General features: G+C 42.0%; 54 protein-coding genes and 1 tRNA gene (2 of these 55 cut by a window edge). 18 read left to right on the top strand and 37 right to left on the bottom strand.

Going from position 1 to position 57671, the window contains the following annotated elements; translation table 11 throughout:
* From Q7U10_09240 to Q7U10_09230, 3 genes are all read right to left on the bottom strand, one after another.
* A protein-coding gene (locus tag Q7U10_09240; protein MDO8282784.1) for an aspartate carbamoyltransferase catalytic subunit crosses the window boundary here: on the bottom strand, nucleotides 1-325 show its beginning. Its footprint begins 596 nt before the window's first position; only the first 325 of its 921 coding nucleotides appear in the window; its start codon is at nucleotides 323-325; the stop codon falls past the left edge of the window.
* A 6-nt stretch (nucleotides 326-331) separates the two neighbouring features.
* Entirely contained in the window at nucleotides 332-898 is a 567-nt protein-coding gene (gene pyrR / locus Q7U10_09235) for a bifunctional pyr operon transcriptional regulator/uracil phosphoribosyltransferase PyrR (GenBank protein ID MDO8282783.1), read from the bottom strand.
* Nucleotides 899-1006: 108 nt separating this feature from the next.
* Nucleotides 1007-1585 carry a thermonuclease family protein gene (locus Q7U10_09230; protein ID MDO8282782.1) on the bottom strand — a complete coding sequence of 193 codons (579 nt, stop codon included), beginning with the start codon at nucleotides 1583-1585 and terminating at the stop codon, nucleotides 1007-1009.
* Nucleotides 1586-1724: 139 nt separating this feature from the next.
* Between Q7U10_09230 and Q7U10_09225 the strand changes: the two genes are divergently transcribed.
* The 6 genes from Q7U10_09225 (at nucleotide 1725) to hisF (ending at nucleotide 7840) form a co-directional block, all read left to right on the top strand.
* Nucleotides 1725-3191: a sigma 54-interacting transcriptional regulator gene (locus Q7U10_09225; protein ID MDO8282781.1), complete on the top strand. Its 1467-nt coding sequence runs from the start codon at nucleotides 1725-1727 to the stop codon at nucleotides 3189-3191.
* Nucleotides 3192-3484: 293 nt separating this feature from the next.
* Nucleotides 3485-4027 (top strand): macro domain-containing protein, encoded by a 543-nt coding sequence (locus Q7U10_09220; GenBank protein MDO8282780.1) that lies wholly within the window; start codon nucleotides 3485-3487, stop codon nucleotides 4025-4027.
* A 24-nt stretch (nucleotides 4028-4051) separates the two neighbouring features.
* Nucleotides 4052-4738: a hypothetical protein gene (locus tag Q7U10_09215; protein ID MDO8282779.1), complete on the top strand. Its 687-nt coding sequence runs from the start codon at nucleotides 4052-4054 to the stop codon at nucleotides 4736-4738.
* A 56-nt stretch (nucleotides 4739-4794) separates the two neighbouring features.
* The gene (locus tag Q7U10_09210; protein ID MDO8282778.1) at nucleotides 4795-6159 is read left to right on the top strand and encodes a (Fe-S)-binding protein; all 1365 of its coding nucleotides are present in this window, start codon (nucleotides 4795-4797) and stop codon (nucleotides 6157-6159) included.
* Between the two features lie 88 nt (nucleotides 6160-6247).
* On the top strand, nucleotides 6248-6970 hold the full coding sequence (gene hisA / locus Q7U10_09205) for a 1-(5-phosphoribosyl)-5-[(5-phosphoribosylamino)methylideneamino]imidazole-4-carboxamide isomerase (protein ID MDO8282777.1): 723 nt from the start codon (nucleotides 6248-6250) through the stop codon (nucleotides 6968-6970).
* Nucleotides 6971-7840: an imidazole glycerol phosphate synthase subunit HisF gene (hisF, locus tag Q7U10_09200; protein ID MDO8282776.1), complete on the top strand. Its 870-nt coding sequence runs from the start codon at nucleotides 6971-6973 to the stop codon at nucleotides 7838-7840.
* On the opposite strand, the gene Q7U10_09195 is transcribed toward hisF, so the two are convergent.
* From Q7U10_09195 to Q7U10_09165, 7 genes are all read right to left on the bottom strand, one after another.
* Nucleotides 7837-8844, bottom strand: coding sequence for a hypothetical protein (locus tag Q7U10_09195; GenBank protein ID MDO8282775.1), 1008 nt, complete (start codon nucleotides 8842-8844; stop codon nucleotides 7837-7839). The two genes, hisF and Q7U10_09195, sit on opposite strands and share 4 nt — an antisense overlap.
* 462 nt (nucleotides 8845-9306) lie before the next feature.
* Nucleotides 9307-9495: a hypothetical protein gene (locus Q7U10_09190; GenBank protein ID MDO8282774.1), complete on the bottom strand. Its 189-nt coding sequence runs from the start codon at nucleotides 9493-9495 to the stop codon at nucleotides 9307-9309.
* 86 nt (nucleotides 9496-9581) lie between these two features.
* A complete protein-coding gene (locus Q7U10_09185) occupies nucleotides 9582-9962 on the bottom strand; it encodes a hypothetical protein (GenBank protein MDO8282773.1) in 381 nt (126 codons plus the stop codon).
* A gap of 77 nt (nucleotides 9963-10039) precedes the next feature.
* On the bottom strand, nucleotides 10040-10981 hold the full coding sequence (locus Q7U10_09180) for an HNH endonuclease (GenBank protein ID MDO8282772.1): 942 nt from the start codon (nucleotides 10979-10981) through the stop codon (nucleotides 10040-10042).
* Nucleotides 10956-11111, bottom strand: coding sequence for a hypothetical protein (locus Q7U10_09175; protein MDO8282771.1), 156 nt, complete (start codon nucleotides 11109-11111; stop codon nucleotides 10956-10958). Before Q7U10_09175 ends, Q7U10_09180 begins: the two co-directional genes overlap by 26 nt.
* A gap of 63 nt (nucleotides 11112-11174) precedes the next feature.
* Nucleotides 11175-11576, bottom strand: coding sequence for a PIN domain-containing protein (locus Q7U10_09170; GenBank protein ID MDO8282770.1), 402 nt, complete (start codon nucleotides 11574-11576; stop codon nucleotides 11175-11177).
* Complete coding sequence (locus Q7U10_09165; GenBank protein ID MDO8282769.1) at nucleotides 11542-11802, bottom strand: AbrB/MazE/SpoVT family DNA-binding domain-containing protein; 261 nt, start codon at nucleotides 11800-11802, stop codon at nucleotides 11542-11544. The genes Q7U10_09170 and Q7U10_09165 overlap by 35 nt, the downstream gene beginning before the upstream one ends.
* Before the next feature lie 133 nt (nucleotides 11803-11935).
* On the opposite strand from Q7U10_09165, the gene Q7U10_09160 reads away from it, so the two are divergent.
* The 4 genes from Q7U10_09160 to nifU are packed head-to-tail and all read left to right on the top strand — an operon-like array spanning nucleotide 11936 to nucleotide 14185.
* Nucleotides 11936-12364 (top strand): Rrf2 family transcriptional regulator, encoded by a 429-nt coding sequence (locus Q7U10_09160; protein MDO8282768.1) that lies wholly within the window; start codon nucleotides 11936-11938, stop codon nucleotides 12362-12364.
* Between the two features lie 4 nt (nucleotides 12365-12368).
* A complete protein-coding gene (locus tag Q7U10_09155) occupies nucleotides 12369-12647 on the top strand; it encodes a sulfurtransferase TusA family protein (GenBank protein ID MDO8282767.1) in 279 nt (92 codons plus the stop codon).
* Nucleotides 12644-13798, top strand: coding sequence for a cysteine desulfurase family protein (locus Q7U10_09150; protein ID MDO8282766.1), 1155 nt, complete (start codon nucleotides 12644-12646; stop codon nucleotides 13796-13798). Before Q7U10_09155 ends, Q7U10_09150 begins: the two co-directional genes overlap by 4 nt.
* 21 nt (nucleotides 13799-13819) lie before the next feature.
* On the top strand, nucleotides 13820-14185 hold the full coding sequence (gene nifU / locus Q7U10_09145; protein ID MDO8282765.1) for a Fe-S cluster assembly scaffold protein NifU: 366 nt from the start codon (nucleotides 13820-13822) through the stop codon (nucleotides 14183-14185).
* Nucleotides 14186-14187: 2 nt separating this feature from the next.
* Here the strand turns inward: nifU and Q7U10_09140 are convergent, their stop codons facing one another.
* The 3 genes from Q7U10_09140 to Q7U10_09130 all read right to left on the bottom strand — a co-directional run bounded on the left by Q7U10_09140 (nucleotide 14188) and on the right by Q7U10_09130 (nucleotide 17919).
* Nucleotides 14188-16119 carry a DUF3488 and transglutaminase-like domain-containing protein gene (locus Q7U10_09140; GenBank protein ID MDO8282764.1) on the bottom strand — a complete coding sequence of 644 codons (1932 nt, stop codon included), beginning with the start codon at nucleotides 16117-16119 and terminating at the stop codon, nucleotides 14188-14190.
* Nucleotides 16109-16870 (bottom strand): DUF58 domain-containing protein, encoded by a 762-nt coding sequence (locus tag Q7U10_09135; protein MDO8282763.1) that lies wholly within the window; start codon nucleotides 16868-16870, stop codon nucleotides 16109-16111. Before Q7U10_09135 ends, Q7U10_09140 begins: the two co-directional genes overlap by 11 nt.
* A 116-nt stretch (nucleotides 16871-16986) precedes the next feature.
* Nucleotides 16987-17919, bottom strand: coding sequence for a MoxR family ATPase (locus Q7U10_09130; protein MDO8282762.1), 933 nt, complete (start codon nucleotides 17917-17919; stop codon nucleotides 16987-16989).
* Nucleotides 17920-17986: 67 nt separating this feature from the next.
* Here Q7U10_09130 and Q7U10_09125 point away from each other — a divergent pair, with 67 nt between their 5' ends.
* From Q7U10_09125 to Q7U10_09115, 3 genes are read left to right on the top strand one after another with little or no spacing between them, the layout of a single operon-like run.
* A complete protein-coding gene (locus Q7U10_09125) occupies nucleotides 17987-18829 on the top strand; it encodes a 1,4-dihydroxy-6-naphthoate synthase (protein ID MDO8282761.1) in 843 nt (280 codons plus the stop codon).
* Nucleotides 18826-19767: a Ppx/GppA phosphatase family protein gene (locus Q7U10_09120; protein MDO8282760.1), complete on the top strand. Its 942-nt coding sequence runs from the start codon at nucleotides 18826-18828 to the stop codon at nucleotides 19765-19767. The genes Q7U10_09125 and Q7U10_09120 overlap by 4 nt, the downstream gene beginning before the upstream one ends.
* A gap of 26 nt (nucleotides 19768-19793) precedes the next feature.
* Nucleotides 19794-20249 carry an N-acetyltransferase gene (locus tag Q7U10_09115; protein ID MDO8282759.1) on the top strand — a complete coding sequence of 152 codons (456 nt, stop codon included), beginning with the start codon at nucleotides 19794-19796 and terminating at the stop codon, nucleotides 20247-20249.
* Between the two features lie 49 nt (nucleotides 20250-20298).
* Here the strand turns inward: Q7U10_09115 and Q7U10_09110 are convergent, their stop codons facing one another.
* The 3 genes from Q7U10_09110 to Q7U10_09100 are packed head-to-tail and all read right to left on the bottom strand — an operon-like array spanning nucleotide 20299 to nucleotide 27573.
* On the bottom strand, nucleotides 20299-20820 hold the full coding sequence (locus Q7U10_09110) for a hypothetical protein (protein ID MDO8282758.1): 522 nt from the start codon (nucleotides 20818-20820) through the stop codon (nucleotides 20299-20301).
* A 30-nt stretch (nucleotides 20821-20850) separates the two neighbouring features.
* Complete coding sequence (gene bamA / locus Q7U10_09105) at nucleotides 20851-23568, bottom strand: outer membrane protein assembly factor BamA (GenBank protein MDO8282757.1); 2718 nt, start codon at nucleotides 23566-23568, stop codon at nucleotides 20851-20853.
* A 24-nt stretch (nucleotides 23569-23592) separates the two neighbouring features.
* Entirely contained in the window at nucleotides 23593-27573 is a 3981-nt protein-coding gene (locus tag Q7U10_09100; protein MDO8282756.1) for a translocation/assembly module TamB domain-containing protein, read from the bottom strand.
* Nucleotides 27574-27843: 270 nt separating this feature from the next.
* On the opposite strand from Q7U10_09100, the gene Q7U10_09095 reads away from it, so the two are divergent.
* From Q7U10_09095 to Q7U10_09080, 4 genes are all read left to right on the top strand, one after another.
* A tRNA-Ala gene (locus Q7U10_09095) sits at nucleotides 27844-27919 on the top strand.
* A 118-nt stretch (nucleotides 27920-28037) separates the two neighbouring features.
* Nucleotides 28038-29378 carry a cytochrome c3 family protein gene (locus Q7U10_09090; protein ID MDO8282755.1) on the top strand — a complete coding sequence of 447 codons (1341 nt, stop codon included), beginning with the start codon at nucleotides 28038-28040 and terminating at the stop codon, nucleotides 29376-29378.
* The gene (locus Q7U10_09085; protein ID MDO8282754.1) at nucleotides 29375-30379 is read left to right on the top strand and encodes a redoxin domain-containing protein; all 1005 of its coding nucleotides are present in this window, start codon (nucleotides 29375-29377) and stop codon (nucleotides 30377-30379) included. Before Q7U10_09090 ends, Q7U10_09085 begins: the two co-directional genes overlap by 4 nt.
* 23 nt (nucleotides 30380-30402) lie before the next feature.
* Nucleotides 30403-31407, top strand: a complete 1005-nt coding sequence (locus Q7U10_09080) for a cytochrome c3 family protein (GenBank protein ID MDO8282753.1) — start codon at nucleotides 30403-30405, stop codon at nucleotides 31405-31407.
* 43 nt (nucleotides 31408-31450) lie between these two features.
* Here the strand turns inward: Q7U10_09080 and Q7U10_09075 are convergent, their stop codons facing one another.
* The 21 genes from Q7U10_09075 to Q7U10_08975 all read right to left on the bottom strand — a co-directional run bounded on the left by Q7U10_09075 (nucleotide 31451) and on the right by Q7U10_08975 (nucleotide 56784).
* On the bottom strand, nucleotides 31451-33667 hold the full coding sequence (locus Q7U10_09075; protein ID MDO8282752.1) for a cytochrome c3 family protein: 2217 nt from the start codon (nucleotides 33665-33667) through the stop codon (nucleotides 31451-31453).
* 53 nt (nucleotides 33668-33720) lie between these two features.
* Nucleotides 33721-34647: an NHL repeat-containing protein gene (locus Q7U10_09070; protein MDO8282751.1), complete on the bottom strand. Its 927-nt coding sequence runs from the start codon at nucleotides 34645-34647 to the stop codon at nucleotides 33721-33723.
* Nucleotides 34648-34834: 187 nt separating this feature from the next.
* Nucleotides 34835-35605 (bottom strand): hypothetical protein, encoded by a 771-nt coding sequence (locus Q7U10_09065; GenBank protein MDO8282750.1) that lies wholly within the window; start codon nucleotides 35603-35605, stop codon nucleotides 34835-34837.
* A gap of 63 nt (nucleotides 35606-35668) precedes the next feature.
* Nucleotides 35669-36559: a hypothetical protein gene (locus Q7U10_09060; GenBank protein MDO8282749.1), complete on the bottom strand. Its 891-nt coding sequence runs from the start codon at nucleotides 36557-36559 to the stop codon at nucleotides 35669-35671.
* Between the two features lie 27 nt (nucleotides 36560-36586).
* The gene (locus Q7U10_09055) at nucleotides 36587-37672 is read right to left on the bottom strand and encodes a hypothetical protein (GenBank protein MDO8282748.1); all 1086 of its coding nucleotides are present in this window, start codon (nucleotides 37670-37672) and stop codon (nucleotides 36587-36589) included.
* Nucleotides 37673-37691: 19 nt separating this feature from the next.
* Nucleotides 37692-38534 carry a hypothetical protein gene (locus tag Q7U10_09050; GenBank protein ID MDO8282747.1) on the bottom strand — a complete coding sequence of 281 codons (843 nt, stop codon included), beginning with the start codon at nucleotides 38532-38534 and terminating at the stop codon, nucleotides 37692-37694.
* A 183-nt stretch (nucleotides 38535-38717) separates the two neighbouring features.
* The gene (locus Q7U10_09045; protein MDO8282746.1) at nucleotides 38718-39107 is read right to left on the bottom strand and encodes a response regulator; all 390 of its coding nucleotides are present in this window, start codon (nucleotides 39105-39107) and stop codon (nucleotides 38718-38720) included.
* 228 nt (nucleotides 39108-39335) lie between these two features.
* Complete coding sequence (locus Q7U10_09040; protein MDO8282745.1) at nucleotides 39336-39611, bottom strand: hypothetical protein; 276 nt, start codon at nucleotides 39609-39611, stop codon at nucleotides 39336-39338.
* Between the two features lie 19 nt (nucleotides 39612-39630).
* A complete protein-coding gene (locus Q7U10_09035) occupies nucleotides 39631-40524 on the bottom strand; it encodes a cytochrome c3 family protein (GenBank protein MDO8282744.1) in 894 nt (297 codons plus the stop codon).
* Nucleotides 40525-40945: 421 nt separating this feature from the next.
* The gene (locus Q7U10_09030; GenBank protein MDO8282743.1) at nucleotides 40946-41896 is read right to left on the bottom strand and encodes a cytochrome c3 family protein; all 951 of its coding nucleotides are present in this window, start codon (nucleotides 41894-41896) and stop codon (nucleotides 40946-40948) included.
* 142 nt (nucleotides 41897-42038) lie between these two features.
* Entirely contained in the window at nucleotides 42039-43340 is a 1302-nt protein-coding gene (locus Q7U10_09025) for a cytochrome c3 family protein (protein ID MDO8282742.1), read from the bottom strand.
* Complete coding sequence (locus tag Q7U10_09020; GenBank protein ID MDO8282741.1) at nucleotides 43333-45288, bottom strand: cytochrome c3 family protein; 1956 nt, start codon at nucleotides 45286-45288, stop codon at nucleotides 43333-43335. Before Q7U10_09020 ends, Q7U10_09025 begins: the two co-directional genes overlap by 8 nt.
* 45 nt (nucleotides 45289-45333) lie before the next feature.
* Nucleotides 45334-46878, bottom strand: coding sequence for a peptidyl-prolyl cis-trans isomerase (locus Q7U10_09015; GenBank protein ID MDO8282740.1), 1545 nt, complete (start codon nucleotides 46876-46878; stop codon nucleotides 45334-45336).
* Between the two features lie 95 nt (nucleotides 46879-46973).
* Nucleotides 46974-48044 carry a hypothetical protein gene (locus Q7U10_09010; protein ID MDO8282739.1) on the bottom strand — a complete coding sequence of 357 codons (1071 nt, stop codon included), beginning with the start codon at nucleotides 48042-48044 and terminating at the stop codon, nucleotides 46974-46976.
* Between the two features lie 52 nt (nucleotides 48045-48096).
* Entirely contained in the window at nucleotides 48097-48603 is a 507-nt protein-coding gene (locus tag Q7U10_09005; GenBank protein ID MDO8282738.1) for a hypothetical protein, read from the bottom strand.
* Between the two features lie 122 nt (nucleotides 48604-48725).
* Nucleotides 48726-49316: a hypothetical protein gene (locus tag Q7U10_09000; GenBank protein MDO8282737.1), complete on the bottom strand. Its 591-nt coding sequence runs from the start codon at nucleotides 49314-49316 to the stop codon at nucleotides 48726-48728.
* A gap of 76 nt (nucleotides 49317-49392) precedes the next feature.
* Nucleotides 49393-51645 (bottom strand): hypothetical protein, encoded by a 2253-nt coding sequence (locus tag Q7U10_08995; GenBank protein MDO8282736.1) that lies wholly within the window; start codon nucleotides 51643-51645, stop codon nucleotides 49393-49395.
* Nucleotides 51646-51699: 54 nt separating this feature from the next.
* The gene (locus Q7U10_08990; GenBank protein MDO8282735.1) at nucleotides 51700-53358 is read right to left on the bottom strand and encodes a hypothetical protein; all 1659 of its coding nucleotides are present in this window, start codon (nucleotides 53356-53358) and stop codon (nucleotides 51700-51702) included.
* A 1-nt stretch (nucleotide 53359) separates the two neighbouring features.
* Nucleotides 53360-54331, bottom strand: a complete 972-nt coding sequence (locus tag Q7U10_08985; protein MDO8282734.1) for an NHL repeat-containing protein — start codon at nucleotides 54329-54331, stop codon at nucleotides 53360-53362.
* Between the two features lie 216 nt (nucleotides 54332-54547).
* Entirely contained in the window at nucleotides 54548-55687 is a 1140-nt protein-coding gene (locus Q7U10_08980; GenBank protein ID MDO8282733.1) for a cytochrome c3 family protein, read from the bottom strand.
* A gap of 92 nt (nucleotides 55688-55779) precedes the next feature.
* Nucleotides 55780-56784 (bottom strand): cytochrome c3 family protein, encoded by a 1005-nt coding sequence (locus Q7U10_08975; GenBank protein ID MDO8282732.1) that lies wholly within the window; start codon nucleotides 56782-56784, stop codon nucleotides 55780-55782.
* 515 nt (nucleotides 56785-57299) lie between these two features.
* Between Q7U10_08975 and Q7U10_08970 the strand changes: the two genes are divergently transcribed.
* Nucleotides 57300-57671: the start of a Wzy polymerase domain-containing protein gene (locus Q7U10_08970; GenBank protein ID MDO8282731.1), read on the top strand. Its footprint extends 1377 nt past the window's final position; 372 of the gene's 1749 nt are visible here — the first part of the coding sequence; it begins with the start codon at nucleotides 57300-57302; its stop codon lies off the right edge, out of view.

Here is a 57671-nt window from a genome sequence, read left to right as displayed (position 1 = left end):
CATGTCTGATGATCACAAGGTCTGCACCAAGCGCCTGGATCGTCAATGCGGTATCAAGTATCGTTTCACCTTTTACTACACTGCTGTTTGAGACAGAGAAGTTCACGACATCCGCGCTCAGCCTTTTTCCTGCAAGCGCGAATGATGTCCTTGTGCGTGTCGAAGGTTCAAAGAAGAGGCTGACAACCGTTTTACCTCTAAGCGGCGGGACCTTCTTTATATCTCTCATCAAAACATCCTTAAAACCTGAAGCGGTATCAAGCACATGATAAATATCCTCAGATGTTAATTCCTTGATCCCAAGAAGATGTTTTGATTTCAGCATATCTTTTTAATCAGACCAGTTGATCAGCATAACAGAGTCATCCTTTGAATTATCCTCATGAAGGTTTACCTCAACATTGTCGTTAAAAGAAGTCGGGATATTCTTTCCGACATAATCAGCCCTGATTGGAAGTTCCCTGTGGCCCCTGTCGATAAGGACTGCAAGCTGTATCCTGGCAGGACGCCCGAAATCTATAAGAGCATCCATGGCAGCCCTTATGCTTCTGCCTGTAAACAGAACGTCATCAACAAGCACAACCGTCTTTTCATTTAATGAGAAAGGAATATCTGTAGACCTGACTACCGGCTGTTCGAGCTTTGTATTGATATCATCTCTGTATAGAGCGATATCAAGTGAGCCGATCTCTTCTATGGATTTGATCTGAGCGGCAAGCCGGTTAGCAAAGACCACCCCGCCTCTCTGTATGCCGATAAGGCAGAGTTTGTCAGTGCCGCCGTTCTTTTCAATTATCTCGTGGGCGATCCTTGTGACCGCTTTCTCTATCTCTGTGCTGTTGAGTATCTCTTTGGACATTAAAAAAGCCTCCTGTCCTTTGAGAGGAAGAAGGCTCATAGAAATCCGGCTTAGGAGTTGTCTGAGTTAACCTTCCTGGCCTCTCAGGACCAGATTAAAGGTGTTGGCATTATCTTAAAGCAAAGCCAGATCAGATGTCAAACATTACTACTTTGTATGTCTAAATTCCCAAGGCGGCGTTGGATTTGCCTGCTGCCATAATCCTGATCTTCTGCTCCTTGCCGCCTCTTCCGCATTGATATAGTCACTTGAGTGCGGCCTGTCCAGATATTGCCGGTAAGCCCACGCATACCCACGCCTCACCATCTCGAGATTAATATCCACGCCGTTCTTTTCAATAAAACAGACTTCCCGTTTATATGTTTTATCTCCAGTCAAGGTGACTTTTACATCTTGTCCCAGAATGAGACTTTCAAGTTCTTTGTCAGCTTCTTCGCTATACGGCTGCCCGGCCTTGCCTTTCTTTGAAACTTCAGGAGTATCTATTCCATACAACCTGCATGTAAATGACTTCCCTCCGCCTTCAGGCAATATCACAACCGTATCACCGTCTGTAACTTTTGTAACCTTGCCTGTGATACCGCTACCGGTATTCACAGTCTTTACGTTGTTAACGGTATGTTTGGCAGGTTTGGTATTTAATGGTTTGTCAGGGGTATTTTTGAAATAGGCAAAAAGAATAGATATTATGGCGAGTATAATATAAAGCCAGCTCTTCTTGAACATTCTCGGATTCATATGGTTAATATATTACCTAAAACAAGAAATAATCAAAACCCTTATCTAACTTTTGACTTTGTTATCTGCTATATTAGATTCATAGATACGGAACATATTGACATCCTAAAATAACCAGGGATTTAAAATGGAAAACAAGGCTGAAAAAGCAACATTACCTTCTGAGTTATCTTCACAGGCTGACAACCCTGCGATGCCGGGTAATCAGAACTGTCACGACTGGGAAAACATTCTCGACAACATTACTGACATGATCACCATCCATGATATGAACTACAATATCATTCATGCCAATAAAGCTGCTGAGAAACTTTTGAAGTTACCAGCATTAAATAATTCTGCGGCGAAATGTTTTATGCACTACCATGGTGAAGGCGCCCCTCCTGAAGGATGTCCAAGCTGCGCCTGTATCAATACAAAAGAACCTGTAACCTTTGAAAGGTTCGAACCCCACCTGAACAGATTCCTTGAGATAAGGGCCATGCCGCAATTTGATAAGAAGAATCAGCTTATCGGGGTGATCCATATCGCCAGAGACATTACAGAATGCAAACAGATGGCAGATGAGATAACATCTCTTAAAAAACATCTTCTCACAGGACAGCTTGAGAATGAAGCGGCATTTTCATCGGTTGTTACAAGAAGCAAAAAGATGATGGCCATATTTCAATACATCGAGTCAGTGGCCAAGTCGGAGAAGCCGATCTTTATAACCGGTGAAACAGGAGTTGGCAAGGAACTGATCGCAAAGGCCGCCCATAGCGCAAGCGGGCTGAAAGGCAGCTTTATAGCTGTAAATGTTGCCGGGCTGGATGACACCATGTTTTCCGATACTTTGTTCGGACACAAAAGAGGGGCATTTACCGGAGCTGACAAGGAAAGAAAAGGATTGGTCGTACAGGCTTCAGGCGGAACTCTTCTTCTGGATGAGATAGGTGACCTGCATATTTCATCTCAGGTAAAACTCCTCCGCCTTCTTGAAGAGCAGACTTACTATCCCCTCGGCTCTGATATTCCTGAGAAGAATAAAGCTCGTATCGTTGCATGCTCCAATCAGGACATCGAGAAGCAGTTAGATGATGGGCATTTTCGACGGGATCTCTATTACCGCCTATGTACACACCATGTTCATATTCCGCCCCTGTGCGAGCGCCTGCAGGACATCCCTTTGCTGCTTGAACATTTTCTGAAAGAGATATCATTCTGCATGAGAAAAACGAAGCCCGATGTTTCTCCTGAACTTTTAACCCTGCTCTCAAACTATCACTTCCCCGGCAATGTCCGTGAGCTGCAGGCGATGGTGCATGATGCGGTCGCACTGCATAAATCCGGAAACCTCAATCTTGAAAGTTTTAATGTTTACATTAAACAGCACCGCCCTATGCATAAATCAACAGTTGTGACGACTGATGACAACTCACTTCCCATTCGTGATATGTTCGGACACTTTCCCACATTAAAAGAGATTGAAAATCATCTCGTATCAGAGGCGATGAAATTCTCAAATGACAACCAGGGCAATGCTGCGTCACTTCTGGGTATTACTCGTCAGGCGCTCAATCAGCGGCTTAAGAAAACAAATCAGAACTCCTGAGCAATCTGCATCTTCATTTTGTTTTTCTTCATTAACATCTATCTTCCTGCAATTTTTCTTGCATGAGCAATAATTATTGCTTTTAAAGAAACATTTATTTACAGGCAGTTAAGCAATCTATCCTGTTTTTTCATAAAGATTTATTTCCGCTTATACTGTGAAAGCTGATAATAGCAATTTAACCCTAACTCTTTGATTTCATAAAGTAATTAAATTCTATTTAGTGATTGGCATGTCCTTTGCAATTACCAAATAGATTTCAAGAAGCAAAATTCGATTTAAAGGAGAAACGAATGTCAGTACAAAAGCAGATCAAAAACAGTACGCTTCGCATGGAGAAAGCTGATGTCACTGCAACAGAGGTTGATGCTGTCGTCTTCTATGCGCGCAGCGACCTGAAGCTCGGTTCCGGATTTGGAAACGCCATTGCTCTCAGAGGCGGGCCGACAGTCAGAAAAGAGCTTGAAAACCTCGGGCCGTTGAATGTTACTGAGGCTGTATTTACCACTGCAGGAACGATGAAGGCAAAGCACATAATCCATGCGTGCGGGCCTAAGTTTCAGGAGATCAATACTGATCAAAAGCTGAAGGCTACTATTATCAATACCCTTAAGGTCGCGGAATCTATCGGCACGGAAAGCATCGCATTCCCGCCAATGGGAGCCGGATTTTACGGTGTGCCCATTGATACAAGCGCCAAGATCACCATTGATACGATCAAGGATTATCTGAACAACGGATCAGAGATAAAAGATGTTCTCATCTGCGCAAATGACAGCAGGGAGTATAAAGCTCTTTTGGCACAAATGAATGTTCAGCAACCAAAAGCAGTTTAAAACAAAAATAATAAAGGAGAAGCTATGAGTAATCTATTACATTTTTCCGAACATACACTGCAGGAGATCGCCCTTGTCTTTATGGCAACCGTATATTTCCTCAGGATCAAATGGTTCCTCAAATGGACATTGGCAAAGGAACGCCAGCCCGCAACCGGCATGGGAGATACCAATCCTAAAAAAGGCGCCCGGTATTCATTAGTCATGATCATGAAGCCCTGGACAATGGAAAGCACACGCTCAAAGCCGTTCATGTACGCTCAGTTCGTTCTCTTCCACCTGGGTGTTGTGGCTGCTATCGCGCTGTCATTCATTATCCCTTACGGCCCCGGCCTGCTGAAGTCTGCGGCGCTGGTTTCAGCTATTCAGTTCATGACAGGTGCGGCGCTCCTCGTTGGAATTATGAGAATTATCAGGAGAGTTACAAACCCGTATATGCGCGCCATCAGTTCTCCGGATGACCATTTTTCACTCATACTTCTGACCTCATGGTTTGCCTTTGCATTAATGGCAGCATCAAATGATATCTCCGGCGGTGAAGGCATTATTCAGACGTTCTTCCTTCTGACCGCTTTCTTCCTTATGTACGTTCCATTCAGCAAGATCTCACACTATCTCTATTATCCTTTTACACGCACGTACATGGGAAGAAGTTTTGGCCGCAGAGGTGTATTCCCCCTCAGGAAAAAACCGGCGTATGAAACGGTTTAACAGTCTTAAAATAATGACCATTAATTTTTAACAATAATTACTATCTGGAGGTTTATATGAATAACGGAAAGGATGCAAGATCTTATAAAGCGCAAAAAGTTATAGACCGCATGGGGCAGAAACTGTCACGTCAGATCGTCGGCTCTCTGACAGCTTGTGTGCATTGCGGAATGTGTACGGATTCCTGCCACTATGTGCTTGCGAATCCGGGAGACCCGACTTATGCGCCCGCATACAAGGCTGACATGATAAGGAAGCTCTTCAAGCACCACTATGACTGGACTGGAAAATATTTTCCAAACTGGGTAAAAGCAGGAAGCGTCTACACCGACCAGGAACTGGAAGAACTGAAAGACACGGTCTTCGGCAAATGCACGAACTGCAGAAGATGCACGATCAACTGCCCCATGGGTGTTGACCTTGCAACCTTTAACAGGATGGCACGCGGGCTTCTCTGCCACGTTGGCATCATGCCCGAGGGTGTGGAGTATGTGGCAAAGGAACAGTGGGAGATCGGAAACCAGATGGGCGTTTTGAAAGAAGATTTTATCGGGACCATTGAGTGGCAGGAGGAAGAACTGCAGGAAGAGATGCAGGACCCCACCGCCAAAATACCGATCGACAAGATGAACGCCGACATAGTCTATACCGTTAACCCTCGTGAAGTTAAACATGACCCGAGGTCGATCCTTGATGCTGCGAAGATCTTTTACATGGCAGGAGAAAACTATACCATGCCGAGTGAAGGATGGGATATGACAAACTTCGGCCTCTTCAACGGGGATGATGACCTGGGGGGCGCTGTCGCAGGCAGGGTATATGACAATGTGAGAGAACTGAAGGGCAAGAAACTGGTTATGTCAGAGTGCGGCCACGGTTACCGTTCTACAAGGTGCGAGGGGCCTAACTGGGCAAAACAGGACATTGAATTTGAAGCTGAAAGTTCAGTCATTACTATGCTGAGATACATTAAGGAAGGAAAGATAAAGGTGGACAAAACAAAAAATCCCGGCAGCTTTACCTTTCACGATTCCTGCAACAATGCAAGGAGCTGCGGACTGACCGAAGAGCCGCGTGAACTGCTCAGCCTTGTGGTCGAAGATTTCAGGGAGATGTATCCGAACCGCGCTGAGAATTATTGCTGTACCGGCGGCGGCGGCGCCATGTCAATGTCTGAATACAAGGCAAGAAGGCTGAAGTCAGGAAAGGTAAAGGCAGAACAGCTCACTGCAACAGGGGCAGAGACTGTAGTCACATCGTGCCATAACTGTGTTGACGGATTAACAGATATCATCGGGCATTATAATGTGGGGATGAATGTTACTCAGCTTGTGAACCTTGTGGCAAATGCGCTTGTCGTAGATGACAGGATAAATGAGAACACGACGAAGTATGCAGCAGAACTGGCAACATTAGGCTAAGAGTTAAGTTTAAATGTCAATGTATCCGGCATTAATCTTGGTGCCGGATACATTGATTTAGCAGAAAATGCTCTGATATACTCTTCACATGATTATTATCCCGGCAATAGACCTCAAAGACGGCAAATGCGTCCGTCTCCTCCAAGGCAAAAAAGAAGAAGTCACAGTCTACTCTGATGACCCTGCATCTATGGCAAAGCACTGGGCAGACCAGGGCGCTGAGCTGCTTCATGTAGTTGACCTTGACGGAGCATTCACAGGAGTTCAGAAGAACCTTGATAAGATAGTTGCGATAAGGAAAGCGATCAATATTCCCATTGAGGTCGGCGGAGGAATAAGGGATATTGAAACGATAACGAAGCTCATCGACATGGGGATCGACAGGACTATCATAGGCACTTCAGCCATTGATCCGAAGTTTATAATAGACGCATGCAAAAAATTCCCTGATAAAGTAATTGCCGGAATCGATGCAAAGGACGGCAAGGTCGCTCTCAAAGGCTGGGTCGAGGTCACAAGCCTAGATGCACTCGCCTTTGCAAAGCAGATGGAATCCAACGGTGTTGCAGGGATCATTTATACTGACATCTCAAGAGACGGCATGTTGACCGGGCCTAATATTGCAGCTATGGCTAAAATGGCAGAAACCGTTCATGTCCCTGTTATTGCGTCAGGCGGGGTATCAAAGCTGGACGATATAGGAAGCCTCGCAAAGATAAAGAACCTTTGGGGTGTGATAACAGGCAAGGCGCTGTATGAAGGCACTATGAAATTAGATGAAGCGATCGCATTGGCAAAGGCAAATAATTAAATGCTGGCGAAGAGAATTATTCCATGTCTTGATGTCAAAGACGGCAGAGTGGTCAAGGGAGTTAACTTCCAAAACCTCGTTGATGCCGGTGACCCTGTAGAGAACGCGAAGTTCTATGATGAGCAGGGAGCTGATGAGCTTGTATTCCTCGACATAACCGCATCTCATGAAAAACGCAAAACAATACTTGATGTAGTTGCCAGAACAGCCAATGACGTCTTTATGCCTTTGACTGTCGGAGGCGGAATTAAAACTATAGAAGATATCAGAGACCTTCTTAACGCGGGCTGCGATAAGGTGTCGATAAATACAACAGCGGTTCGCGATCCGTATTTCATCAAAAAAGCTTCAGAGAGGTTCGGCAGCCAGTGCATTGTTGTGGCGGTCGATTCTAAAAGGGTAATCCCGAATATGGAGTTTGAACCTGATGAACCCTGGCTTAACTGGTTGAACGATCCATTCTTGAGTGAGGTAAGACTTACCCCCCCTTCGCCCCCCCTTACCAAGGGGGGGATGGGGGGGGTCTGGGCTCTGTCAACTCACGGCGGCAGAAAGATGCGCCGGCTTGACGCTATCAAGTTTGCAAAGAAGATGGAGCAGCTCGGAGCAGGCGAGATACTGCTTACAAGCATGGACAGAGACGGCACAAAAATCGGCTTTGATATAGAACTTACAAGAAAGATTGCTGAAGCAGTTTCAATCCCTGTTGTCGCATCCGGTGGTGTCGGTACTCTTGAGCACATGCGCGAAGGCCTTGTTGAAGGCAAAGCAGACGCAGCGCTTGCAGCATCCATTTTTCACTATAGGGAATTTTCAATAAAAGAGACTAAGGAATACCTCAGATCAAAAGGCGTGCCTGTCAGGCTTTAATTCATTACGATTGCGTACTGTTTTAATATCTCATCTGTTGCAGGCTTTACCTTCACAGGATAAATTTCATCTCCCCTCTTTACCAATACATCAACTTCATCAAGGTTCTTCGCATCTGAATATCTTGCGCACAATGAAGCTGCGATATCCAGAATTCCATCATTAGGTTTCCCTAATATCAATGTAACAGGGCTCCCGTAGCCCGGGACATGCATAGTGTAATCAGAATTTTCGACAAGCGATAAGATCGCGTCATTCTCCTCCTTCTTCCTTCCGACAATGACCTTGCAGTCATGAGAAAGCCTGAAGTGCCTGCCGAGCCTGAGGAGGTTGATATCCTTGTAAGATGGATCACTGATATGAGAAAAAAGTTCCTTTAACCTGAAAGAATAATTCGGTTCAGTGAGAAGACACCCGCCCGCTGGAGCAGGATATTCGGTCAGGCCGAACTCAGCAGCAAGAGCCATCTGAGGTTTTCTTGACCTGCCGAAAAAATCATACAGCAGATCACGGTTGACCATCCCCTTCTCTTCCGGAATTGTTATCTTTAAATGTTTGGCAGTAAGCGGCCTGAGCACAAGCCCTTTAACATTTGCCTCTCTGTCAATCACAGGAAATGTGTCCCTCCTCTGGCTCATCGGCCTCTGCCCTATGACCTCGCCCGTCACAAGGAAATCGGCGCCTGACATCTCCATCATCGCCTTTGCCTCTTTGAGCATCAGTATCCTGCAGTCAAGGCAAGGGTTCATGTTCCTGCCGTGACCGAATTTTGGATTTTTCACTATTTCCAGGAACTTATCAGACAGATGTGAAAGTTTTACGTCAAAACCAAATTTCAGAGAAGCTGAGAACGGATCCTTGGAACAGGAAGATTTATCACCGATACTGCAGCCGAAATGGTTCATGAAAGTAATAGCGGTAACCTCAACGCCCTGCTTCATAACAGCGAGTATTGCAAGTGTGCTATCGAGTCCGCCTGAATATAATGCTATCGCTTTTGCCATGTATGAATAGTCTATCATAAACAGATTGTGCGATGACTGAAATCCTTGGGGGGGGTCTAATCAAATTTCAAATATTCTTTCGGAGTAACTATTTGCAAGGTGAATGGCAGATCTGTTATTTCAAGAAGGTCTTTATCGCCAGTTATCAGAATTCCGGCTTTGGCTTCAAGGCAGCACTCAAGCACCATGTTATCTTTAATATCCCGACAGAGAGTTAACCGTTTGAGAGGGAATACAACCTTTGACTTAGATACAAAAGCGGCAATACCTGAAATCAATGCCTCTAATTGAAGATGGGTGATCTTCCCTTCCGCCTCAAGCGCTAATGGAACATCACGATATTCATGCAGAAGAGTTGGAGATACATAGATATCAGCATCAGTAAACGCTTTTATTACTGCCCGCTCAGGAACACCGTCAAAGGCAAAAGCAGATACAAGTATGCCGGTATCAATAACTATTTTATTTCTTTTTCGCGTAAGCCTTCCTCCGAACTATTTTAACTGCGTTATCAATATCCTTCATCGTCAATTTGGTTTTCTTAAAAGCTTCTCCTGCAACTTTAAACGCTGCATCAAGCCTGTCCTGCGGAGAGAGAGCGGAAAGAATAAAATCATCAGGATTAATTTTCTTGGCTGTAGCCGTACTCATTTTAGCACCTCCTTTTGGTTATTCTATCATAAACGGGTTTTGCGATTACTGCAAGATAATGACGGCAGTTTATTATTTGCTTCCTCTTAATAGAACAATTTCTGCTGGTCGTCTTTTTGCAGCCGCCATTTGTCATGTCCAACATGCTCACCGATGTCTTCAAGCACATTAAGTATCGTTTGATTTTCAGGTGTCGTGCCGTTTTTGAGCAATGGCAGGATGTACAGAACTATTTCATCAAATGTAGGATTATAGTTTTTCATGGCCATTCTGCGAAGATAGCTGAAGAGATAGTAACGGACGCGAAGCCTTATATCAACATGAGTTTTGAACTTGCCGTTATTGCTTAATGTGAACTGTTCTGTTTCCTGATTAAAGTCAAAGTTCTCAAGCAGTAACGGCGTGAGGTCTGTATATTCTTTTTTCAGCAAATCAAGAAAGCCAAGCTCCAATCCTTTGATGATCAACTCATCATTTATTTGTTACCAATCTTGCCTTATACTGAAATATGAAATCTTTTCCTTTAATTCATCAGTAACCATGTTCAGGGTACATAAATTTCTTTATTATGCCATTCAATATACTGACGCGAAGGCAAGTCTAACGGATTTGAAGGTATATTTATCAGTTTTTTGCCATGAAATGCATAATACTCTCGACCGTTTTCATATTCTTTCTTAATTCTCTTGCTAACCTCAACATTATAGTCTTCTGTAACAGTCAAGTAACCTAAATCAAACAGCTTATGTAAGTCTGAGCGCAACAAAATACCATTCATAGTGCTATGAGGTCCAGATCTTGAGTATGGTTTTATATGAGCTGACTCCAAAACTGGTAAAGTGCGTTCTCCTGTAATAGCACACTTTCTACCGTAAGCCTCTGTTACCAATATGCGGAAGGCTCCTTGGCCTAAACGTGCGCGCGTCAGATATTCAGCACCATAACTTACCTGATCCTCGGCAACTATATTGACCTCTTTATTAATTATTACTTCCTTATTTCTACTTTTTAGATAGTCTTGGATGTGTTGCCATAATTGTTGACCGTATGGATCTTTTGCGTTATATGTTTTTCCCTGAACAATATTAGAACTCCAATTAGAAGGCACAGGTAACCATTCTTCTTTTCTAAGAAAGAACGGTGTTGCTAATATAATACATCCAATTGAAGGGTCTGGTTCGACACCGCCATGTTGTCTGCGAAAATGCATAATCTTTTGTCTGAACTCATCGAAACTACCAGCGCCATTTTTTTGTTCAAATGCTTCCCATGCAATAGACAAAGGAAGTATCGAATGACGCACAAAAAAACCGCCACCCACTATATAATTCAATGGATAATGTAACTTAAATAAAAACAACTCACCAGGATTAAGTGCTCTAAAAGCTGACCTTCCACTAGGCTGCCAAAAGTTTACTTCATCCGGAAGTTTCTCCGATAGAAAGTTAAACCAATTGTTATCAGTTACCCCTATCCAATATTTCAACATAGTACCTCACAGTAAGAATCGGAAGAACAATAACTTCCCGGACGCTGTCTTCTTTAAAGTCAGGGTCTTTATCAAGTCTCCTGAAGTCAAATTGTCCGAACAGTTGTTTTTTAGATATTGTCTTCATTGTGCATCGTCGTTATATAAGAATGCTTGATTATACATTACAGAAAAAAGATTTGTGAGGTATTCAAGCGCGTCTTGCGATCTTGTTTAATTTTTCATCGAATGAAAAGAGATGCCCTCCGCTGCCCGATGCCTTGACGCATAAGATACAATCAACGATGTCGAGATTTTGCTCTGAATAAAGGGTCAACGCGTGAATAAGCTCTTTTTGGTCGCTGTTTGCTATCCCTTTATAGCGCAGAATATCAATCAGCCTGCCTGCCGCCATCTCTTTCGGCACTTTATATATCTTTGTCAGGACATAAATACACTCGGCAACAATGCTTTCAAGGATAACAGCTTTTTCACTGCCGTTCTTGACCTTGTCAAAAAAGTCTTTTGCCTTTGCATATAAAGCAGCATCGTCCTTGATAAGATAACGGACTATTGTGTTAGTGTCTGGAAGACTTCTTGCCGGCCTTTTCACGCACCGCCACCTCCCACGCTCTGTCTTTCATCTCTTTCACCGATATGCCCGTCTTTACGTTCTTTGCGTATTCGCTTAACGACCCGCCTGCGTCTTTCACAGCCTTTACAACAACTGTGTCATCTACTATCTCAAAATAGACAGATGTTGCCTTGAGTTTATCCCGTATCTTCTTTGGAATGGTAACCTGCCCTTTGCTCGTGATCTTGACTGCCGTAGTTGTCATCTCTATTCACCTTACCTTTCTGTTAAGTATTACTTTTATTAAGAGTAATATGTTTCAAGTTTTCTTGTCAAGCAATGCTTTTTGAACAGGCGCCAATACTTGACAATATTGGTAAAGTATTATAATTTAAATCATGTTAAGGCTTTCTACAAAAGTTCAATACGGCGTAAGGGCGATGTTTGAGATCGCAAGGGATTATAAGACCGGCCCTATCACTATCAAGGAGATCTCAAAAAGGCAGGACGTATCAATATCGTACTTGGAACAGCTTTTAAATCAGCTCCGTAAAGGCGGTTTGATCACAAGCCAGAAAGGCCCGGGCGGTGGATATACGCTTTCCAGAAAACCTGAGGAGATCAATATAGGCGAGATATTGAACATACTTGAGGGGCCGATAGCCATCACTCAGTGCCTTGATACGACAGATACATCAGACTGCGGCCGTGTGGACGGCTGTGTTGCAAGACTGCTATGGAAGTCTTTAGGAGAGAAGATATCAGGATTTCTCACAACGATCACTCTGAAAGACCTCTTAAAAGAAGAAGCAAAGCTTGAAGGATAATTTAATGGACACATCAGATAATTTAAAATTTCTTACTAAACCGTTGCACGCTGATGCAACCACTGACATAATATATATGATGTGCCCTATTCACCTTCTTACGATAGCGCAGAAGATAAAGGAGATAAAGGTCGGACAGACGCTTGCGGTGCTGACTGACTATGAAGGCGCGCTTGAGGATATCCCGGCATGGTGCGGCACGACAGGCAATGATTTTTTAGGGGTGATGGAAGAACCTGACCATTTTAAATTCTTTATCAAAAAGCTTAAGGAGTCATCATGAAAAATATCTACATGGATTACGCTGCAACAAACCCTCTTCATCCTGAGGTACTGGATGCGATGATGCCGTACTTTAAAGAGGATTTCGCAAATCCGTTAAGTGTATATGAGCCGGCTGTAAAGGCAAAAGAGGCGATTGAGAATGCGAGACAGCAGGTTGCTTCGCTCATTAACGCAAAACCGAATGAGATAATCTTTACGTCAAGCGGCGCTGAGTCCAACAACTTCGCAATCAAAGGCGCTGCCCTTGCAAACCAGAAGAAGGGCAAGCACATTATCACAACAAAGATCGAGCATCACTCCATTACAAATTCTGCGCGCTTCATGGAGAGGTCAGATTTTACCGTGACCTATCTTCCTGTAGACAAATACGGGATCGTTTCGCCTGAATCTGTTAAAAAAGCGATAATGGATGAAACTATCCTGATATCCATAAATCATGCCAACTCTGAAATAGGAACCATTGAGCCGATAGCAGAAATCGCAAAGATAGCAAAGAGCAAAAATATAATTTTTCACACAGACGCGGTTGCATCAACGGGTAACATTCCGGTAGATGTCAGGGAGTTGAATGTTGACCTTTTATCACTCTCAGCGCATCAGTTCTACGGCCCTAAGGGCGCTTCAGCACTTTATCTGAAAGAAGGCACAAGGATAATGCCGCTCATCTACGGCGGGATACAGGAAGGCGGAAGGCGCGCAGGCACTGAGAATGTCCCAGCGATAGTCGGCATGGGCAAGGCAGCCGAGATGGCAAGGGAGAACCTCACTGCCCGAATTGCACATAACATTAAATTAAGAGACAAAATAATAAGAGATGTTTCATCAATAGAGAAGGTTCACCTTACAGGCCCTATTGAAAATAGGCTTCCCGGACACGCAAGCTTTGTTGTCGAGTACATCGAGGGCGAGGCGATGCTTCTGCTTCTTGCGGCAAACGGTATTTATGCAGCAAGCGGATCAGCCTGCACTTCAAAGGCGTTAAAGGCATCTCCTGTACTGACATCCATCGGCATACCTTCACACATGGCGCACGGCTCTGTAGTATTCACAATAGGCCAGGAGATCACTGAAGATGATATTGACTACTTTACTGATAAATTTAAAACTATCATAAAGAGATTAAGAGAGATGTCTCCTATCGCACAATGACAGGAGAGAACGGAGGATAACATGTACAGCAAAGAGGTAATGGACCATTTCACAAACCCGAGGAACGTAGGCGAGATTCCTGACGCGGACGGTGTCGGCGAAGAGGGAAATCCTACATGCGGCGACATGATGAAGATCTTTATAAAGGTCGAAGACGATAAGATCGTAGACGCAAAATTCAAGACCTTTGGATGCGGCGCAGCCATTGCAGTATCAAGTATGATCACAGAGATGGTCAAGGGTAAGACGCTTGATGAGGCATTGGAGATATCAAAAGAAAAGGTGGCTGAAGAACTTGGCGGACTGCCGGCGCAGAAGATGCATTGCTCTAACTTGGGTTCTGACGCGCTGAGAAAAGCGATTGAAGATTACAGAAGCAGGAAATAAGGCTAATCCGGATTTATAGCCTTTATCTTCTCGCGCAGCCGTTTTATATCGGCTCTTGTGAAGCCCTGATCTTTATAATATATTTCGTCAAAGTCAGTGACAAATGCCGCTGCCTTGCGCCTTATCTGCTCATCATCGATACGCAATAGAAACTCATCCAGCCCCTCGCTCCTGTTGCGTTCATACCCGTACTTACGCATCCTTTTTTGGAATTTACGTATGATCTTTATTTCAGCCGGGGTCCTTTTAGTAAAGAGCCGATAGCTTATTATTACAAACAGAATTACCGGAATAAAAATAATAATATATCCGCCGGCGCTCTTTTTACCGACAGACAGGTCTATATCGAGTCCTGGGTTTTTTATGCCCTGACCTAATCTCATAAAAAGTGTAAATTGTTTTCTAAGGTCATAGTCAATAACAAAGCCGTTCCAGAAATAGTTGACAACATCAAGTGCCATCCCCAGTTTAAAGAACAGGCCGCTCTGGTAACTCCTTATAAGCACTTCACGGGATGCCGGTGTCGGGTCAACCCTGACCCAGCCCTTGCCTTTTATATACGCCTCAACCCAGACATGCGCGTTTCTCTGCTGAACTACATAATATCCGCCCACCGCGTTATAATCAGCGCCTTTGTAGCCGCCCACAACCCTTGCGGGAACACCTGATAACCTGAGCAGCACAGCCATTGAAGAAGCGTAATATTCACAATTGCCGTACTTGAGATCGAATAAAAAATCTTCCAAAGGCGTTGATGATACCGGCAGTCCCGCCATTGAGTATGTGAATTTTTCATCTGAGAAAAAGCCCAGTATTGAGTTTAATTTCTCCTGTGCATCTTTACCTGAAGAAAGCCTTTCAGCCAGGCCGGTGATCTTCTTGGAGATATTATCAGGAAGCTGCAGATAGAGCTCCTCATTGATCTCATCTTCATAAATGGTCTCATCTAAAACAGAGACAACGTCATATTTAATCCTTTTATCCGGGCTCCTCGGCAGAGTATAAGTGAAGACCTTGCTTGTTCTGGACCTGTTAATTGATACAGGCCTGTCAAGGGCAAAAAGATACTTATAATTATACGGCTCCAGAAAGACCGTCTGCTCTACCCTTTCACCCTTTAACAGCTGCTTTCCTAACTTTACCATCTCTCTCTTATCTGACATCTTCCAGCTTTTGCCGTCAAAATGGTCAAATACAATACCTCTCCAATAAAGCTGTGCAGGAGATATCTCTTTCATCTCTACTCTGAATATCGTGCCGCTATCCTCCTGTATCTCAGATACCATGCCGAGATTAATGTCTTCTGAAAAACCTGTCATTGCCTTTTGTCCCGGTGTCGATACCTTCAAAAGCGGTGAGAACGGCCTAGGCAGAATTATAAATAATATCACTGTCAAGGGAATCGCTGCAGCAGGAATGAGTAATGCCTTTGAAACGATCTTAAAGAGAACATTTTTCCTCAGGCGCAGATCCGGTTCCTCTGACAGATATGCCAAAAGTACTATTGCGACTGTGAACAAAAATACAAGGCTTAAAAAGTATATTAAGAACAAAAGATCCGTAGAGAGCAAAGCAGAGCCAAGCAGGAGAAAGACCGAGATTGTATATATCTGCAGGTGGTCCCTTGTTTTCTTGTCTTCAAGGAATTTAACTGCAAGAAGGAAGATGAACATCTCAATCATCTTTTCGATCAGGTTTTCATAATTCATGTTCATGACCGTAAAAATTATGAACATTACTGCTATGGAATTTAAGGCCCATCGAGGAAAGATGAATCTGTTTGTCTTCTCAAATACGGCGGATGTTATTAAAAGCGAAACAAAGAGCAGGGAATATAAATAACTGACATGCTGTACAACAGAGAGAAAACCTATGACCCCTATCAGAAAGGTTATAAGCTTGACCGCAAACTCTATGCTGATATCAGCTTTCATCTGCGGCACCATATAAAGCCAGCTCATTCAAGACCGTGTATTTATGGTAATTGGTAGTTTCCGGCAGATAGATTTTATCTCTTATCTTGAAACCAAAAGGCACACCTTTATTATGGAGCTGCAAGACTGCGTATGTAATGCAGGAGATCTTCTCTTCAAGTATCTTCATCTCAATAGCGTCAAAATCTATCACTACCGGATTGAAAGAGGCTGAAGACAATTCCTTTGTCTGGAGCTTATCTGTCTTTGCTGTGGCCTTCCAGTTTATATATCTCAGAGGGTCGCCGCTTATATAATCACGTATGGAGATCATCTCAGGATAGAACCCGGCCTTATTGACCGGCAGTTCACCCGACCTTCTTACTTTCTCTTCAACATGGCTCAAAAGCTCACATCTCTTTGGTTCAGGAAATACTATGAAGTCAAAGCTCTTTTTGATCTTCCTGCACCTTACAAAGAAATTAAAAGGGAAAGCGGAACACAGATACAGATCGTCTATGACCTGCCTGCCCCGGGCCTCAAAGGTGAAATTAACATATGCGGACGATTCGGACTTTACGCTTATAAACGGCAGGAAGACGCTTTCTCCGGCGACATGTACCCTGAACATAAAGCCCGGAAGATATCTTCGTTTATTGATGTTTCTTATCTTTAACGGAAAGGGCCTGTTAGCATATACCTCAAGCGAAGGCTCAAGCTCAATATCAATTCCTGTTATATTGGCTTTGCCGAGAAGGCCGGAGATCACCATGAAGCTTAAGAGTGCGGAAACGATAAGGTAAACAAGATTAAGGCCGCTGTTTGCTGCGACTAAGGCAAGAAAGATAGTTATGACAATATACAGCTTGCCGGCTTTTGTAATTCTGATTAAACGGGAACTGGAACCTCTTTTACTATCGATCTTATGATCTCCTTTTTATCATAGCTTTCATACTCATCCTTGAAAATAACTCTGTGAGGTATTGTAAACTCAGCCATCTCCTTGACATCTTCAGGGATCAAAAAATCTCTGCCGCTGAAAAAAGCGTTCGTTCTTGCTGTCTCGGTTATGGCAAGGGCACCTCTCGTTGACAGCCCTGTTAAAAAATACTTGCTGTTCCTTGTAGCCTTTACGACATCCAAAATATAAGCCAGGACATTATCAGATATATAAACACTATCCCTGATGCTCTTCTGAATACTGATAACCTCATCCTTGTCTATCAGGCGCTCAGTCAAAGCCGCTGCCTCGCTGCTCATGACCTCTTTGATTATCCTTTTTTCAGAATCCTTGTCAGGATAGCCGATATTGATCTGCATCATAAACCTGTCGAGTTGAGATTTGGGAAGCGGGAATGTTCCGTGATGCTCTACAGGATTCTGCGTAGCTATAACAAAAAAAGGTTGTTCAAGCTTATAGGTCACCCCCTCCACCGTTATCTGCCTCTCCTGCATCGCCTCAAGCAGCGCACTCTGTGTCTTTGAGGTGGCCCGGTTTATCTCATCTACCAGCACAATATTGTTGAATATAGGGCCGGGGTGAAACTCAAATGAATCCGTATTTTTGTTGTATATTGATACTCCTGTAATATCAGAAGGCAAAAGGTCATTTGTACACTGGATCCTCCCGAACTTCAGCCCGAAGGCATTGGCAATGCTGACGGCAAGTGTTGTCTTGCCCAGTCCCGGCAGATCCTCTATCAAGAGATGCCCCTGGGAAAAGAAGGTGATAAGCGACAGGCGAAGCGCCTTCTCCTTGCCGTGAAGGTGCAGCAAGAGCGATTGGAGTATCTCATTGAATTTCTGTATCTTTGTATCCATAATTGCCTTCATCCGGCCCTTTTCTTATATGATATAATACAAGCGGTATAATTGTAAGGATCGCTATATGAAAAATCTATCTCTCGGCTACTCGCCCTGCCCTAATGACACATTTATCTTCTATGCTATGGTTCACGGCATCATCAATACACCCGGATTTCATATTAATGAGGTTCTGCTCGATGTTGAGACGCTTAACCAAAAAGCATTAAGGTCTGAGCTTGATCTTTCAAAGATATCTTATCACGCATTTGGAAATTTAAGAAATGAATACTGCATGCTTCGTTCCGGAGGCGCGCTCGGCAAAGGATGCGGCCCTCTTCTGATCGGAGCAGAAGAATATTCCATCAGCGAAATAAAGAATAAAAGGATCGCAATCCCCGGAAGGCTTACAACCGCATACCTCCTGCTTCAGATGTTTGACCCGGACTTTAAGATCGGAAAAGCAGATATTTCAGTGATGCCTTTTAATGAGATCATACCTGCCATTAAAAAAGGAGATGTCGATGCAGGCCTGATAATCCATGAAAGCAGATTTACCTATTCCTCATATGGATTAAAAGAGATAATAGACCTTGGTAAGTGGTGGGAAGAAGAGACCGGGCTCCTTCTGCCGCTTGGAGGAATAATCGCCAAGAGAGAACTTGGCGCTGAGACTATAAATGCGATTGATAAAATAATCTATCTCAGTATTGAGTTTGCTTTTAAAAACAGGAATATTGTGATGCGGTATATCAAAGAACATGCTCAGGAACTTTCTGAAGATGTAATTAACAGGCACATTGATCTTTATGTCAACAAACATTCATTAGATATCGGCGCTGACGGTGAAAAAGCTGTTAAAGAACTGCTGCTGCGGGCTGAGAACGCCGGTATCATTCCGAGGTCTGACGTGCCGTTATTCATATGAAACCCAGAGTCCTTGCAGGCATTGACATAGGAACAAACACCTTCAGGCTTCTGATTGGAGAGGTCAGTAATAACAGCATAAAATCTATCTATTCAAAGCGTATAATTACAAGACTGGGCGAAGGCGTATCCATCAATAATATACTTAGACCTGAAGCTATCAAAAGAAGCATTGACGCGCTTAAAGAGTTCCGCGAGATCATAGACGCTCACAATACAGAAGCAACATCGGCCATTGGCACAAGCGTTCTCAGGGAAGCAAACAACAGGGATTACTTTTTAACAGAAGCGATGCAAGAGACTGGAATTGAGATAAAGATAGCGTCAAAAAGTGAAGAAGCAGCCTTCTCATCTTCAGGCATGATGATAGATTTAGAAGTTCCAGGGTCAGCCCTTCTAATTGACATAGGTGGCGGAAGTACGGAGTTTATAATGACATCTGATGGGAAACAGGTATTTTTTGAAAGCCTCAATCTTGGAGCAGTTTATTTACACGACATGTATATTAAGAGCGACCCGCCTGCTGCTGAAGAAATATTTATGATGGAAAAAGAGATTTCCAGACATCTTGATGCAATAGCAGTATCTATTAATAAACATATATCCGTAGAAACATCCCTTATCGGCACAGCCGGCACAATAACCGCTCTCTCTGCAACGGCTCAGAACCTCTGCGAGTTTCAGCATGAGAGAATACATAATTCAAATATATCGATTCAGGATGTAATATATATGTATTCAAAAATGTCTAAAGCAACAATAAGAGAGAGGCTTGGTCTCTACCCGGTGCTTGAGCCTTCAAGGGCAGACATTATACTGCCCGGGACTGCCATTCTTTTAAAGATCATGATGGCATTGGGTTTTGACCGGATCACCGTCTCGAATTACGGGCTTAGAGAAGGGATCATTCTGAATCTGTATAATAGAATATCTGCTTAGAACTGATAATGAAAAAAGGATATGTAATGATGAATATTAATAAAGCAACAATTAAAGATGTCAGAGGCATGCAGTCGCTTATAAATAATTTCGCAAAAAAAGACCTCATGCTTCCGAGATCGCTTAATGAGATATACGAAAATATTCGGGACTTTTATGTCTGCGTTGAAGATGACAGGGTCATTGCAGTATCGGCTCTGCACGTATTGTGGGAAGATATCGCGGAAATAAAGTCTCTCGTAGTCGCAAACGAATACCAGGGGCAAGGGATCGGTAAAAAACTGATTAAGAAGTGTTTAAAAGAAGCAACAGCGCTCGGGCTGAAGAAAGTCTTTGCCCTCACTTATAAACCGGAGTTTTTTATCAATCAGGGTTTTAAGGAGATAGATAAAAATTCTCTCCCCCAAAAGATATGGGGGGAATGCATGAAGTGCCACAAATTCCCTGAATGCGATGAATCATCTGTTCTTATCGAGCTTTGAGTCTATTGTTTCAGTACAACAAGTGCATTTGTTGCTCAGCAGGCTTATCTTAATTATTAAGCTGCACTCTTATGTAAGCATTATCTCTCAATTCCTTTATATGCTCAGAAGTTTTAATCCTTAACTTTTCATCGACAAGAAAAGAGTCAATCTCATCCTGAACATCGTAAAAGCTTTTCCCTTTATATAGTGCAGGGTTCTCAAGATAGTAGTTTTCAACCTCTGCAAATGGGATATGAATGAAGGCTTTTATCCTTCTTTCAAGATATCTTTGAACTAGTAAGTTGTCAGAAACCTTAGTATCAGGGGAACCTTCAAAATTAAATTTTCTTGCCTGTTCCAGGATCAGCTCCCTGTTGATCATCTCATCAAGAAATCCTTCTTTGGACATTCCTTTTTCCGAGGCCACCGCGTTTTCATAGGCGTCATTGAATTCACTCAGCAGTATCACCTCATCATTGACAATAGCAACTACCCTTTCAATGGTCGCAGGGTCTGCAAAGGCGGATGGGAGCTGAAATGAAATAATGAATATTACTATCATTGAAACTACATAAAACTGATTTTTCATAGTAAGCATCATTAAATTACCTTTCCTGTTTTAAAATGCATGGCCAAAACTGAAATGTAACTCGCCGGGACTTTCACCGGCATCTCTGTCAAGTTTATGACCATAATCAATCCTTACCGGGCCGACCGGCGTGATATACCTCAAACCAACGCCTGCCGTGAACTTTAGTTTGCTATCAACATCACCTGCGGTCTGCCATACATTCCCTCCATCAAGAAAAACAACAAACCCGAAACCCTTTCCTACAGCTATTCTTAATTCCTCATTAATAAGCGCATAGATATTACCGCCGGTCGGGACATCCTCGATCCCTTTTGGACCGAGTGTATCATGGCTATATCCTCTTACAGTAGTCCTGCCGCCAAGAAAAAACCTCTCAACCAGAGGCAGCTCATCATCTTTATCGTAACTATAAGATGCACCTCCTTTTACAGATGTCGCAAAAACCAGCCCCTTTCTTAGCTCAAAATACCATGAGCTCTGAAATGTCCCTTTAATAAACTCAACCTCAGACAGAAAAGCCTTTGAAGCAAATTTAATTACAACACCATTGATAGAACCGCTCGAAGGATCAAAGGGATTATTACGAGTATCATAAAAAACAGAGGCTAAAATACTCCCGATGGCAAGTGTGCCGGCATCTTCCCTGTTTAATATCACACCTGGTTCAAGATTTGATGTTTCATTTAAGGAATACTCATAACTCAGGTTGGCTTTAATACCATCAGCAAACTCTTTATTAATACCCGCAACAATCGAGAGCTTGTCAATCTCAAATAAGATGTCTCTTGTATCAAGGTTTACATTTTTCCTGCCCTCTTTGCTCAGAGATGCCCTAAAATTAAGATCTCGTTTATTAAAGAGCCACGGTTCAATATATTCGATTCCATACTTTTGCTCAACCGAACTGGCCTCCCCCCGAAACCCTATCTGCCTATTATAGCCGCCGAGGTTTATGTAGCTGACATCTAATGAACCCCTGAACTGTTCATAATCACCGTATCCAAGCGCTACCTCAACAGAACCTGCCTGATCCTCTTTTAATGATACCAGTACGTCTTTAACAGTCTTGTATGAAAGCTTCTCTGAAGTGAGCTCGTCTATTGAAACCTCATTAAAAAGGCCCATTTTGTATATGCTCTGTTTTATCTTCAAAATTTCATCATAATTGTAAGGACCACCTTCAGCAAGGGTAAACTCACGCCTTATAATCTTCTCCCTTGTCTTACGATTGCCGCGAATTATAACCTTGCCAAGGACAGAAGGCCTGTTCTCAGTTATAGAAAAGTGAATGTCAGCCTCACCTTCGTTTATATCAGTGGCGATATCAACAGAAGCATCAACATAACCAAGCCGTTTATATAACGAAAGAATACTGTATCTTGCATCACGAATATCTACAAGGTTTAATGGGGTATTTTTTCGAAGGTTAATTACATTCCTTATATCAGATACTGGGATATCAATGTTGCCATTGATATCCAGTCCGTTAATCATGACCTGAATGCCCTCATCAATTTCAAAAGTAAGGTTAATAACACCTCCATCATTTTCAAAGTCCTTCCTTACATTGACAATTTTCATGTTTATATAACCTAACGCATTATAAAAACCTTCAATGGAATCACTGCTGTTGGCCAGGAGGTCTTCATTGTACAGGTCATTTTCTTTAAGAGGGATCATCTTTTTGACAACTTTTCGATCAATGCTCATTCCTTCAAAATCAACCCTTCCTATGGTAACCTTCTTACCCTCAAATACGATAAATGTTATTTTTGTCAGTTCTTTAAAATTCTCAACGCCTGCGGCAACCTGAACATAACAGTAACCGCTTTGAAGATAAAGATCCCTGATCCTGTTTGATGCTTCTTCGATCAGCTCATCCGAAACCATTTCACTCTCAATGAACGGCATCTCTTTCAGGAGCTTTTTGTTGCTGAATACCGTATTCTCCTTGAATTCTATCTCAAATTTGACACCGGGGTTAACCGGAAGATAAAGCTCTCCATCCCTTAATTCGTATGGGCCGACCTCAGGCCTGATATAACCTTGCTTTATGTAATAGCCCTTTAATTTGGTAATTTCTTTATCAAGTATATCGCTGTCATATATATCATTTACAGATATGCCGGTGCGCCTCAAAGCTTCATCAGGCATATTTATGCTTTTAATTCTGAGCGGTATCCCTTCATCAATCTTCACATCAATATTGACCTTGGAAATGTTTTTCGGGTTATTAAAGCTTATTTTTACGGCCGTATCATAAAAACCCTTTCTCTTATATAGACTGATAATATTCTTTTCCGCTTTTTGAAGAAGATCTTCCCTGAAATCGTCATCTTCATCAAAAGACAGGGCCTTCATGATCAGTTTTTTTGAGATCCCATTATTGCCTTTGATATAGATATCGCTGATAACAGGGAACTCCCTCATAACATATGTAAGTTTTATACCGTCACCGATCCGTTCAGAATCAACCCTGATATCGAGAAAAATCCCTTTTTTGAATGTTCTCCTGATACATTTTTTCAAAATTTCTTTATCAAATATCTCCCCGACATGAAAGCACATCATATCTATCAGTTCTTCACTCTCTATCCTTGAAAGTCCGACAACATTGATATCCCTGATCACTTCTTGTCCCGTTGATTCAGCAGACGACTTAAATAAGGGGAAAAAGCAAACAATAAGAAATAAAATTACTGCTGATGTTTTGATATATACTTTTTTAGATTTTGACTTATCCATCTAATTATTCAAGTCCCTCTGCAGCTACTTAAATTTAAACTTATACTTGACATCCGCTCCTGTGCTGCCTATCTCATCTCTTGAACCGACGATGGAAATATTGTTGCCGAGATCATATTCCATTCTTACAACATTCTCTTCTGTAGAGCCTATAGAAGTTGAGTATACAACTGACATCTTTTCATCCAGAAAACGTTTGCCAACGGTGATCCTGGGACTTATTGATCCGGTAGCGGTAGTATGAGGCTCTACTTCAAAACGATCAAATCCTGTAATATACTTAAACCCCTCTGTAACTTCACTCGTAATTCCGCCTGTCAGGAGAGACGTGGCCTGGCTTGCAGCCATCCCGCCTTCAACTCCCCTGCCTTCAGCACCTACACTTCCAAAAGAAAGGAGCGTAAGGATATCCATTTCTGAAAGGTGCGGGTTAGAAAAGAGCGTAAGTGTAAAATTATCAAGCGGGCCGTCAAGGTTCATTTTTACGCGATATCCGCCTGTTGAGGTCTCAGCTTTTAAATGTAATATGGGAGAAACATTGTCAGCTGCGACAAAATCCACACTACTGGCTTCCAAAAGCTTAAACTCATTTCCCCTGAAAAATATCGATCCCCCGCCGGACTCAATAAGTCCTATCAAACCGTATCTTGCAGGAGTTCCGGTCAGCGTCAAATCAACCCTAACTGGTGTTTTAGCAATATTATTATCAATATATATGTCTTCAATTCCAACAATTCTTATATTCAGCAATGTCTTGTCAAACCATGTCTGCTTTGATGAGATCACATCCATTTCTTTAAGCCCCAGAAACAGTTTTTTAAACTCTACATCCTTCTTATACTGAGCTTTTTTAAGAAGTATCTCACCGGTCAGGCTTGACCCTTTAGATGATGCTTCAAAAAAAAGCTTGCTGTCAAAAGCGGCATTGACCCCCTTTATCGGGCTGAGCTTAATTGCTGTCATATCAGCTGAAACAAGAAGCCTGTTAAATGATAATTTGTCAAGATATCCGGCGCCGTATAAAATGACCTTTCCTCCGGCAAAATCACCCTTAATTGAATCGAAGATAACCTTGTCCCTGTTAAAAAAGACCTTTCCATTAAGCGGGCCTATCTTGTGAGGGAAACCTTTAAATCCAAGCGTGGTGCCTCTGACATCAAGCTCTCCAATGATCTCGGGTTTGCCCCAATTACCGCTTATGTCAACAGCAAAATTACCTCGCCCTTCAAGAGATGTTATCTTGTCTGTCAATACCTGAAGAGGGAGCAGGTCAATATCTCCTTCAAGGTTAACATCATAGCTTTTACCCAAAAAAACATCTCCCTGAATATTCAGGTTTGCATCCTTCCCGACAAGAGAAAAAGCCTTTATGCTAAGATCATCACCTTTAAGATCAAGAATAATATCCCCGTTATTTCTGAAGTCATAACCGTAAAGGCTGAAGGTTAAGGAATTAAACCTCGAGCCCATTGATATCTTGCTTTTTTCCGACTTCACACTGATATGGCCTTCTGCAAATACAGAGAGGTCTTTAGGAGGATCACTAATAAGCCCTGCCAGAAGAAAATCATATCTGCCTTTCTTGAAATCAACGTCAGCGGTCCATGAAGGCGACTCAGACAGAACCACTTTCACATCAGCAGTTATTCTATCATCTAACAGACTGCCCCTTGCAGATAACCTATGCCCTTTTATACTCCCGGTAATTTTACCCTCTCCTATATCAACCCCTCTGAAACTGCTGTCCAGCAGGCCGACAGAAAAACTAACATCAGGTTTTTCAAATGTGCCTGAGCCATCCAGTTTCAGAGTGAAGAGAGAGGCTAACTGCAAGCCTGTTAAATATGAGATATCCTCAGAACTGACCTTTTCGCTCCCGGCTGATATTTTAAAACGTTTATCAAAATATAAACTCCCGCTTGCAGCAATGCCAGAACCTCCTTTTCTCATATCAACTGATCTGATATCCAATTTTTCAGAATCCAGTATAAGATCAGCAGATATCTTATCGAATTTCTGGCCGTATATATCGCCTTCAGTGATAACCAGATGCCCGTCACCTGTAAAGTCCTTATTATCACCTTTGAAACTAATCTCACCATTTAAACGTCCTGTCAGGTTCAACGTTTTAAAAAATGCATCTGCTAATGACTCTGCCTCTATATTATTGAATGAAGCTTTCGCATTATAAAAGGGAGAATCAAAGGAAAAGAGCCCGCTTGAGCCCTGGAAATCAATGCCTCCTTTAAGCTTAAGGCTGGCTCCGGATTGATTAACGGTCAAGTCACGTACAACGAGCGACTTAATACTTCGGGTTATATCAGCTGATGCATCAGAGATTTTGAAACCGTTGATATGCCCCCGGCCCATTTTTAAGGTTCCTGTAATCACAGGGTCTTCAAAAGGGCCTGATGCCTTTCCTGTAAAATTACATTGGCCTTTTATATCGCTGTAATATGGTGCTGAAAGGTCAGCAATATCCCTGCCGTCAATCTGAACATCAAGGCCGAATATCTTATCCCTAGTATCGACTGTGCCGTCTATAGATAATGTGGTATTCAATGAAGAAATCTTTGAGTTGCTTATGGTTACAACTTTGTCAGAAAAAACAATATTCCCTTCAACGCCCTTTATCCTGTCTATGAACTTCTCATCCGAGTCAGTGGTATTTTTATAACTCAAAAAAGCATTAACATCTATATCCTTGCCTATGATCTTCAGCAGATCAAAATTACCTGTTATCCAGCCGGGACGAAACGGCGCATCCCATCCGATATAGTTCATAAGTTTAACACTGTCAACTTCTGTGACCGATGCAGTAACGCCAAAGTCTCCTATGGGTATATCGATATGCGCATTGCCGCTAAGCACGCCTTCATAAGCATGCGCGGTAAAATTTGATAGTACGAACCTGCCGTCCTTATATTCTATCTTGCCCAGTCCGCTATCAATAGGCAATCTACCAAATTCTGCATCATTAATTTTAGCATCACCTTCTCCAACTATCTCAGGGAACACGCCGGTAATCTTTCCGTTTACAGCTATTCTGCCCTTTACATTCTCTTTAACTTTCAGTATATCCATCAGAGTTTCAAGGTAGAAATGACCGTTGCCTTCCAGATTTAAAGCAAAAGCTGGAATATCAGAATTATTATCACTATCAATACCAACTGTACCGTCTAAAGTCAGAACTCCGTCTGTTTCGTTTTCAGCGCGAAAAATCCTGCCGATATCAGCTTCATGAATAATTGCCTTACCGCTAAACTCTCCATTACCTATCTTCCAATTATTAAAAGACACTTCCCCGGCCGCAGCTATATTGGAATCTGAATATGACACAACTATTTCAGGTATCCTGACCCTGCCATTTGCTATAATTAATCGCCCTTTAAGTTTATAATCAAATCCGGAGAGATCTTTTACGTTCAGTGTTCCCTGATCAAGTTTGAAATCAAGTTGAGCCGTGTCTTTAATAAGCATATCCGCATAAAGCCCATTCCCAAGAAATGTATTTGAACCGCCTTTAGCCGTGTAAGTGAATTCCCCATCAGTCAGCTTCAGGCTCTTTAAGCTCACCTTGAACTGGTCTGGCCCGGAAACTGAAAGGCCAGCCTTTATACGCTCTATTATTTCAGCTAACTCATCATCAGTTATGGTTAATTTCGGTTCTGTTAGAGCAATCCTTCTTATCCTGACTTCTTTTGAAAGAAGCCCAATGATGTCCAAATAAATTCGCGACTTAGTGATCCAAAGCAGTCTCTTTCCGTCTTCATCTATAAACTTGACGCTCTTCCCCTGGATATAAAAAGGAAACAGGTTGATGACCGCCTTGTCCATTATTACTCTTTTGCCGGTAACATTTTCCAGAACAGGAATTACAACCCTCTTGATAGAATTGGAAAGGTATGGCCCTCTAAAAAGAAAATGCACGATAGCGAAGAATACCGCTGCTATCAGAATGCGTATAATTACCTTTCTTTTTTTATTTGTTTTCACTTCAGCCATTGTTTTTGTTATGAATATTGTTTTTGTTATGAATAAGGTTAAATGATAATATTTTAATACGGCATTTCACGAAATAGTTTTGTTGTTATATTTATTTATATAATATATTCAGTATAACAAGACAAATGTTATAATACTAAACAATTACTTAAGCGTCAATTAAGTCACTACGCTGTAAGAATGGAATGTTTTTGAATGATATGGCTCTCTGAGATTGGTTCAATTGAACCAATAAATACTCACTGATAATTCCTCGTTACCGGTTTGACAGGGCGGTTAGCTCAGTTGGGAGAGCACCACGTTCGCAACGTGGGGGTCGGGGGTTCGACTCCCCTACCGTCCACCAGCCATAACATATAGACTCAAAATCATCCTTATATAAATCTTAGTAATAACATAATTGCATTGGTATACTGCATTAAGTATAATATTTCATTCATTTATACATATATACAGGAGGACTCATGCAGAAAAAAAGTGTCGTTATGTCTTTGATATTTATTGCCTCATTCCTGTTTTCAGGCTCATATACGCAATCATTTGCCCAGGAAACCGGGTGTATTACTGCAAATTGTCATACCAAGATCGATAAACAGAAATATGTGCATGGGCCTATTGCTGCCGGAGAATGTGAGGCTTGTCATGGGAAGTCACCAAACCATAGTACAAATCCTAAGAATAATAAATATAAGCCATTACAAGATGTAGCTAAGAAATGCTATGAATGCCATGATACTTTTGATCCTAAAAAGACCACCCATGCTCCTGTAAAAGAAGGGGAATGCCTTGCATGTCATGACCCTCATGGCTCACCATACAAGTTTCAGCTTAACAAAGAGGGTTCCGCACTCTGTTTTGATTGTCATGACGATAAGATAGTAGGTGAAAAGTTCGTTCACGGGCCTGCGGCTGTTGGAGGGTGTATCGCATGTCACGAACCGCATACTGCAAATTTTGCCAAAAATCTCAAGACCCAAAGTCCAGCTCTTTGTTACACATGTCATACTGACAAAGCTGCCGAATTCCAGGAAGCTAAGGTTATTCATACTCCGGTAGCAGAAGACTGTGTAAACTGCCACAACCCGCACTCAGCTCCAAAAAAATACATGCTTTCCGATGAGGCACCAAACCTCTGCTATGGATGTCATACTGATATGAAAGAGTGGGTAAGCAAGGTTGCTAATAAGCACGGGGCTATTGACAAAGACAGATCCTGCCTTAATTGTCACGAGCCGCATGTTTCAAATATCCCGAAGATGTTAGCAAAACCTCCTATGGACCTGTGCCTCAGCTGCCATAATCAGGACCGAAAAACCCCAAGCGGGGTCATTGTAACCAATCTAAAAAAACTTCTCGATGAAAACAGTGATCATCACGGCCCGATAAAACAGAAAGACTGCTCCGGCTGTCACAACACACACGGCTCGGATAATTTCAGGATGCTGAGAGAGTTTTATCCCGCTTCTTTCTACGAACCTTTTTCTGCGCGCAACTACGCACTATGCTTCAGCTGCCATGAGGAATCGATAGTTAAGGATCTGGAGACTACAACTCTTACAAATTTTCGCAACGGGAAAGTTAATCTGCATTTTAAACACGTTAACAAGCCGGCTAAAGGCCGGACTTGCCGTTCATGCCATCAAACACATGCTAGCAATCATCCAAAACATATAAGAGACTCTGTCCCGTTCGGCTCATGGGAAGTCCCTATAAACTTCAAGAAAACAAATGACGGCGGCAGCTGTCTGCCGGGCTGTCATAAGATAAAAGAATATAACAGGACAAAAATGGTAACAAACGAATGATCTTAACAATCCTATTATCAATCATGCTCCTTATAAGTCCGATTGCATACGCGGATGACCTTCAGGCCGGGGACGCAGCTCCTGATTTCAGACTTATGACATTAAAAGGAGAAGTACTATCATTAACTGACTATAAAAACAGCATCCTGGTCTTTATTTACTGGAATCCGGAACATGCACGTTCAGCCATGGCACTGGATGATGCTCAGGACATCTTTAAGAAATACGGCAAAAAGGGTGTTCAATTTGCAGGGATAATAGCTGATGCCGTTAAAAATGATGCTGTCCGGAATATGGTTGATACTAACCAGATCGAGTTCCCTATTCTTTTAGATAACGAGCGAAAGGTATATGATAAGTATCAAATACGTGTTTACCCCACAACAGTGATAATCGATAAAGAGGGCAAGCTTTCATACATACTTCCCGGACATCCTCTCACTTATGCAGCTGCACTTGAAGGTTATATCAGGTTAGCTTTGGGAGAGATAGATAAAGATTCACTGACTGAAATCCTCTCCCCAGGAAAAGAGAATGTTGATGAATCTGCAAATGAGGCAGAGAGAAGATACAACCTTGCTCTGGAATTTGCTGGTTCAGGACTTTCAGGTCAGGCAATTGAGACAATAAAGAAATCTATTGAGTCAAAGTCCGATATCGCAAAATCTCATATACTTCTGGGCTTTCTGCTGCTTGGAAATAAGGAAGCCGATCCAGCCCTTGCAAGTTTCAATAAAGCAATCGAACTGGAACCTGACTCAAAAGATGCTAAAACAGGGCTTGGCGAGGTTCATATCCTCAAAAATGAACTTGATAAAGCCATTGAGATCCTCACTTCAGCAACAGTATCAAACCCCTACTCTCAAAAGGCATATTATGATTTGGGAAGGGCCTATGAGCTAAAGGGTGAAAAAGACAGGTCAATAGAGATGTATAAAAAAGCTGTACATAATATATTAGAAAAGAACCTGCTGCCGTCATCTTCTTCAAAATGCAAATAAGATATCTATATCTACCTTTCATTTTGGCTTTTCTAATAATAAGTCAAAAGGTATCCGCCGTTCAGAAGATCATTACAATTAATTACCCTCCTGACAAGACCATAAGAGAATTATTTGACGCCGACATTTCTTTAAGTGTGCCTTTAAGTTTAGTAGACAAGATACATGTAAAAGCAGAAAACAAGATTGATGGAGATATAATACCTGACAGCAAAACTGAGTGTTTCAATGTTCCTTTGATATATGGGCTGAACAGTATAAATATAACAGCTTATAAAAATAACAAAGCATTAGAAAATGTAGTCTTAACCATATTCCGCCGTTCAGAAATTGAAAGCTCCTATAGAAATCCGCCTCCTGATTTCACTAAAGACCTTTTTCATATGAATGCCCACAAAGAGTGTTCCGGGTGTCATGACCTTACTCCAAAGGATACAGACAGGACGTCGGTTAATATTGCAACATATTCTGAATTATATATTAAGGATAATTTAGCTAATATAAACAAGACGTCAACATGCTATTCATGCCATAAAAAGATAACCTCTTATCCCTTTGTACATGGCCCTGCTTCTGTTTGGAGCTGTCTAAGCTGTCACAACCCTGACAGCACCCCAAAATACTCAGTAAAACAACCCGACTCAGAGGTCTGTTTCGGCTGCCACATAGAACAGAAAAATGAATGGAAAAGCAAAAAGATCATCCACGGCCCTGTTAACATTGGACGATGCGCGATCTGCCATAGCCCTCACTCATCCCCATATGAATTTAATCTGGTCAAACCGTCATGGGATCTCTGCACAAGCTGCCATGATGACAAAAAAACAGGACAGCATATCGTGGGAGGAATGTTCCTCCAAGGCGGACATCCTACAAAGGGCAAACCGGACCCTATAAGGCCGGGAAAGGAACTCTCTTGCGCAAGCTGCCACAATCCTCATGCATCAGATTATCCTAACCTGTGGGCGCTTGAAGCGAAGGATCCTTTTGATTTATGCACTAAGTGCCATAAATATTACTATAAATAGCAATATGATTCTAACTCCCCTTCTCAGACCCGTAATTGAATTTCTATTTTTGAAATTTCTCTACTCTGTCATCAGGGTCATGAAAATATTTATACCTAAAAATAGCGTCAAACCCGTGGCAGTCTATACAGATATTATTGTAACTGACATTTCGCAGGAAACTGTTTGTTGCATTACCCTCAATGTTCTTGCCGACACCCTTAGTCTTTGATAATGGACTCCACTGGTGGACATTGTGACAGGTCGGACATGAAATATTCCCATAATTGGTAAAAGCACCGCTCTTTTCATCAAACAGCGGAGCAAAATCTATCATTGCTCTGTCACATCTCAGGATGTTATTTACAAGCTTATCCTTCGGATGCGTGGCAATTACAGGTATCTTCGATTTCGCTATCTTATCCGTAGAATGGCAGCTGTTACATAAAGATTCAACAACTCCACCCTGGAAGGAATAGGGCAGGTAAGGCCTTGCCCAAAGCTTTAACTGGTTAGTACTGTTATGAACAAGATGGCAGGCACCGCATTGTCCTGATTCATTTACTGTCTGGCCGAGCAGGTTCTTTGCGTCAGGAGCTGTAACATTAAGATCATGGTCGGTTCCGTCAACAAGCGCCTGATCTTTGTGGCAGCTCTCACAGAGGTCGGAAGCCGGAGAATTAGGCTTCCTGAGGAAACTATTGCATGCATTGCCTTCAACATTTTTATATTGATACTCACCAATAAAGGATGAGTTTTTAGGGTCCCACACATGAGGGTCGTGGCATGAAAGGCAGACGAGTTTCCCTTCAGGTGTTTTATTCCCGGCATCATCATAAAGCGGAAGCATTGTAACGATATTGAACTTATCAAGCGTCACGTCCAAAGGATGGTAATAATCCCCGATAAGCTTAGCCTTTGCCGGGCCTTTACTATTGTGGCATACGCTGCATAGCTGCCCTGTTATGTTCCCTTCTGCAAGCTTCTTTGACCACAGACGGTATGAAGATGCGTTATGCGGAAGGTGGCATGCGCCGCATGGCCCTGAGGCCTTTGTATTAACCCCCTGAATATTCTTCTCGTCAGGTGCAGTTACCTCAAGATTATGGTCAGAATATACCAACTGCTTCTTATCAACATGGCACCCGATGCAGAGGCTTGACCCTGAGCTATTGGATATTCTAAGGAAACTGTTTGATGAATCACCTTCTACACCTTTGCCGCCTTTATTGCTTAGGTTTTCCGGGTCCCACTTGTGAATATCATGACAGGTAAAGCACTGGACATACCCATTAGAGATCTTTGCCCCTTCAGGTGAGAAGAGAGGAAGCTCCGCAGGAATAGTTGTTGAAGAAGCCGGATTAATGTTAATAGGGTGTGAGAACTCACCTACGCCTTTAATTTTATATCCTGAATCCTCTGCATGGCATGTAAGGCACATCTGGGCTGCAGGATTGCCTTTCCCCATAGTTCGGGCCCACAGCCTTTTGCCGACAGCGAAATGCGGGGAATGGCATGCGCCGCAAGGGCCTGATTCAGACGGTGTCTGCCCTTTTAAATTTTTTGAATCAGGCAGTGTCAAACTTAAGTCATGTTTTGTGCCGGCAATGCTCTTTTTGTCTTCATGGCATATCATGCAAAGACTTGAATCATCATTCTCAGTTATAAGAAGTTTTTTTCCTTTTGCACCATGCACCTTGTGGCATGACTGACAAATCATTTTATTTTTATCAGATGCCTTAATACCGCCTGCCTCAAACAACTTATCAGGCAGTTTCATTGAGTTTACATGAACCGGATGGCTGTTAGAGGATCTGAAATTAGCCTGGTCAACATGACACATCTCGCAAAGGCTGGAGTCAATATTAATCTCTCTGAAAAGCGATGTTTTTGTATTTTCTGAAGTAGCAGCAGCACCTTTGCCGTGAGCAGAATGGCATGTGCCGCAATATATCTCATTCTTAACGCTCAGAGGAAATGAGTCAGGAATATTAACCTTATTAGACGGCTTAACAAAAACAGGATGCCTGTTAAATCTCCATGTTATGTTACGCGAATCATTCACATAGCCGTCGTGACAGCTGTAACATATCTCCTCAGAGCTTTCCACCCCTTGGGTGTCTTTCTTGAGAACATTGCCAGACTGCCACGGAATCAGAGTCTCTTCAGATTCCCTGAAGTCATTCATCCATGTCAGATGGCACATACCACAGTCCCGTTTGGCTGAAACATCCATAGCAGCAGTCTCAGAAGCAAAAGCAGAAAGAATAATTATGAGCAAAGAAAACTTAGTTAATCTAATTATATAAAACATAAGAAAAGAACCACCGGACATTACTCAACTATTTTTAATACTGTTATCTTGTTTGCTATCATCTCAACTACCATCAGCCTGTTATCTTTATCAACAAAAATACCGACAGGGGTTTTAAATACCCTTTTTTTATTGTTTTCACATATCACACCGTCAAACTGGCCCTGATCATTAAATACCTGAACAACACCCATATAGCTGTCACTGACAAATACCCAGCCCTGATGCGACAATGCAATGCCTTTAGGCCTGAAGAAGTCGCCAGGGTGCACACCCCATGAACCTATATCATTAATATAGTTGCCTGTAGGAGAAAATTTCTGAGCCCTGGTATTTAATACATCAACAACAAAGACTTCATTATTAGCATTACTGGACATCGTGGCCGGATATCTGAAATCACCCGATGCTTCGCCGAACTTCCCCCATTTAAATTTAAACTTACCTTTAAGGTCATAGACCTTTATCTCATGGTTGTTATTATCAGATACATAAATATATCCGTTATTAAATTTGGTTACCAGAACATCCACCGGATCAGAAGGGTTTCTGTCTGAATCAAGTTTAGTGCTGAACATAAATAGAAAATTTCCTTCGGCATCAAATACCTGAATCCTCTGGTTCCGTGTATCCGCAACAAATACTCTGCCGTCAACATAAACATCAATGCCTAGAGGCATATTGAATTCTTTCTCTCCGGATCCTTCTTTGCCAAATGTAAACTTGAAGCTTCCGTTACTGTCAACCGCAACAATCCTGTTGTTAACACCATCGACAATATATATATTCCCATTCGGCCCGTCTGAAAGATCACTCGGCTGATCCATATCACCAGTGATATGGAAAAGAAATCTGGTATTAACACAATTAAATGAAAAAGATGCGGCAGGAATACCAATGATCAGTAGAGTAAATATAAATAAAATTATTATAGAATTTCTCTTCATAGAATAACATCCTTTAAGCTGAGGCAAATCTCCAATAATGGAGTGAAGATATTACAAATAACCGTTTGCGACACAGTTTATGCAGTATTATAAAGAAACTCCCCCCCTTTAAAAAGGGGGGGAGAAAAAATATTGTCAGACTATTTTGTCATTTAATAAACAAAATAACATACACGAACTGCAATGCCTACTCATCCTTGAACAGATTAGGCAAGTAGAACGTTTCATACTTGGTTATCATACCTGTAATATTGAGCTGCTCCAGATCAACGATCCTATTAGCGGAAAATCCGAGTTTATTAAAATCAAGGATACTCTTTCTGTCATGGCACTCTTTACATTCATGGCCTTTCGGCTTGATATTGACATGAAACTTCTTCTTTACATTGTCACGCTCGTTAGGAGTCAGCTGATCTCTTATTTTCACATAATCCAGCGCTAACGGGGCATCCTGCTTCTGCATTGTAGATTCAAGATCTCCTCCTTTTTTGATAAAGGCTGTGATCTTTGAAAACTTATCATTAACAGCTTCGAGATTTCCTGACTCAGAATCATAACTTGTACCAAAGAAAGGCCCTTTTGGGTTCGCATCCATCGGGTTATACCATGAAAAGACAGTCTGGATGCCCGGCTTGTTTTCAAAATGGCAGGCCTCACAGGTAAAAAACTGTGTGTGCATATTTAAGAGCGCCCTGACCTTCTTGCTCTTGCTATGCGGATAATCAGAGTGGCATATAAAACAGACGGGCCGCATATCTTCAGGCATCTCCGGAAACTCGGCTATGTTATGGAAATGCCTGTGCTTTTCCTGCTCCTCGAGAAATTTAACTTCTTCCATTATGAGAGAGCGGTTCTTCTCCTCTATCTTCTCCTTGAACGGAGTAAGCAAAGCAGGTCCATGATGAGAAAATGTCAGATGGTATAAGACACCAACAACTGTCGTCAAGGTGATGATCATAAAGAAAGCACCCATAATATATACAATCTTAGGATGATCCAGTCTATTAGGTTTTCCGGACAATTAACGTTCACCTCCTTCTGTCATATATCCTTTTTCTTTCATAACACTCCTGAGATACTCCCTCTCTGCCGGCATTTCTTTCAGATTATCAACATATTCGAGAAAGTGTTCTTCTATCTGATGTTCCCTGGTTATCTTTCCGGTAAGGACGGTCCACTGAAAAGGGAACCTTCCGGGAACAAGATGAACATTAGACCAATGCCAGAATACGATTACAGCAGCAGCCATGATAGCCTCATCAGCATGCATCAACCTGGCAAGGTCCTGGGCAAACCTGGGATTAGGCCAGAAGTTTGACATTGTCTCAGGAAAAAGAAGGGTACTGCCTGCAACTACCAGTACACATGTTCCCCAGATTATCGCAAGATAATGCAATTTCTGCTTGTACATAAACTTGCCCATCTCAGGACGATACCTCTCTTTGCCAAGAAAATATCTTATATCATGCTTGATGTCCTGGAGGTCCTTTAAGGTCGGGATTTGAGTGTGCAGTAAATGGAACTTTTTATTCTGAACCTTATATAGAGTCCCCAAAATAATTGTTCCCAAATGATAGACTGAAGCCGTCACCATAATAAAAGCAGCAGTCCAGTGGATCACCCTTGCTGAATCAGGCCCGCCAAAAGGTGAAAGTATCAATGGCGCCCAGAAAAGATCACCAAAATGAAGCGGCAGTCCTGTGGCAGCAAGCACCAAAAAGGTAAGAAAAACTACCAGGTGCTGTATAACAATATGGATTGAGTACCGCGGCATATCACCGAGGGGGTTTGATTTTACATATTTATATATATCCCTCGGTATATGACCGACACCTTTCACATAATGCGTATTTCCACCTTCTGCCGGTGAATCATTTGCAGATTTAACTACTGTTTCAGAAGATGTTGTCATGATTCCTCCGTATAATATTTTATTGATTTACTCATCTTCAAAACCTCGTTTTGATTTTCCACGCCACGTTGTTCCGCCCTTTATCTGCCATTTAATTCCGTCCTTCTTTCTGCCGATTGTCTCTATGAGAGCCAGGCCAAGAAGCCCGAAGATCGTTCCATAAAGGACAAAACCAAGCTGGATCTCGAGAAAATGCAGAAAAGGTTTCTCGCTACTGGTAATCCCTGAATGGACATCTATCTGAACAAATTTACTGGTCACATCCAAATGGCATTGCTGACAAGTCCTTTTAAGATTATTTTTATTCACAGTGGATGCTGACTCATCCTTTTTGTATATGTCATGGATTTTACTTGTGGCATGACAGCTTACACAATCAGCAGTCATCTCAGATCCTAAAGCAACAGCCTTGCCGTGAATGGAACGCCTATATGTCTCGACAGACTCAAGGCTCTCCTCAGAAACTCTAAACTTCTTCATCTTGTCAACATCTTCATGACAGTTCTTTGAGCAGAGTTCAACTATTTCCTGACGCGAGCGTGATGTCTTATGCCGCAGGCGGTGAGTGATATGTTTATATGCCTGTGTAACTCCCTTCTCCTCATGACAGTTGAAGCATCTCTCCAAAGTTGAGCTTGATACCCTCTCCTCCTCAACCTTTGTGTAACGCGGATTCAGATGGCAGTATTTACAATAAGGCTTTGCAGCCTTGAGTTCATCTGAATCAGTGCTTTTGGCGCCGTGCACGCTCTTGTTATAGGTATCAATGATAGCCTTGTGAGAAAAGTTCTCTTTGGCAAACGGCGGCTTTATATGGCACTGGTTGCCGCAGTTGACCTCATCGGTTATAGGCTCATGCGGAAGATTCTGGATTGAGGTATGGCAGTCCCTGCATGGCACATTTCTGTGGACAGTTTCATTGTAAATATTTTCGTCAACATTGTAATTCCTTTTTTTCCCATGCTCATCAATCCTGCCCAGAAAACGGTATTTGTGGCACATCAGGCAATTCTCACTGTCGGCAGCATCTGAAGCAGAAACAAAAACAAAACATAAAAACAGCAGTAAAAAAACAAATAATGAAAAAAAAGTTACGCCTTTTAAATGCTTCAAACTTTCACCTCCATCTGATTTATTTCTTATGACAAGCCCTGCATATCTCACCGGTCATGCCTGATAAACGAAGCCTGTATTTCTCACTGGCTCCTTTTGCAGAAGCCTTTTTAACAGGCAACACACCTTTTTCATGAGGATTATGACACGTCACGCATGTAATCTCTCCTTCACTGTTTAAGGGCAAAATGACCTGATATTTCTTTTCTGACTCTTTTATATTTACCAGTGTAGCAGAAGACGGTTTCTGAAGATGATTTGCATTTATTGGATGTAATTTCTCATTTTTAGGATGACACCTTATACATAACACTTCAAGCTTTCCAATAAGCTTTACTTCTTTTCCAAAGGAAGCCCCTTTAAATGACCCAAATTTTTCATCAGGTTTCTCAGTGTGGCAATACAGGCACTTTTTCTCATTCAGGTTCCCGTGTTCATCAATCTGGTCATGAGGATTAAGCCGCTCATACTCATGCTTATCATGACAGTTAAAACACATATCTGTCCTATGCAGAAAAGGCCCGCCTCTGAGGAAACGCCTGTTAAATAATTTCAAGACAACTCTGTCCTGGCACTGAAGGTAAATATCATGACAGGTTATACAGGAAATCTCGCCGTCGACTAAAGGAAATGTGTCCGGTATTCTGGACTTCTTATTTTCAGAGGGTTTTACAAAAACAGGATGGATGTATGTCCCTTGTGTGTACTCATGGCATCTGCAGGTCTTGATGTAATCATTGCCATACTTCAAGTGCTTCTCTTTACCCTTCTCAGGTATTTCAGAATGACACTCGTCACAATAGTTCCCTGTAAAGTGAACATTGGTATCAAACGTTATTTCCTTTGCAGCGGCTGATCCCATAGTAATCACAATTATGGAGATAATTATAAAGTATATTTTCGCTACTTGAGATAACAAATTGGTTTATGATACACACAGATGAACAGAAAAGGAATTTAAAAGATATTAAAAAGTTATAAGCATTCTTTATAAATCGGTGAATTGCAGCGAGGGTTAGTTGAAGTATAATACTTGTGTAGTTAATTATAAATTATAACTGAAATGCTCAGCCTCTTTTATCGCGCCAAGAACATCTTCCATCTGAAACGGCTTGTTAATACATTTAAATGCTCCTTCATTCATGATCTCAGACATTATCTTTTCTGAAAAATAAGCTGATGTAATAATAACAGGTATCCTTATCCCGTTCTCTTTCATCTTAATTAAAACTTCCATACCGCTCATGTCCGGCATAAAGAGGTCTGTGACAATAATATTATAAGTATTGTTCTTAAGCCTCATAAGAGCGTCACTGCCGTTATGAACCATGTCTACATGATAACCATCAGCCTCAAAGTATTTTCTTAAAGACCATACTATGAGCTCTTCGTCATCAGCAATCAATATTTTTTTCTTGTTCAGATTATCCAGCATATCAGTTTGACTCATAATTTGACTTACAATATGTTATAAGCAATAAATATGCCTGAAAATATGTTGTTTTTTGTTTAAATATTAGACAAAAAAGGCATTAAATGCGTCATAAGACACATATTCGTGAATTTTCCCACATAACCATTGAAAAAACTCTTAAATAATTACGTGATGCAGACTATTGAATTGTCTGTTATTTGCAGAGAAAATCGGGGGATTCAAGATAACTTACTTCACAGGAAACTTTCTTGTTTTATTTTCCTTACTCTCTACCAGTTCAATATGACAACTAAGACATTCTGTAACAGTATCATTAGCCCTTTCCATCATAGCCTGGTATCGCGCCGGGTTTTTGCGCTTTACTTTTTCAATATGTGCGTCCATATTATCTTTAATATTCTGCTCCAACATAACCGAAGATCTTGCGGTCTCTGATACAGAGTAAGTAATTACACCTGCAACTAATATAAAAACAATCAGGATTATTGATACTAATTTATGCATAACATACCTCCTTTGCTTATCATAACAGAGGTTCGCCAAACGGCGTACCATCTATATCCTGGTTCCCATGAGAATGACATTCTGTACATACCCTGTAAGCATCCCCTGCCTCATGGCATTGAAATGACGAACAGCCGGAAACTTGAGGAGGGATAAAGAACGGATGTGTATGGTTGCCATCAGTAGTATCCAACCCATCATGACATCTCGCACATAATGACATCCATTCTGTGTTTACTCTGTCAAAAGGGCCCACTCCTGTTTCATCATCTACAGTTACCTCTGCTCCATTGACCTCTTTTCTTATCAGCATTAAATTCGGGGAACCATGAGGCTCATGACAGTCAGTGCAGGAAAGCACGTATGTCCCGCACTGGGACACCTGATAAGGCGGTAGAATATCTGCACAGCCATAACTTGCCGCACCGCCACCATGCTGCTCAGTATTCCAGTTGAACTGATAGATATTTCTGCCGAGAGCAGTGCTGTTTATGGTGTTTGTATTGTTATGGCAATCTGAACAGAATGAAACAAAATCAGTAAGGTTTGAGCCATCCTGTATCGTAGTTGAGCCGTCAGGTTCATAATTAGTTGTTGTACTATAACAATATGGCGCCTGATAGTTATATATACTCATCCTCTCACCTGCAACATCCCCCAATAAACCCCATGCATTATTGTCAGTACTGTGCAGAGATGGGCGTGACACAATCCAGCCGCGTGTTGCATCACTTTTGGTGCTATTCGCGGCATTCGCCGGGTCTCCCTGCGAAGAATGCGGATTGTGGCACGCAGCACAGGGATTAGAATTTGCAGTATATCCCCATCTGCCTGTAGTAAATGTCCTGATATCATCAAGGTTATGCGATGAATCAGGTGAGCTGAATGAAAATGCCTCAAGAATGTCATTCACAGTGTCTGAGGACCATCCCCCTGCCCTGTAACTATAGCTTCTGTTAACGATGCTCCCGCCTGTTTGATAAGACCCCGAATCCTTATGACACTCATAACAGATCCCGTCAGTCTGGGATATATGATTATCATAAAAAAGTTCGTACGCTGAAGGTGCTCCGCCAGACGGGCCAGGTTCAGAATTATTTACGCTTGCATGCTGTTCATGACAGTGGGCACATAAGCCTTTTGGATAATCGGCAGGAAACCCTGAAGCAGTTCGTTTTGCTCCATAGGAAGAATTTCCATGTGCAGAGCTAAGATAAGCTCCCGCTCCCGCATAGTCAGGATTTAAGCAAAAGAAAAACAGAACACATATACATAAGAATGGCATTAATGAAAATATTCTGCGGTCAATATTTATGTTTATTTTCATATAGTAATTAATCCTTTGATGTATGGCATACGTTACAGCCGGAAAGCGCGGTAGATAATGTCGAATTTTTGTAGTCCCACCTCAGCATCTTATCGTAAGGTGAAGCATGCGCCCTATGACATGAAAGACACATGATAGTATCGCTTCCAAGATTAACCAAAGTCGTATCAGCAACCAGGTCAGGAGATTGCCTGGCAACCGGTGATAATAAACTGTAATTAGTATATGCTGCGTATTCACCAGACGCAGGCAGCAAAACATCTGTCGGATGCCTTAGCCATGGTGAAGCAGTACCAACCTCAGTGCCTTCCCATGTGTGGAAATTACCGTGGCACTCAGCACATAAATAACTTATTGTATCTGTCGAGCCTGCTGTGGACCCCTGATACTCATTATGACTCGTGTTGACATTGTCATGCTCCCAATCTGGATCTTCAACTCCCTTTATACCAAGGAGGAACCTGTAGCTTTTAGAGACCTCGGCAATGCTGCCTGTCATAGGAGAACTAAGACCGTGATGGCCGCCCATTACGGCAATCAGCTGGTCATCTATCGCAGTATCTCCGCTCTGCCTTCCGTTATGCCCGTGACAGCCATATGTTCCAGAGCAGTTCAACTGCTGTCCAATATCCAAACCTCCGGGAGGGATATTGCCTAAACTGCTGTCAGGGTTTGATGAGAATATGTTATGTCCGTGCTCATCAGAAGCTGTGCTCGTATAATAAAAATTCCCGCCTGAAAGGCCTTTACTGCCGTATGAGGGTTCAAGCGAATTATATACGATGGGTGCGCCGGCTATAGAACTCTGCCATACAGAGGCTGAAGTAGAAGTATGGCACCCTTCACATGAACCCCGTAACAGTGCCAGATACGGAGCCCAGCTGCCGTCAAATGTTGCAGGCTGATTGCCCTCACTATTATGAATAGTATGGCAGTCAGTACATAAGCTTCCGGTCATGTCCGCGCTTACATCACCTATAAAAAAAAACTCTGTACTTAAGAGGCATATTAGTAATAAAAATACTGATCTCATAAGATATTTTTAAAATATCTTCTTGAATAATTGAGAGATATAGCAAAGAAAATGCCATTGATAAACATCAATATTTATGACACTGGATACATAAGGTCCGTTTACCATCATGTGTCAGCATATACTGAGCTTTGGCAGCGTGCATGCTGTGACATGAGATACACGTGATAGGCTGGCCGTTGCGCACATCTATTACATCGGGGCCGAGTGGATGAGTGATCTTATGCTGGGTCTCATGACATTCATTGCATAATATGAACTCATCTTCCCTAAAATTAAGTTTCCGGCTGGAATGTTTTGGCACATGACACTCAAAGCATTGCCTGTTCTTTATAGGCGCGCACTCCCTCTCGGACTTCAGCGCCTTCTCCATAAATACTGTTCTTTTTTCAGTATCCAGATGACATTTAGTGCACATAATTCCCTCGTCTACGGTCATTTCCTTCCTGTTTGATGAGTGAGGAGTATGGCACATTGAGCAAGAGTTACTGGAGTCTTTCCCATGAACATCAGCTTCAATAATTAAAGAATCCTCTTTATGGCAGCTTAAACAGAGCTTCTCGCCTTCAAGCTTAGTTGTTATTTTACCGCCTTCGCTGAATGGCTTATGGCACTTATCACACTCTTTCGAAATAAACATCTTATGGCCATAAGGGCCTAACACGCCTTTCTCATCAGAACTATGGCCTGAATGGCATGAGATACAATTCATATTCCTGGTCACTGAAGAGATCGACACATTACCAGCCTTACAGTTTATTAAGGTATGGCATTTCTTACAGGTCTTGCCCGGCTCGCCAATCAGGAGATTAGCCTCCTGAGAACCATGCGCGTTATGGCAGGCTGAACATTCCCCTTTCTTAAATGGGCGGCATGCATAGGCGCGCTCAAGCTGTAACTTAAGGTCCTCATGGCATTCCAGGCACATCTCCTTTTCATCCTTTTTAATAAGACCTTTGTTCTTACTGCTATGGGGATCATGACATCCAGTACATAAGCCATCCCTGATAGCGCTATGCTGCCTTGCATTATTTACCAGCTTTTCAATAGAGTCATGACATCCAAGGCAGAGAGGGTTGATATCTCCCCTTATAAGCCCCCTGTCCTTGCTTACATGAGGATTATGGCAGGTGCTGCACTTCCCCTGCTTAAAGAGAAAATGTGTGAAGTTATCAGAAAGCCTCTCCTTAAGTTCATTATGGCATTTATAACATGAAGCAGGCTCTTTTGCTTTAAGCTTGATCTCAGCATGGGAATAGCTGCAAAAAATCAAATGGAGCGCGAGCATGAAAGCAAAGATTAAAGAGAATTTCCGCGCCTCTCCTGATCCTGCTCTCAAAGAAATTAGTTTGAATATTGTTTTATTCATGGCATTCCTCACATTTTCCTCTGTTAAAGGGCTCATGCAGTACCTTCTTTAGTAGCCCCGGGCCTTCTGTAACATGAGGCTCATGGCAGCTGCCGCACTGAGTGATCTCTTTAAGCGGCGATCTATGTGCCTTGAGGAGCCTCTCAGTATCAACCGTATGGCACTTAAGGCATAAAGATGGGTCAGAATCATTTAAGAGATACGGGGAATCAGAATAGTGTGATATATGACAGCTTAGACAATCGCCCACCTCCATGGAAATATGGCCTTTTCTCGAGGTGGTTGTCACTATCCGGTCATGGCATGTTAGACAGAGCTCATTAGGTGAAGCCAAAAGTTGATTTTTTAATTTGCCCTTGTGCGGATTATGACATGAATTACACTTACCCGCCTCTACCGGAAGGTGTTTATTAGAGCTGGCATTTAAAGCAGCCTCCATTGTTTTATGACAGCTGAAACAAAGCTCTGTCATAGGCGTAACAGTAGTGCCTTCATTATCACTTGCATGGGGGTCATGACATGCACTGCATTTTTTATCCATGAAAGGCTTATGTGTTGTTCCCTCTTCAATTTGAAGCATCATGCTCTCATGGCATTGCATGCAGATACTATCCTTATCACCATTCAAAAGATTAGCGTATTTAGATGAGTGTGACTTATGACATGAAGAGCACTCACTTTTATTAACAGGGGTATGGATATATGTTTTGAAAAAATCTTTTGCCTTGTCTTTATGGCAGGTATAGCAAAGGTCAGCAGCCGGGTACTTGGCCATATACTGATTATTGCTTCCATGCGAATCATGACAGCCGGTGCACTCTAAACCGGAGAAAGGCTTATGCAAAACAGCATCCTTCAATTCTTCCTTAACACCGGGGTGACAGCTTAAACATATCTCCTTCTCAGGCAGTTTCAGATAAAGCGGGTTCTCTGATGCATGAGGGTTATGACAAGCTGTACAGCCTTTATCACTGATAGGTTTATGAAGAACAGATACTTTAATATCAGGCTTGTCTGTATGACATTTAGTACATATGGAATTTTTGTCCCTTAATGTAACAGCTGGAAAATCAGAGGCATGAGGGCTGTGACAGCTCATACACTTGCCTTCTTTGGTCACAGGATGTGTGTATGCGGTATCAAAACTTTTCTTCTCCTTTGCGTGGCATGTGTAACACAATTCTCCGTCAGGGGCAATGGTTTCAAAAGGTTTTGGGTCATTATACGGTTTATGACAGGAAGAACACTGAAGGCTTGCAAGCGGGGCATGCACCGACTCCCTCAGAAGCTTATCATTGGATGAAGTGTGAGGCGTGTGGCATCCTGTGCACTTGCCATTCTCAACAGGGTAGTTTTTATGCGCAGCCTTAAATTTGGACTCAGTATAACCATGACAGGACTCACAAAGTTTAACTTCTTCATTAATAAGGTTGTTCTTATAGTTAGAACCATGCGGCGCATGACATACAAGACAGCCGTCATCAAGCGGCTTGTGGCGCTTTGCCCTGCTGAATGACTCATCTTTATGGCAGGACAGGCAATTAGCATTGCCCGCTTCTTTTTGAAGATGGCTATTGTCCGAAGCATGCGGGTCATGACAGGGAAGGCATTTCCCGTGTACTATTATTGTATGAACATTTGACATCTTCTGAATATTTGAGTCCAGCTCAGTATGACATATGAAACACAGCTTCTTCTCATCCCTTTCAACGAGTGACAGTATAGTAAGCCGTCCGTGACGCAGGTGGCACTTCTCACATTCAAGGCTCTTCATAGGCGAGTGCACAACCTTCTTATTAAGTTCCGGAAGCATGCCTTTATGACAATCAAGGCACTCCTTAGGTTTGAAGCGTCCCTTTGAACTCTTTGCGGGAGCCGGGGCACATGAGATCAAGAGGCTCACAATGATAAAAACCGAAAAAAGGCTTAATAATATTTTTTTATTCAATCTGATGTTTTCCATTTGAGTTATATATATAACATAAATTTCAAGCTATTTAAAGCCCTTTTCAAAAGCCTTAACAGCATCTTCATCGATAAATATTTCTGTGTCTGCCTTTAACTGCTCTATGTTCTTATCATGTATCTTACTAAACTGTTCCGCCATATATGCCCTGTAAACATCCGGCTTCACAGCGCTTAACGCCTTTACCTGCGGCTCTTCCATCACCTGTATATGAAAGATACTGAATAAAGAATCCACCTCAAGAACAGGGCTGATATCACCCGGCTTTAGTGTATTAATAATTTCCTTAAGCGGCAAAGGAAGTTCGCTTATGTAACGCCAGCCTATACTGCCTCCCTTCTCAGCAGACGCCTGATCCTTGGACCTCATCCTTGCAAGCCAGGAAAAGTCCGATCCCTTCACAAGACTGCTATGTATTTCAGCAGCCTCATCCATCTTCTCTACGGTTATCACCTGAATTTTATATCGGGCAGGCGTAAGATAATTTTCCTTATGCTTATCAAAATACGCATTCAATATTTCCTCAGACACCTCAATATTCGGCAAGATGACCTCATTGATATACATATTTTGCAAGACCTGGTTCTCATACCTCCTGACCATCCCTTCAAGTTTAGGCTGGAGGTCATGGCGGCGTCTCAACGCCTCCTGATCCACCAGTTTACGAGTGATCCAGCTATTCAGGAGCTGTTCATTAGTGATCTTGATAACAGGAGGCAGCAAAGCTATAAATTCTCCTACAGTCAAAACCTCACCATTAACAGTTACAAGGATCCTGCTGTCATTAGCCAACTTTGCTCTTTCGCCATCCTCAGCACCGAGTTTAAGAGATGAGAGAATGTCATTATCGATCTTCAGGGAGGACTGTTCACGCAGTTCCTTAAGATACTGATTGCTTCTCTCTTCTTCTTTAAGGGTGCTGAGACTCTTTACTATATGAGCCCTTATGCTTTCAAGCTTGTCATCAGGAGCATCCCCAACACTGAGGAGTTTCAGGATATAATAAACGCCTTTGACCTCAAGAACATCACTGTACTCGCCAGGGTTAAGCGTTGAAACTGCTTTCTGCATAGACGGAGCAAGAGACTTATAAGTAAATTCTTTCCCTTCATCTATCCTGTTGATACCGGCATCCTCTTTTGAGACCTGACTTATATCAGATCCCTGCAGGACCATATCCTTAAGCTTTAATGCGTCCTCTTTTGTATTTAGGCCGAAAACGTCCAATTTAAAGACCTTATAGTTGTCCTTGTAATACTTCTTTATATCGTCTTCTTGGATCAATGAAACCTTTTTTAATATCTCATCTTCATGAAGCATCAATACTGACTCCCTAAGAATATATGCCTGGATCTTCTCTTTTGCCTCAGGGTATTCCTGTATACCCATACGGCGTGCCTCCTGAACGATTAGCCTATCACTGATCAGTTTATTCAGATAATCCCTTATATTAAGCGCTTTGGCGGTAGAGAGGTCCTCTCTCCTGTGCTCAACACCTAATGAATATGAAAGGTCATCTCTGGTTATGGGATCCCCATCTACATATGCAAGTGCATCTGTTCTTTTACCCATAGAAGCACAGCCCGAAAGAAGCCCTGCTGATACTAATAAACAAATCATGATAAAGGGGCTTACAAATCCGACATATTGCTGCAAACATTTATTCTTCAGTTCCATTTTGTCTTCTCCAGATTATTAACCAATTTTGTAACTATCTTATCTGCCACTTTGTCAACTGACCTGAGCCTGCGCCAGTCATATATTATAACATCATCATCCCCGCTCATCTGACCATGGTCGTACCAAAGGATCTTTTTGTTCACGGATCCGATAAGCCTAGCGGAAACAGACGCCGCCGGAGGGGCATTGAGCTGCACCCCGTTAAAATAAAGTCCGACTTCACCTAATAAAAAACCATCCACATCAATAACTTTCGTAAGCTCAGTAATAGTAGCATAGTCAAGATTCCCCTTAACCCTGATCCTGAGATCAATTAACTGCTTCCTGACCTCCCCATACTCTACAGGTATAAAACTGCTATCTTTAAAAAGATGAACCACGAACATCTGAGAGGCTATCTTGCCTGCATCTTTATAATCAGTATCATTCATGAACGGCATCACAGCTATCCTGTATGCGGCATCCTTTTGCGGCGTTTCTGTAGTGAATGATTCAAACAGACTTTTAACAACTTTCGGGATAAGTTTATCCATCTCTTTGATCTCTCCAAGGCCGAGCACCGTGATGAAATCATCCCCTGTGGCAGAGAAATAATCAGCCCATAGTATAGAGCCGTCAGATGGATCAATTAGTCTGGCTATAAGCCCAAACCTGGGTTTCTCCTCTACGGAGTATGATACTATGGAGCCCAGCAATATCCCTTCTACATTAAAAATATCAGATATTTTTTTAGCAAGCCCTTTTGATATGTTCCCGGTTTCCCGCATCCTATCCTTGCAAATACTCGAATAAAGCTCCTGCTCCCCAACTACATAATACCCGCGATCCTTCATCTCTTCCTGAATGACTGGCATAAGAGCATTTAACGCATTATCATCAATAGTAAAGTTGTCAAAAGGGAATATCGCTATTCTTTTCCCGACAGCTCTTTTGTTAATTTCAGGCTTTTCAGAAGATAATAGACTGTCCGATGCCTTTACTGATGTCTCGGAAAGATAAAAAAAAAAGATCGGCAGGATAAGTAAACATGGCTTCGCAATATATTTAATAAATTTCATATCAGGCTCAACTATTCAAAAACAGCCATTAAAGGAAAAATACAAAATAGAATTAATATGATGACAGGGTAGCTATGCCTTCCCTGACGATGTTTGAAGTAGTCTCACTTAAAGTGGGAGTCCTTGCACCAAAGTGCCTTGCCATAAAACCGGCTCCTGGACTTGTCTTTGAGACAGACCAGAGTATATCACCTGCGCCTGTATCTACCATCATCAATGTGATAGATACTTCAGCAACTGTTACATTGTCTCTCCTGACTTCAGCGTAATTATCAACCGAACCCGTTACAACAGCCTCAACTCTAAGAAATTTGCCCAATGCCCTGATCTCCTCAACGCTGGGAGATGAGATTGACTTTACACCTATGCTGCTGATAGCTGCCATGACATCTCCCGGAACCACAACGTCTACAAATCCGGAAGCAAGCATCTCAGTAGTCACTACCTGCCTGACCGCTTCAGAAGCACTTTTGTTCGATGTAAAATTATCAAGCGGGAGAATTGCTACTCTCTTTATGAAACTGAAATCAACATTCTCTTTGATATGATAAGAAGTCACTGAGCCCGCGCATCCTGTCAAAATAGGCGCTAGCAAAAACATAAGAAACAATAAACTCCAGCTTTTAAAATGTATCAGTTTCATAAGATTAAATCATATATATACATTATATAAATTAGTTGTTATTTTAATGTATCAATAGACTCTTTTACAACTTCCCGGGCCACTTCATCAAGGGTCTTTCCCTCAATACCAAAGTGCCTCGTCAGAAAACCCGGCCCGCCGGCAGTATTTGAAACAGACCAGACAGTATCTCCATTTTCTGCCTCTATCATCCTGAGGGTCAAAGCAGCCTCAGGATACTCAACAGATGCCCCTTTTATTATCCCCAGAGTTGAAACAGAACCCCTTATCACCGCATCCACATCAAGGCTTTGCCCAAGGCTCTTGATCTCATCTAAAGTCAATAAAGAAGCAGACTGCACCTTAAGCTGAGTCAGTTGCATCATGACCTCTCCCTCTTCAACAACCTCAAACCCGCTTGCCAGCAATTCAATAACTACCTTCTCCCTTATCTTCTCCCCTGCATATTTATCAGAAGCAAAGTTCTCAAAAGGAAGTACAGCTACTTTTTTTACAAGGGCAATATTATAATCTGGCTTTTTATAATATTTGTTAACTGCGCAACCGTATAAAAACACGATATCAGCCAGCAGTAAGATTATAAGGACCTTAAAAAAAGATCTTTTGACAATATTTCCGGCTAAATCCACTTTAACTATCCCTTATATAAGATTAAAATATTTAAAGCATATAGTATACACTATGCTTTTCGTTAAGAAAATCATATCAGAACCTTAAGCTCAATCCTGCGTTTACACTGCTATTCTCGCTCTTAGTCTCTTCCTGTTTCTGCTCATAAGAGTATGAGGTCTGAAGATCAGCAAACCTCTTAATGTGCCATGTCCCGATGAAAGAGATATAATCTGCAGTAAAACTGTCGGGCTGAGAATATGAATGGCGATAAGTGGTGCCTAACTGTATTACCGGAATAGGCCTCCAGTCAGCAACAAATACCTCCCTGATCACTGAACTTCCTGCTGAAGAAGAGGAATAGTTGAGATCGCCTGACAAATTAACAAACTTTCCGGGCCTGTACGTAATGGATGCAGAGCCGCTTCGGGATTGAACCTGTTCAGCATCAGTTGTCATCCAGTTAAAACCGTAACGTAACGTGCCTGATAACTTTGTTGTCAGGTCAGTATCAATGGCTCCGCTTATGTATTTAGATGAAGATTGAGATAGAGACAGTAAATTTTCAGAACTGGTATATCCTATATCCGTGACCATATTAAGGTCTTTGTAAAGCCTTGACCCTATTGTTAGGAAGACTGAATTATTAGTCGATTCTTTTACTTCAAAACTCATTGACTCAGTCCGTGTCAGCGCAAGATTGGCGTTAAGATACGGGATCGGAACATAAGCAAATTTCAAAGAGTAACTATTAGAGGCGCTATCAGTTTTAAAAGTATTATCATATGCCTGGCTGAACTGCATACGGAAATCAGCGGTCAGCAGCCTGTGGGCCAGCCAGGTAGAACCAAAGGCAAAGCTCTTTGTAATTCTGCTGCTGTAATCAGGATCGTCTTGATTGCTTTTGGATTTTAAAAATATACTTGTGATAATAGAAGAAAAAGAACCAACTGTTAATGAAGGGTTTTGATCAGATTTATCTATAGAGTAATTCAGGGTGAATCTAAGCTTTCTGAAGGGCTGATATGTAGATAACAGATCGATCCTCTGGAATATAGATGTGCTGAAACTCTTGAGAACACCTGACTCCGGGATAACTTCTATGCCGTAAGCCTCTATCTGAGTTACAAAAACATTCGACACTCCGCTGACAGCCATATTGACCGCCTTGAAATAGACAGCTTTTGTTGGAGCCGCAAGCTTGATCTCATAACGGTAAATATTATTAGCTGCATCGAAAACAGATACACTTATACCGATAATACCTATCGGACTCCATGTGCCGATCAGATTCATATCACTCCAATATACCTTCCAGTTGCCGGGTAGAGTAAGGTTAAGATCACCGCTTACATTTTTGTTGACATATATATATAACCTGTCAACAGCATCGGCCTTGGAGACCTGGATGCCCATGTTTTGATATTCATCAAAACCATAACTGCTGAGGCCGATGCCTGTAGAGGTAATAAGATCCGGATCGGTCAGGCCGGGCTTTGAAGAGAGATTATCAACGTCAGGTTCTAAGAACGTCCCCTGCGCGTATAAGCCGACTCCTGTCCTCTCAAAAAGTACATCACCGGTCATGTTAGAAAAGCTCTCTCCGGTACTTCTTGTAAAATTGCCGTCATACGCAGCAGAAAAAAAGAGCTTGCTGTCAAGAAATTTTCTTGAATGCCCCACCCTGTAATGCCCTGAAAAATCATCTCTTACACTTTTATAAGTTACACTCAGCGGATCCTGATATGCTCTATGTGAATAGTTAAGATACATACTTAAATCAAGCACTTGCGATGGAAGCTTATAAAACGAGTTGAAATTATACCCGTTACTGGTGCTATTAACAGATGCACCGTCATTATTATTCTCCCTGTTAAACTCCGCCGACAGCGAAGGAAGCGCCACAGGATTCACCTTGAAAACACTATAAAAGTTGTCCCGTATCCTCTTGTTTTCATCGCTTACGAAAGTCCCGGAGAACATCACCTCACGCCTCCTGAAACCGGTACTGATCTCATACATCGGGTTTTTTAATGACAGATTGATACCGGGTTCAAGTGTTTTTTGGGAAGTGGTGGTGGTTAATCCGTAAGGGTCTTCTGTATCAGAATCCGAATAATTTGTCCTTAACTCCAGATTGTATGATAACAATTCGTTTATATGTCTTGAAAACGAAAGCCTGAGATTCTTCTGCGTAGAATTAGTTAAAGTCTTTTCACCGTCATTAACCGCCTCAGAAACTGTATTCTCAATATTCCCCATTCCTGTAAGCGCGGCTGATGATACAGAGGGAACAATACATAAGAAAAGTATTGACAGAGCTATGGTCTTAAATTTGATTATCTGCATAGTTACACTGGCCAAAAAAGAGTTATTTGATCACTCTCTGATAAATAACTTAAATCACTGCTCAGAAAACATTGCTATTCCGTATGGGTTCCTGCCGACCGGTATTGCCTTCTCTTCAATGGTGTTTATGGTATTGATAACAGAAACGCTGTCCGAGCTTCTGCTGACAACATAGAGTTTCCTTGACTGAGGATCAAGCATAAAGGTTCTGGGAGAATCACCCACAGGGATACTGTTAATTATCGGACTTATGAGAGACCTTGAGTTCCCGGAACCTTCAAAATATGAATTGATGACCATTATCTCTGAAGGCATCTCTTTAAGAATGTAAACCCTGTCAAAGACAGGGTTTACAGCAACTCCAATAGCAGAGGAACCGATATTATCAATATAATTAATACTGCCCGAAGAATCCCCGTTAACAATTGAGACGATATCAATAACAGAGATCCTGTCAGAATCATTATTGGCAACATAGAGCCTGCCTCTGCTGTAATCAACAAAAAGCGCTATAGGACTCCACCCGACATCAATATTAAGGACATCTTCAACCCTGTTATTGAGAATATTTACTTTGAGAACAGAAATACTGTTTGAGTTCTTGTTCGCAACATACACATTAAGATACTTAGTACGGTAGTTCCGAAGAATGCTGATCTCTGAAGGGTCAAGAAATCTTGAACTGAACAGTTCTATAAGAGGCGGGTCTGCCGCCACCGCTATAGGCCCGTTCCCGACGCTGACATTATCAACCTCATGAAAAGTAACAGGGTCAATGATCGATACCATATTTGAGTCATAATTCGAAACAAATACGAGTTCCCTGTTGGAAGACACCTCTGCAACCGCAATACCCTCAGGCCCCCTGCCAAGCCTTATGGGTATCTCCTGTTCTACCCTGTTGGTTGCGGGATCAATAACTGACACACTGTTTGAACCTGAATTCGCAACATATATCTTAAGGCGTTCTTTTCTGAGGCCGGCAATTATCCCCCTGGGCTTCTTTCCCACCATGATGCTGCCGACAACCTCTCCTGACTGCCTGTTTATTACAGAGACATTGCCTGAGTCCTCATTGGTAACATAAACCAGCAGGCTGCTAAGTTCAGGAGCTTTTGAAGTTATGGAAAACAACGGCTTGAACATGTATCCTTCATCAACAGAACCATCCGGGTTCCATTTAACAAAAAGCGCTTCACTCTGATTTTCACGCACTATTAAATTAATAGGGACTTCAATGACTTCAGGGGGGAGAGCAAGTGTTGCGGTTTGTTCATGACTCTTGATAGAAGCATCTGTGATCGTAAACTTCAGCTTTCTATATTCACCCTCAGGAATCCGTATCTCGCCAAGCAGAACCTGATGCCCCTTTATTTTAAAAGAGTTGACTGCAACAGGCTTATCAATAACATCGCTGTAATTCCCGTCCTTAGACATGACGCTGACGCCTGAAAGTATAAAACTGATATCCAGCGATGTCTTGTCAGGGCCGTTAAGATATAAGACGATCTGGCTGTTGAAAAGAGCCTGCTTTTGATCCCTTAGAGACTCATCTTTTATAAAAGTTGTACAGCCTGAAATGCAGAGGATAAAAGATAGAATTAAAATCCGTGAGAATGATGAAATAAAAACAGATGAAAATAAAGCAGAATAACTCGGGCGGCTTTTAAGACAGGGCTTACGCTTGGCATTGTCTGAACTATACCTGATCATCTTAATATGGTTTAAATATCTGAACCCTGTGGTTAAACAGGTCTGTTACTATCACATCTCCTTCTTTACTTACGCTGATGTCTGTGGGGAACCTGAACCATCCGTCACTGAATCCCATGCCGCCAAACTCAAAAAGCAGGTTGCCGTTCTTATCATATGTATTAACTGTATGGCGCATATAGTCTAACACATAAACCCAGCCTCTCTTGTTATCTATCGCAACAGCCCTCGGCCTGCTGAGCTTACCCGTGCTGCCGCCTTTTTCCCCGAACTGGTATATGAACTTTCTATTCTCATCATAGACATATATATGCCCAGTCTCTTCGCTCACAAGGTATATCAATCCGGAATCATCAATTGATACGTTTATCAGTGCAACCTTCTTTTCATCCTCTGCAGGAGACATGATATCGATTATCTTAAAGTTATTGTCAAGGACCAGAACTCCGGGAAAATAAAGGCCTGCAATATAGAGATTATTCTTCTTGTCAAAGGCAAGACGGTGCGGAACAAAAGACTCTGCGCCTTCAAAACCATCCAGATAAATATCACGCATCCACTTAAGGCAGGGGTTAAAGACAGATATCCTGTATCTCGGATTATTCTCTGAATATGACTGTGCTACATACAGGTTGCCATCAGGATCAACAGTAAGTCCTTCGGGCAGCTCAATCTTATCACTTTTACCAAGTGAATGAAGCGGAAAGAGGTCAGAGGAATAAATTATTACACGCCCTTTACCATCTATTATGTAAATCTCATCCATCACAGGCTCAGACATCGCAAATGAAGGCCTGGCAAGCTTATTCCACTCTTCATCATAATCGATCTTATCGAAATACCTTACAAGCGAGCCCTGTGCGTGAAGAAGGCCAGGATAACCAATAATTAAGAAAAAAGAGAAGAGCAACAAGCTGAAATAACTGCTTTGAAGTTCGTATCTCCTGATTGTAATGTTCTTGCTGTATCTCATAATTCGTATTATAAACTACGGCTTGTTTGTCATTTCCACTTTCACGGTAATGACGCATAGGTGATATTTATTATGCAGCATTCAATAGTATTAATTATATAACGCAAGGCATTCATTTTGTTTATGAGCTCAGGATAAAAAAAAAGGTTGTTCATTTATCATGAGCAACCTTTTGATAATTCTATGTAGATTAAAAAATATCGAACCGGTACTTAGTTAGATGCCGTCTTTTTCTGTATGACAGGCAAAACAGCCGGTTCCTGCAGCAGGCCCTGTAGTTCCAACCACCATATCATTCATATCCCATCTAAGCATGTCAGGAAAGTCAGTTGCATGAGCCTTGTGACAAGAGAGACACATTACAATGTCAGTACCTGGATTTACTACACCGCTAATGCCCGTTAGCGCTGCAAGTGGCTTTGCAACAGGAGCGCTTACTTTATATGCTGTATAAGCGGCATATTCACGGCCAATGTCAGACGGGAGTACTATATCAGTCGGGTGCCTAATGAACGGTGATGAAAAGGAACCATCTCCCGTACCGTCCAAGATGTGAAATTCACCATGACAGGTGCCGCAGAACCCGCTCATAGTATGAGTTGCCGGCTGTATATTAGGAACTGGTGTGGCAGAATGACAACTGTTGGTGGCGCAACTAACAGTTTCTGTTGAACCTAAATATTCATTATGTTTGGCTGCGTCTACATTCTGCCATTCGCTTCCGGAAACGTTATTTTCATAACCTTTAACGCCCCTTAGAAACCTGTAGCTGTTGTAATTATCATCAGCTGTGCTTGTGTTATCGGTTGAAATATTTTTATGATGAGCACCCTTTAAAGAATTAAGAGGAGTAAGAAAAGTAGGACCCGCTAAAGCCCTTAAGCCATGACAACCATTAGTACCGGCGCATGTAAGCCTGTCATCACCAATCAGTTTACCAACAACCGAAGAATGAGCGAGCCAATCTCCTCCGGGCGGGATATCAAGAACATCATCAGGATTTGCAAGATCAATGATATTATGCCCTCTGGTGTCAGAAGCAGTTAAGTAATTAAAGTTACCGCCTGCAAGGTCATCAGTACCTGTGTGCATTACCTGCGGTACATTGTTAAGAATTTTTGATGAACCGGCATTACTATGACACCCGAGACAGTCATCAGTTAACAGGACATCATTTGCAGCACCACCTGTTACTGTACTGCCATCCTGACTATTGTGCATTGTGTGGCAGTTAGAGCATACACCTGTAAGCGCATAAACAGGTGAGAGAGATGACAATACAATTAGAGCCATAAAAACCGATGCGATAATTATTTTGTTTAGTACCCCATCTTTTTTTCTTTTATTTATCATCATATTTCCTTTTGTTTTTTTTACATCTATGGGCTTAATCATTGTTTAAACCCATAGATGTAAGGGGAACCGAAGTTCCCCTTACCTATGTCAAATTACCTCTGATTTACGTGACAAGCAAGACATCCTGTTGTGCCGCCGCCGCCTGCATTAGCATTAAGACCGCTGTATGCAAACCTGAGAAGATCAGGCTGGTTAGATGCATGTGCGCGGTGACATGACAGACACATTACATTACCTTTAGCTGCTGTATAGTTGGTAGTTGTAGTTGTAGCCATACCGGACCTGTCTGCTGAAACGAATGCAAACGGGGTATTAACATAATCTATTGTCGCTGAAGCCATTGCTCCTGTTAAAAGCAAATCCGTCGGGTGACGTTTCCAGGGAGAAGCAGTACCTGTCTCGCCAGCGGTTGCGCCATGGAAATCATCATGACAGTTGTTGCAGAACTGGCTGATGCTGTCTGTGCCGCCTGCTGCATAAATATTGTGGTTTGTACCATCTACTGTGCCTTGTTCATAGTCAGCTGAAGATGTTCCGGCAACGTTAGTACCTGCACCTGAATTGTCAGCTGCTATCTTAAGGAACTTGTAAGTAACTTTTGTTGCATGGTGCATTCCCTTCACAGCATCCGTACTGCCGGCAGATGTGTGATTACCATGACAACCATTGGTACCGCCACACTTAAGCTGTGCGGTAAGTGCATTGCCTGTTCCATCCATTGTATTGCCTGGAGGATCATTAAGAAGTGTAGTATCTTGGTCAGCTGTGGAGTACGCTAAAACTGACAAGTCTGATACGTTGTGTGTCATAGTCTGTGATGTTGCATAGTCATCGTTAAAAGAACCACCTGACGGCATACCTGTTCCACCTGTTTTATCAACGAGTGGTGCACCAGAACCAGAACCGGTACCGCCATGACAACCCAAACATTCATCTGCACTCTTCAAAAGCGTGGCATTTGGAGTTCCAGCTGATCCATCCTGACTTGCGTGCATCGTGTGGCAGTTAGAACATACACCGCCGACTGCATTAGCTGTTCCGTAGAACGCGAATGCAACCACGATTACTAAACACATTGCTAATAGTAATCTTTTCATCTTTGTTTCCTCCTTTTTGTTTATTACTTTAAAAAAGTAATTTGGTTTAAAAGCTTTTCGAGTCTTGCCTGTATTTATTGTTTTCATTATTTATTATCCTGTTCCATCGATTAATGATGCAATTCCCATACCAATTTTATCATGAAGCATGAAAAAATCTAATTATCCATTATAATCAAGCAAGTTACGTATAAAATTGACTGAAAATATTAAATGTTTATTTAAATTTTAAATTACAGTTGATAGATTTAACCAACTTAAAGCGTTATTTCACACAGCTTGGCACTAACTTTAATATCCTGCCTGATAATTAAGCAATACTCATTATGTATAAAGCAAAAATTGTCTCATGGTTTGATCAGTCTCAGTTAACTGTCCAACTCAACCAGACATCATTCTAAAAAATGTTCAGTATTTTAAACTATGCTTCTTTTTAATTTCAAGTGCTTAATTATTGCCAGCCTTTTTTGACATGCCCGAAGGATTCTGGTATTTTTAGCTGGGTGAATAGAGATATGATAAAGAGAATTTATTTATGGATACTTGCGCTGCTCTTTCTGGTGATTTCACATATAACCATAAGGAACTTCGGCGCGCCGCTTGTCCTGCCTGTGGCATATTTTGTCTGGATAACTCTGTCAGGACTTGTGCTTCTTTCAGTGATACATATATTCAATGAATGGAAGATAACAGTCCCGCGCCTTTCCTTATATATATTAATCTTTCTGTTATCACTGCTTCCTTCTGCCCTCTTTAATCCGATAATAGACAGGCATTCATTTATATTTGAAACAGCCGGGCTCATTGGCGGGATAATATTCTTTATAGCCTTACATCAATGTGAGCTTTCTGATGAGGAGAAGGAGCGGCTCTTATATGCAATATTC

It is taken from the genome of Thermodesulfovibrionia bacterium, assembly GCA_030646035.1.
GTDB lineage: Bacteria > Nitrospirota > Thermodesulfovibrionia > UBA6902 > UBA6902 > JACQZG01.
The sequence above is the reverse complement of the archived record's forward strand: the minus strand, read 5'-3'. Positions and strand labels throughout refer to the sequence as shown.

Bases quoted from the DNA above. Each gene is read 5' to 3' on its own strand.
- pyrR (MDO8282783.1), bottom strand. From the start codon at position 898: ATGAGCCTTCTTCCTCTCAAAGGACAGGAGGCTTTTTTAATGTCCAAA.
- Q7U10_09230 (MDO8282782.1), bottom strand. From the start codon at position 1,585: ATGTTCAAGAAGAGCTGGCTTTATATTATACTCGCCATAATATCTATT.
- Q7U10_09225 (MDO8282781.1), top strand. From the start codon at position 1,725: ATGGAAAACAAGGCTGAAAAAGCAACATTACCTTCTGAGTTATCTTCA.
- Q7U10_09220 (MDO8282780.1), top strand. From the start codon at position 3,485: ATGTCAGTACAAAAGCAGATCAAAAACAGTACGCTTCGCATGGAGAAA.
- Q7U10_09215 (MDO8282779.1), top strand. From the start codon at position 4,052: ATGAGTAATCTATTACATTTTTCCGAACATACACTGCAGGAGATCGCC.
- Q7U10_09210 (MDO8282778.1), top strand. From the start codon at position 4,795: ATGAATAACGGAAAGGATGCAAGATCTTATAAAGCGCAAAAAGTTATA.
- hisA (MDO8282777.1), top strand. From the start codon at position 6,248: ATGATTATTATCCCGGCAATAGACCTCAAAGACGGCAAATGCGTCCGT.
- hisF (MDO8282776.1), top strand. From the start codon at position 6,971: ATGCTGGCGAAGAGAATTATTCCATGTCTTGATGTCAAAGACGGCAGA.
- Q7U10_09195 (MDO8282775.1), bottom strand. From the start codon at position 8,844: ATGGCAAAAGCGATAGCATTATATTCAGGCGGACTCGATAGCACACTT.
- Q7U10_09190 (MDO8282774.1), bottom strand. From the start codon at position 9,495: ATGAGTACGGCTACAGCCAAGAAAATTAATCCTGATGATTTTATTCTT.
- Q7U10_09175 (MDO8282771.1), bottom strand. From the start codon at position 11,111: ATGAAGACAATATCTAAAAAACAACTGTTCGGACAATTTGACTTCAGG.
- Q7U10_09165 (MDO8282769.1), bottom strand. From the start codon at position 11,802: ATGACAACTACGGCAGTCAAGATCACGAGCAAAGGGCAGGTTACCATT.
- Q7U10_09160 (MDO8282768.1), top strand. From the start codon at position 11,936: ATGTTAAGGCTTTCTACAAAAGTTCAATACGGCGTAAGGGCGATGTTT.
- Q7U10_09155 (MDO8282767.1), top strand. From the start codon at position 12,369: ATGGACACATCAGATAATTTAAAATTTCTTACTAAACCGTTGCACGCT.
- Q7U10_09150 (MDO8282766.1), top strand. From the start codon at position 12,644: ATGAAAAATATCTACATGGATTACGCTGCAACAAACCCTCTTCATCCT.
- nifU (MDO8282765.1), top strand. From the start codon at position 13,820: ATGTACAGCAAAGAGGTAATGGACCATTTCACAAACCCGAGGAACGTA.
- Q7U10_09140 (MDO8282764.1), bottom strand. From the start codon at position 16,119: ATGAAAGCTGATATCAGCATAGAGTTTGCGGTCAAGCTTATAACCTTT.
- Q7U10_09135 (MDO8282763.1), bottom strand. From the start codon at position 16,870: ATGGTGATCTCCGGCCTTCTCGGCAAAGCCAATATAACAGGAATTGAT.
- Q7U10_09130 (MDO8282762.1), bottom strand. From the start codon at position 17,919: ATGGATACAAAGATACAGAAATTCAATGAGATACTCCAATCGCTCTTG.
- Q7U10_09125 (MDO8282761.1), top strand. From the start codon at position 17,987: ATGAAAAATCTATCTCTCGGCTACTCGCCCTGCCCTAATGACACATTT.
- Q7U10_09120 (MDO8282760.1), top strand. From the start codon at position 18,826: ATGAAACCCAGAGTCCTTGCAGGCATTGACATAGGAACAAACACCTTC.
- Q7U10_09115 (MDO8282759.1), top strand. From the start codon at position 19,794: ATGATGAATATTAATAAAGCAACAATTAAAGATGTCAGAGGCATGCAG.
- Q7U10_09110 (MDO8282758.1), bottom strand. From the start codon at position 20,820: ATGAAAAATCAGTTTTATGTAGTTTCAATGATAGTAATATTCATTATT.
- bamA (MDO8282757.1), bottom strand. From the start codon at position 23,568: ATGGATAAGTCAAAATCTAAAAAAGTATATATCAAAACATCAGCAGTA.
- Q7U10_09100 (MDO8282756.1), bottom strand. From the start codon at position 27,573: ATGGCTGAAGTGAAAACAAATAAAAAAAGAAAGGTAATTATACGCATT.
- Q7U10_09090 (MDO8282755.1), top strand. From the start codon at position 28,038: ATGCAGAAAAAAAGTGTCGTTATGTCTTTGATATTTATTGCCTCATTC.
- Q7U10_09085 (MDO8282754.1), top strand. From the start codon at position 29,375: ATGATCTTAACAATCCTATTATCAATCATGCTCCTTATAAGTCCGATT.
- Q7U10_09070 (MDO8282751.1), bottom strand. From the start codon at position 34,647: ATGAAGAGAAATTCTATAATAATTTTATTTATATTTACTCTACTGATC.
- Q7U10_09065 (MDO8282750.1), bottom strand. From the start codon at position 35,605: ATGATCATCACCTTGACGACAGTTGTTGGTGTCTTATACCATCTGACA.
- Q7U10_09060 (MDO8282749.1), bottom strand. From the start codon at position 36,559: ATGACAACATCTTCTGAAACAGTAGTTAAATCTGCAAATGATTCACCG.
- Q7U10_09050 (MDO8282747.1), bottom strand. From the start codon at position 38,534: ATGGGATCAGCCGCTGCAAAGGAAATAACGTTTGATACCAATGTTCAC.
- Q7U10_09045 (MDO8282746.1), bottom strand. From the start codon at position 39,107: ATGCTGGATAATCTGAACAAGAAAAAAATATTGATTGCTGATGACGAA.
- Q7U10_09040 (MDO8282745.1), bottom strand. From the start codon at position 39,611: ATGCATAAATTAGTATCAATAATCCTGATTGTTTTTATATTAGTTGCA.
- Q7U10_09030 (MDO8282743.1), bottom strand. From the start codon at position 41,896: ATGACCGGAAGCTTATGTACTGACTGCCATACTATTCATAATAGTGAG.
- Q7U10_09025 (MDO8282742.1), bottom strand. From the start codon at position 43,340: ATGAATAAAACAATATTCAAACTAATTTCTTTGAGAGCAGGATCAGGA.
- Q7U10_09015 (MDO8282740.1), bottom strand. From the start codon at position 46,878: ATGGGTAAAAGAACAGATGCACTTGCATATGTAGATGGGGATCCCATA.
- Q7U10_09010 (MDO8282739.1), bottom strand. From the start codon at position 48,044: ATGAAATTTATTAAATATATTGCGAAGCCATGTTTACTTATCCTGCCG.
- Q7U10_08995 (MDO8282736.1), bottom strand. From the start codon at position 51,645: ATGCAGATAATCAAATTTAAGACCATAGCTCTGTCAATACTTTTCTTA.
- Q7U10_08990 (MDO8282735.1), bottom strand. From the start codon at position 53,358: ATGATCAGGTATAGTTCAGACAATGCCAAGCGTAAGCCCTGTCTTAAA.
- Q7U10_08985 (MDO8282734.1), bottom strand. From the start codon at position 54,331: ATGAGATACAGCAAGAACATTACAATCAGGAGATACGAACTTCAAAGC.
- Q7U10_08980 (MDO8282733.1), bottom strand. From the start codon at position 55,687: ATGATGATAAATAAAAGAAAAAAAGATGGGGTACTAAACAAAATAATT.
- Q7U10_08975 (MDO8282732.1), bottom strand. From the start codon at position 56,784: ATGAAAAGATTACTATTAGCAATGTGTTTAGTAATCGTGGTTGCATTC.